Source organism: Winogradskyella sp. SYSU M77433, from assembly GCF_029911945.1.
Lineage (GTDB): Bacteria > Bacteroidota > Bacteroidia > Flavobacteriales > Flavobacteriaceae > Winogradskyella.
The window spans coordinates 57,672-115,342 of the sequence record NZ_JARYTG010000009.1 but is presented as its reverse complement, the minus strand read 5'-3'; the positions used below and the strand labels follow the sequence as shown (position 1 = coordinate 115,342).

Genomic DNA, 57,671 nt, shown 5'->3' with positions numbered 1-57,671 from the left:
CGTTACAACACCCTTCATTTTAAAAAATAATGTCATGAAAAATATATTAGTTGCTATAGATTTAGACGGAAACGAACAAAAACTTTTAGACAAAGCTTATGAGTTTGGTATAGCTTTTAATGCTAAAGTTTGGCTGATTCATATTGCTGCACCAAATCCTGATTTTGTCGGTTTTGAAGCTGGTCCGCAATACATAAGAGACGAACGCGCTACCGAACTTCGCGAAGAACACCAACAACTACAAGCGTATGCAGATGCGCTATACAACAAAGGTATTGAAGCTGATGGTTTATTGGTACAAGGTGCCACTTTAGACATGATTTTAGAAGAATCTAAAAAACTAAACATAGATCTCATTATCATTGGCCATACCGAACACAACTTTATCTACAAAGCTATTTATGGCAGTGTATCTTTAGAAACCGTAAAACAAGCTGATATACCAGTATTAACCGTACCTATTGACTAAAATAAAAAAGGCCTAGCTAAATCGCTAGGCCTCAAAACATAAGTGAACGTATTTTGCTGATGAATATGCTGCAAAGTAGTTGTAAACTTAACATAAGAATGTTAGCGACTTGTTAAAGCAATTACACCAACTGTTAATTAACGTCACGTTAAGACATAAAAAAAGGAAATGCTTCATAGAAACATTCCCTTTTTTTGATAATGACATAAGTAGCAATACCTACGCTATTTTATATCTTCTCTATTTACTATTTACATAAAACGCGTGAATAACACCAGGCAACCAAGCCAATAGTGTTAACAACAGGTTCAGTAAAAAAGTAGTGCCCAAACCATGTTTTAAAAACACAGCTAATGGAGGAATAAGTATATTTAATATGATTGTTATTAATGACATGTTATAATGTTTTTGGTTTATACCAAAATTAAGACCTAGCTACTTCCACCCTTGTCGTAAACCAATTGAATGTTAGCGCAAATAGTCTTAAATAAATATTTAACCCTTCTGTTACAGCGTTTTTTATTATGTTTAACACTTATTTATAACATAAAAAACTCAACACATTAAATGAAAAAATTTAAAGCCCTACTCGGAACCTTAATCACTTTAACAATTTTATCATGTTCCTCAGACAGCAATGACTCTGAATCAAATGATCCAATAGTAGGTGAATGGTTTTATATAAAGTTAGTAGAGATTAACAACAACACAACTTACGAATCATTTCCAGACAATTGTGAACTACAAACTAGTCAAGTGTTTAACTCAAACGGAAATTATTCATTCATGTTTTATGGTATTCCTGAAAACTCATCAAACTGTGAAGTTTTAAACGAAAGTATATCTGGGGATTGGGGAATTTTAAACAATAACTATGACATTAACTACATATATCAAGATAATATTACTAATGAACAGTTTGATAGTAATGAGTATATAGAATATCAATCTAGAGAGATTTTTATACAAAATGACACTCTTAACATTAGATACAATTTCTCAGATGGACACAGCAGTAACTCACAATTTGTGAAGTAAAAATGTACTTCAGATTATTTAACTGATAAAACCAAAAATCCCAAGACGCGTCATGGGATTTTTGGTTTTATTCCTTGAGTAATTTTGAATTAACACTAACCGTTTGAATCTCAGTTAAAACACCTATTGAAGTGTTTATAACTTTTAACATCTCAAACCATAACCTGTTGATTTTCAAATTTCAAAAATCTAACTTCGCTTATCGATCGATATGATTCATTAAAAACGGAATCATATCTTAACGTTCTCTGCAATTAAAAACTGAATGAAAAATTATAATTTCCAAATACTTTCTCCTTACGAATTTGAAATGCTATCTAGAGATCTGATCCAATTGCATTTAAATGTTTTTTTAGAGTCATTCGGAGAAGGACAGGATGATGGAATAGACTTAAGATGTTCTAAAGGAGATTATATAGTTATTCAAGCTAAAAGATATAAAAACTTCAGTTCTTTATTATTTAACCTTAAGAAAGAACAATTAAAAGTTGAAAAACTTAAACCTGAAAGATATATTCTGACTACCAGTTGTTCATTATCTCCTGGAAATAAGGAAATAATTAAGGAATTATTTAAACCTTATATAAAGTCCAATGAAGATATACTTGGAAAAGAGGATTTAAACAATCTTCTAACAAAATTCCCATCTATTGAAAAGAATTTTTATAAACTATGGTTAGCAAGTGTTGATGTATTAAATAATATACTTAATAGTCAAATCATTAACCAATCAAAATTTTTACTTGAGGATATTCAAGAAAAAATTGGAGTTTACGTCGAAAATAATAGTTTTGAAGAAGCTCTTTCTGTAATTAAAACTAACAATTATGTAATAATTTCAGGTTCCCCAGGAATCGGAAAAACTACTCTGGCTGAAATGTTGGTATTCCATCTTTTAAGCAAGGGAATGGAAGAATTTGTATTTCTATCAGATAGCATAAATGATGGCTATAAATTCTATAATGATAGTAAAAGACAAATTTTTCTTTTTGATGATTTTCTAGGACGAAATTTTCTTCAAAACACTTTACCAACGAATGAAGAAAAACAAATTTTACGGTTCATTAACAAAATCCAAAGTTCTTCTAATAAGGTACTCATATTTACTACTAGAGAATATATATTAAATCAAGCAAAACAAAAATTTGATGTCTTTGAAAAAGACTTTTCTAAATGCATTTTAGATATTACAAAATACAGTACGATTGTAAAAGCCAAAATACTCTACAATCATCTATCTATTAATGAAATGCCGTTTGAATATGTAGATGAAATCATTAAACAGGGATATCTTTTAAAAATAATCAAACACGCAAATTATAATCCTCGTATAATTGAATCATTTACTCAAAGAAAATTGTGGAAAGAAACTAAACCAAGTGAATTCCCGTCTAAATTGATTAATTTATTCGACGCTCCTTTTTTGGTTTGGGAACATGTTTATGAAAATCAAATTTCTCCAATTTCAAGGATGGTTCTTAATTCCATACTTATATCTGGAAATGAAATTGAATATGATCAACTATTCAAACAAGTTAAAACTTACTCAGAACAAAATAAAGATAGTTTTGATTTCACCGTAAACAATCATAACTATAAATTATCTATACGTGAATTAGAAAATTCACTTATTCAAATTAATAAAAATCATGATGGAAGTTTAATTATTCAATATCAAAACCCATCAATTCAAGACTTTCTCGTTAGCTATATAAACAAAGACAAAGTTGCTATAAATTATCTTATAAACTCATTACATTTTTTAAGACCATCACTCAATATTTTCAGCCAAAAATCAGATTTATTTTCAAAACAAAAAATTATACTTGATAATAGACTATCAGGTTGTTTACAGGGGAAATTATTAGATAGGTTTAATAAACTTGAAGTTGACTCTAAACTTCCAAAATATTCTAAACCAAGTGAGGATGATAATTATATTATAAAACTATTCTTGATTTTTGATTTTTTTAAACCGGAAAATGACATAGTGGATTCTTTTATTCAAAATAAAATTGAAGATGTGATATACTCGGAAAATATTACTAACCGATCCATATACGAGTTTACGCAACTACTCATTTGGTTTTACGATTGTGAAAAATTTGATTCTGAAAAAATATTGCTGAATATCTCAGGATGCTTTTGGGACTATGATGATTTAGGGTACTTATATGAAATTAAAGGGCTATTTGAGGATGAATTTGAAAATTACACAGAGAATGCAGAGGATATAATTGGTGATATCATATATGATATCGCCTATGGAATAGCAAATACTGATTCGGATGAAATTGAAGATTTAAGAAGCTATATTGATCAGCTAAGATTAATTGAAGATGATTTTCATTATAATGTAGATAATGAAATAGATGAAATAAATAGTAAAATCAGACGAATTGAAGAGGAAGAATTTAGGCTTCAAGATGATTTTTATGATGAATTCCCAGATGCATATTTTCCTCAAAGAGTAAGTTATATTGATGGAAGCTTATCAAGTTATATTTCAAATCAAGAAGAAAAAGAATCGCGAAGAGAATCTTATGAAAACCCAAGAGATGAAACCGAAATAATAAATGATCTTTTTAAATCTTTGAAATAACTGCAGAGAACAACGTGTATAAAACATAGCTAATAAGTGCTTAGCCAAAAGCATTGTAAACATTTCGAAAGACCGCCAAATTTTTAATTTGGCTTTTAAAAAGAGAAAAGTTAAAAACAAAATGTAAAAATTCGGCTCTGTGTTTATCCAAAAAGTTAGTGTCTTTTTGCACGCTACGTTTCATACAAAAACCGATAAGCACAACCAACCAAAACCAACAATAAATCGCTTTAAAAAAACCTCTTATTCACTCAACAACGTCTCCACAAAACCTTCAAACTCTTCTTGGAACTCAATATATTTTTCACCTGTTGCTGGGCCGTTAAATCCTGTATGTATTTTTCTAACCTTTCCTGTTTTATCAATAAAAATTGAGGTTGGGTAAGACAACACATGGTTAAGCATTGGTAGTTTTTCTTGGGCTTTAGCTTTATCAGACGTGCCGTATTGCGCTAAAAGAATTGGGTATTCTATACCAACATCTTGTTTTAAACGCTCAATACGTTTAAAGGCTTCGGGCTTGGTTTTGGCATATTCAAAAGCTAAGGCTACAAATTCCAAACCCTTGTTTTTGTTGTTGTTATAAAACTCAGAAAAGTATCGGCTTTCATCCAAACAGTTTGGGCACCAGCTTCCCATAATTTGCACAATCACTACTTTATTCTTAAAACGCTCATCACTGAGGCTAACCATTTCGTCTTTGGTGTTCGGGAATTCAAACGCAATACTGTCGTAACCCTCTTTAAGGTATGTCAACTCATTAGCATTTGGCAATTCAAACTCAGGATTCTTTTTTGCTACAAAAGGTTCTTTCCAATGATTTCCAGAATAGAAAGTGCCTTCCATTGTAGAGTCGGTCACTTTAGCTGTAAAATAAAACGCATGCGCACCATCAAAAGTTGAGAGTTTTAAACGTGTACCATCCAAAACACCTTCCAAATAGCGGTAATCGCCTGTTGTGGTTCTAAAAGTTCCGGTAACCTTACCATCATCCTGTTGTTTAAAAATGCCTTTAGCTACGTACTCATCACCAACCACACCTTTACTAAACACAGTTTCCCAAACTCCATCAATATTATAAGCAGCACCTGTTCCTGGCTTAAATCTTAAGGTATCGTTGTAAACCGCTTCAAAAGGCACCACTCTACCCAAACTTTTCTTTATAAAACTGCCTTTAAGCTCATCACCATCAATTTTTGCTGCGATATAACCTTCAAATACAGGCGCTGTGATATACACCGAATCGTTTTTGTAAACCATATCCTTAACATGAATATCTTCAGCCGCATTGTAGATATGTAGTGTAGAATCTGGCTTTACTTCAAATATAAATGGCAATTGCTCAGCATCTTTAACTTGCATTTCGGCACGGTAAGTCCCTGTTTTTAATTTTGAAATTTGCACTTCATTTTTACAAGCCGTGATTAATAAAACCACTAATAATCCTAATATATATCGCATCTTAAAACATCTTTTTATGAAGTTCGAAATAACAACAAATACCTTACATAAAAAAGCAAACTTCGTATTTCATTAAGCCACAAGTATTATTATCTTTGTAGCCTTATTAAAATAAGTACATGAAGATTTCTTACAACTGGTTAAAGCAGTTTTTAAATATTGAATGGGACGCTGAGAAAACAGGCGAATTGCTAACAGATCTTGGCTTAGAGATAGAAGGTATTGAACGTTACGAATCCGTAAAAGGAGGTTTAGAAGGTATCGTTGTTGGTGAAGTACTCACTTGCGTACAGCACCCAAATGCCGACCGATTAAAATTAACAACCGTAAATATTGGTGCAGAAGCTCCTGTACAGATTGTTTGTGGAGCACCTAATGTTGCTGCTGGACAAAAAGTACCTGTGGCTACAGTTGGTACAACGCTTTACACACCTGAAGGCGAAGCTTGGCAAATAAAGAAAGGTAAGATTCGTGGTGAAGAAAGTCACGGTATGATTTGTGCCGAAGACGAACTTGGCCTTGGCGAATCTCATGACGGTATTATGGTTTTGGATGCCGACTTAAAAGTAGGCACTCCTGCTGCAGCTATTTTTGATATTGAAAACGATCAGGTTTTTGAAATTGGATTAACTCCAAACCGAGCGGATGCCATGAGTCATTACGGTGTGGCAAGAGATTTAAAAGCTGGGTTACTTCAAAAAGAAGTACAGTTAGAACTTATTACTCCGTCGGTGAGTTCTTTTCATGTCGATGCCAGAGCATTACGCGTGGAAGTTGATGTACAAGATCACGACAGAGCTCCACGCTATTGTGGTTTAACGATTTCTGGTCTTAAGGTAGCTCCATCTCCAGAGTGGTTACAACACCGTTTAAAGTCTATCGGTTTATCACCAATTAACAATGTGGTTGATGCGACTAACTATGTTTTACACGAGTTAGGCCAACCGCTTCATGCTTTTGATGCTCATAAAATTTCAGGCAATAAGATTGAAGTTAAAACCTGTAAAGCCGGAACGAAATTCACCACACTTGATGAAGTCGTAAGAGAATTACACGAAGATGATTTAATGATCTGTGATGCCGACAAACCAATGTGTATTGCAGGTGTTTTTGGTGGTATTGATTCTGGAGTAACAGAACACACAACCAATATATTTTTAGAAAGCGCTTATTTCGATCCCGTAAGTATTCGTAAAACCGCAAAAAGACATGGTTTAAATACTGATGCATCTTTCCGTTTTGAAAGAGGTATCGATCCTAATATCACAGAATATGCGCTAAAACGTGCCGCTTTATTAATTAAGGAAATTGCAGGTGGAGAAATTACAAGTGACATCATTGATGCGTATCCTAAAAAAATAAAGGACTTTGAGGTTAGACTAAGCTTTGATAATGCTAAAAAATTGATTGGTGAAGAAATTCCGAAAGAAACCATAAAGAGCATTTTAACCTCCCTAGAAATTAAAGTAAATAACGTTACTGAAGCAGGTTTAGGTCTTACCGTACCAGCTTACAGAAACGATGTACAGCGCGAAGCTGATATTATTGAGGAAATTCTTAGAGTTTACGGTTATAACAACATCAAAACCACTGAGAAGTTAAATGCTTCAATATCCAATTCATCTCGATTTGAAGATTATAAACTTCAGAATATCATTGGTAACCAGTTGGTTTCTCAAGGGTTTTATGAGATTATGGCCAACTCACTAACATCTCCTAAATATGTTGAGCTTAGTGAAGGTTTAAATACTGATCATAATGTGAAAATGTTGAATCCTTTGAGTAATGATCTTGAAGTGATGCGACAATCGTTATTGTTTTCTGGCTTAGAAGCTGTAGCTCATAATATCAATAGAAGACGTACAGATTTAAAGTTATTTGAATTTGGTAAAACCTACCACCAATACGATGATAACCGTGAAGAACACAAACATTTGTCCATTTTTGTAACAGGTAATAAATCTGAAGAACGTTGGAACTCACCAGAAAACCCAAGCGATTTCTTTTACCTAAAAGGCACTATTGAAGCCGTTTTACAACGTTTAGGTTTAACGCGTTTAAAATCTGCTCCTACAAAAGAAAGCATGCTAAGTGAAGGGATGAGTTTTTCTATCAGGAAAAAGAATTTGGTAGATTTTGGATTGGTTAAAAAATCGGTATTAAAGCATTTTGGAATTTCTCAAAACGTCTTGTTCGCTGATTTTAATTGGGACAATGTGTTAGAAATGGCACAGCATAACAAAATAAAGTTCAATGACATCCCTAAATATCCTGAGGTACGACGAGATTTCGCTCTTTTATTAGATAAAAATGTTACGTTCGAAGATATTCATACTATCGCCAAAAAAACTGAAAAACAACTACTTAAAAACGTAAATCTTTTTGATGTTTACGAAGGAAAAAATCTTCCTGCAGGAAAAAAGAGTTACGCTGTAAGTTTTACGCTTCAAGACGAACTAAAGACGCTTACAGACAAGCAGATTGACAAAATTATGAACAAACTACAATCTAATTTTGAAAACAAGCTTGGAGCTGAGTTAAGATAGTTCAGATTAAACAATGAAACATTTTTTAGTTATTACCTTTAGCATTATGCTATTGGGTAAGGGTTATGCTCAAGATTTATTATACACTATAGATCAAGACAATGCCTCAACATGGTCTTTATTAAAATACGATTTTAATACCACTTGGCATGGAGTTAAACATTCTTTTACCAAACCGTTAAGCTGGAAAGAGAAAGATTATCTAAAATTAGGAGGCATCATTGTAGGTACCGTTGGCTTATCATTCGCTGATGAAACTATAAACGATTATACCGAAAACCATAGATCTAGCTTCCCTAAACACGTTAGGGATTTTGGGTGGTATTTTGGAAGTCCTCAAAATTATTTTATTGCCAATGCTGGTTTGTATGGCTTTGGACTACTCACTAAAAATAGTAAAGTAAGGCGCACAAGCGTTCTTATTATTACCTCTTCAATAACTACTGGTTTTATACAGACAATAGCCAAAAATGGTTTTGGTAGGGCAAGACCTGGTGTTGGCAGAGGAGCTCATCATTTTAAACCATTTTCAAAAGAAGGAGGACAGCATTCTTTCCCTTCTGGACATACAGTTTTATCAGTAACAATGGCTCATTCCATAGCCAAACAATTTCAAAATCCTTGGGTAAAAGCAGGCATTTATACTATTGGAGCGATTCCTCCTGTCTCTCGACTCATTGACGAAGCACATTGGTTTACGGATATTGCCTTTAGTACTGTTGTTAGTATTATTGTTGTAGATGGTATTGATAACTTCTTGTTCAAAGAAAAAGCGTTTGATATAGAAAGACCTGATCAAAACAATAAGATCTCATGGAATTTCTCTTTCACGGGCAACACCATTGGGTTTGTAGGTACTTTTTAAAATCTTCTTTTTTCACTAGCCATTAATTACACAAACATTATTATTTATTTAATAGTTGTTGGTTTAATTATTTCTAACTTTATAGTTCTAACAAAACCAAAAAAACATGGCAAAAGTAACATTAGGAGGTAATCCAGTAGAAACTATAGGAAACATACCAAACGTTGGTGATAATGCACCCGATTTTAAACTTACAGCAACAGATTTATCAGATAAAACCAATGCTGATTTTAAAGGAGAACGTTTAGTTTTGAATATATTTCCAAGTGTAGATACTGGGACTTGTGCACAATCTGTAAGAACTTTTAACGAAAAAGCAAGTCAGCTTGAAAATACTAAAGTCCTTTGTATTTCTAAAGATTTACCTTTCGCCATGCAACGTTTTTGTGGTGCTGAAGGTTTAGATAATGTTATTAGTCTGTCCGATTACAAAACGGGTAACTTCGGTAAAGATTACGGTTTAGCTTTTAGCTCTGGAACATTTGAAACTTTGCTCTCAAGATGTGTGGTTGTTATAGGTGCAGACGGTAAGATTTTACATACAGAGCAAGTTGCAGAAATAGCAGATGAACCAAATTACGAGTCGGCTTTAGAAGCTTTAAAATAGATTCAACACAAGTTTAGCGAGAATTTATTCATGCAAAAAAAAGAACCTTTTATCATTAATAGGCTAAAAAGTGTTGGCTATGCTTTTAAAGGCATGCTTATTCTTATAAAAACTGAAGCCAGCATAAAGATTCAGTTGTTTATTGCTATTGTGGTGACTATTGCTGGATTTTATTTTGAGATTTCAAAAACCGAATGGATTGCGCAAATCACTATGATTGGCTTAGTTATGAGTATTGAAGGTGTTAACACTGCTATTGAATACATTGCCGATTTTGTACATCCTGAACATCATCATAAAATTGGACTAATTAAAGATGTTGCCGCAGGAGCTGTGTTTATTGCTTCAATTATTGCCGTTATAATTTCTGGGATTATTTATTTGCCTAAGTTTGGTGTTATTTAAATGGGTTTTCCTGTCTTTATATTTGAGATCTTATTAATATTAATCACAAGTCCTTTATTGATTTATGTTTATTTCTTGGTTTTTAGAAAATCACTAAAAAAATTATCTGTAAATAAATCTATAGCTATTCATTATATCATGATTACTGGCTTAGTAATCCTTGGTATTGTTACTTCAAATCTTTTACGGCTTATTTTAGGAATTACATCAATATACTTGCCTCTTGAATATGAAAATATCAGGCAATTTGGACATTTACTGTGGTTCACACCATATGAACAAAAACCAACAATCGAAATTATAGCTTATATATCAGTTATTATTTTAAACATTTTTGTTACTTATAAAATTATCAGGTTTTATGAAATGAGATCTTTAAAAATGTTAGCCAAAAATTATGCTTTATTTACAACTCTAATTTTTAACACACCTATTATCTTATCAAAAATTTTTCAAATAATTTTAGCCTTTTATTATATAAGTTAAAACAAAACTGAATATGAAAATCATTTTTTGTGATAGCGTAATAGATAATAAGACTGTTGAACCAGATTATCATACTGAATTTATTTCAGCAAAAAATAATGGATTCAACACCGAAATCATCAGCTTTGAAGCTCTTGAAGAAGGTAACATTAAAAGTGCTTTAAAATACATGAAAAGTTGTGACAAGCAGGAACTAGCAATTTACCGTGGCTGGATGATGAGACCGAAAGTATATGAAGCCTTTTACCAAGGTCTCCTAATGAAAAATATCATATTGATTAATAATCCAGTTGAATATAATCATTGTCATTATTTACCTAATTCTTATGACAAAATTATTAATGAGACCCCTAAATCTAATTGGACAAAAGATTTATTACAAAATAATATTCTTGATTTAGTAAAAGATTTTGGCAACAATCCTATCATCGTTAAGGATTTTGTAAAATCTGAAAAACACCATTGGAAAGACGCCTGCTTTATTCCAAACGCTTCGGATAAAAATAAAGTTCAGGAGGTCACAAATAAATTTTTAGAACTTAGAGGCTCTTACCTTAATGAAGGTCTTGTATTTAGAGAGTTTGTTGAGCTAGAATTTTTAACTGACCATTCAAAAAGCGGAATGCCTTTAACAAAAGAATTTAGACTTATTTTTTTGAACAAAGAATTGGTTCAAGTGCTAGACTATTGGGATGAAGGAGTATACGATTCTGAAAAGCCAGATATTGAATTCTTTAAAAATATTGCTAATAAAATAGAAAGCAATTTTTTTACAATGGACGTTGCAAAAAAGAAAGATGGTAATTGGATAATCATGGAGTTAGGTGATGGCCAAGTAGCTGGACTTCCCGATCATGCTAATACAGATGAATTTTATTGTACTATGAGATCTATTTTAAAGAATATACCCAATAACAATTTACTATCATAAATACCAAAATCTAAACAAAACCCGTTTCTAAACTATAATTTGTTTAGTTTTAATATTTCTATAATCATAAGAATGAGACCTACCTTATTAATCCTTTTATTTTTGATTCTATTTGCTAGCTGCAAAGAAGCAACAACAAATCAGAAAGAAAAAGTACAAAATACTATTCCTGAGACGGAAGTCATACAAAAAAAAGATACTATCTATGATAACCTGACCAAAGATTTTGTTTTAGGTAAATTCAATTACAGAACACATTCAGATTTTATAAAAGTAGAAACTATTCACTCCTCAAAAACATTATATCTCAATAAAGAAGTTTACACAGCTTTTGTAAATATGTTTGAAGCTGCAAAAAATGATGGTATAGATCTAAAAATTATCTCAGGAACTCGTAATTTTGATGAGCAAAAAGTCATTTGGGAAAGAAAATGGAAAACCTATAACAGTCTCAATCCTAATGAACGCGCTTTAAAAATCTTAACCTACAGTTCAATGCCTACAACATCGAGACATCATTGGGGAACAGATATTGACCTAAATAGTTTAAGTAATTCGTATTTTAGCAGCGGAAAAGGACAGACAGAATATAATTGGTTAGCCAAAAATGCAGAGACGTACGGGTTTTATCAACCTTATACTGAGAAAGATCATGGAAGAACCGGTTATAATCTAGAAATGTGGCATTGGTCGTATTTACCTTTAGCAAGTAAATATTTGAAATATTACAATAACAATATTAAGTATTCAGATATTGAAGGATTTAAAGGAGATTCACTTGCACAATCCATTGAAATGATTGACCGTTATGTTAATGGTTTATCCAAAAAAGTAAAAGCATATAATTAAACACTATAATTTCGGTATTTTCGAAATAATATGGCAAAAAAAAGAACTAAAAAGAAAACCACCACAACAAAGTCTAAAGCTAAACCAAGAAAGCTTTCGTTTGCGTTATCCAATCAGCAAAAACTGATTTTTGGTAGCCTACTTATTATTTTAGGTGTGCTTCTTTTTATCTCCTTCTTATCCTTCATTTTTACAGGAAAAGAAGACCAAAGTATTCTTAGTAACTTCCCAGACCGCTCAGAAGCCTATAAAAATTGGGCAAGTCAGCTTGGTGCTTGGGTAAGTGAGCTGTTTATTATTAAAGGATTTGGTATACCTTCATTTATATTCTCAGGTTTATTATTTCTCTCTGGAGTCTATGTGACTTTAAATCTAAAAAAAACTAAACTAAGAAAACACTGGATTTGGGGAACATTAATCGTCATTTGGTTATCGATTCTATTCGGTTTCTTTACACATAAATTTGATATTCTTGGTGGAGTTATTGGTTATGAAATCAATCTCTTTCTTCAAGATTACATAGGTAAAATAGGTACTATCCTACTCCTTATTTTTGGATTCATTACCTATTTAGCTATTCGATTTGAAGTTACAGGAGAATCTATTGCTAATATCTTCAAAAGTGCAAAACGAAATATTAAAGATGATTTTCAAACCGCTTCAGAAGAACAAACTGTTATTATTGACAATAGCTTAACCGAAGAAGCTGAAGCGATTAAGTCGGCACATGAAATTTCACTAGATGACAACACTTCTAAAACCGAAAAAACACCTGTTCCTGACAAGAAAATTGAAAACCTAAAAATTGAAGTTTCAGAAAAAGAAGAGGAAACTATTGACACACCAGAGTTACAAGTTGAAGTTGAAAAATTTGAAGAAGAAAAATCCGAAACTGATAATTTAGCAGATAAACTTGTTGAAGATTTCGGGCAGTTCGACCCTACTCTAGAACTTGGCAAATACCAATTTCCACCTTTAGATCTTTTGAAAAAATACGAAAATGAAGGTATTTCAATAGATCAAGACGAACTTGAAGAAAACAAAAACCGAATTGTTGAAACACTCAATAATTACAAAATTGGCATCACCAGTATAAAAGCTACAATTGGTCCGACTGTAACTCTTTACGAGATTGTGCCAGATGCTGGTATCCGAATTTCTAAAATCAAGAATTTAGAAGATGATATTGCACTCTCGCTAGCTGCACTTGGTATACGTATTATCGCGCCAATTCCTGGTAAAGGGACTATCGGTATTGAAGTTCCGAATAAAAATGCAACTATTGTATCGATGCGTTCTGTGATTGCTTCACAGAAATTTCAACAATCCAAAATGCAACTTCCGATTGCGCTTGGTAAAACCATCAGTAACGAAACACTTGTTGTAGATTTAGCAAAAATGCCGCACTTACTTATGGCTGGTGCTACAGGTCAAGGTAAGTCTGTTGGTCTTAATGCTGTGTTGACGTCTTTACTTTACAAAAAACATCCTGCAGAGGTTAAATTTGTACTTGTTGATCCTAAAAAAGTAGAGCTTACACTTTTCAATAAAATAGAACGTCACTATTTAGCTAAACTTCCAGATAGTGAAGAAGCTATTATAACAGATAATACCAAGGTTATTAATACGCTGAATTCACTTTGTATTGAAATGGATAACCGATACGAAATGCTTAAAAATGCATTTTGTAGAAATATTGCTGAATACAACACCAAATTTAAAGCACGAAAATTAAATCCAAACGACGGTCATGCTTATCTACCATATATTGTATTGGTTGTAGATGAGTTTGCCGATTTAATTATGACTGCTGGTAAGGAAGTAGAAACGCCAATTGCACGTTTGGCACAATTGGCACGTGCCATTGGTATTCATTTAATCATTGCAACCCAACGTCCTTCGGTAAACGTAATAACAGGTATCATTAAAGCGAATTTCCCAGCACGTATTGCCTTTAGAGTAACAAGTAAAATTGATAGTAGAACAATTTTGGATGGTTCTGGTGCAGATCAGTTAATTGGTCGTGGAGATATGCTTTACACACAAGGTAATGATTTAATTCGCATACAATGTGCTTTTGTTGATACACCAGAAGTTGAAAAAATTACGGAATTCGTAGGGTCACAAAAAGCTTATCCAGACGCACATTTATTACCTGAATACGTTGGTGAAGAAGGTGGCACAAATCTTGATATAGATATATCTGACAGAGATAAATTGTTTAGAGAAGCTGCTGAAATTATTGTGACATCACAGCAAGGTTCAGCATCTCTTCTACAACGAAAACTGAAATTAGGCTACAATAGAGCTGGTAGAATTATTGACCAATTAGAAGCAGCTGGCATAGTTGGTTCTTTTGAAGGTAGTAAAGCCAGGCAAGTATTAGTGCCAGATTTAGTAGCTTTGGATCAATTATTAGAAAACGAATAATAAACATAACAACTTAAATAAAAATGAAAAAAATATTAGTATTTGCCTTTTTAGCCTTTGGGTTTACAGCTTTTTCGCAAAATGATGCTAAAGCTGAAAAACTGCTAAATGAAGTAAGCGCTAAGATTAAATCTTATAAAAACATCAGTTTAGATTTTAAATACGAATTAAGCAACTTAAGTGAAAACATTAAACAAGAAACACGTGGCGATGTTGTTATTGAAGGCGAAAAATATAAGCTTAATATTCTAGGTATTACAAGAATTTATGATGGTAAAACTTTGTATACCATCAGTCCGGAAGATGAAGAAGTCACCATCTCTTCCAACAATACTGAAAATGAAAATACAATTACTCCTAGTGATATGCTTTCATTTTATGAAGATGGCTACACTTACAAGATGGATATTGTTCAAAACGTGAAGGGTAGAAAAATTCAATATGTAAAATTGAGTCCTATTGATGCTAATTCTGAAATAAAGTATGTTCTTTTAGGTATTGATGCCACAACAAAACATATTTATAATTTAATTGAAGCTGGAAATAACGGTACCAAAACTACACTTACTGTTAATTCTTTTAAAACCAACGAACCTATCTCAAAAACCTTATTTACTTTTGACGAAAGTAAATACAGTGATTACTTTATCAACAAAATTGATTAAGTTTCAAGCTTAAAAAATTATTAAGTGAAAATATTAGATAGGTACATACTTATCACGTTTTTAAGGACGTTTTTTAGCGTCTTTGTTATATTCATGTTCATCTTTGTTTTGCAAGGGGTTTGGCTATACATTTCCGAACTTGCAGGAAAGGATTTAGATGTTGCTGTTACGGTAAAGTTTATTTTTTACTACATGCCAAAGTTGATTCCTTTGGTAGTACCTTTGAGTGTCTTGTTATCTTCCATTATGGTTTTTGGAAACTTTGCCGAAAACTATGAATTTGCTGCAATGAAATCTACCGGTATTTCGCTACAGCGTGCCATGCGAAGCCTAAGTGTATTTATTGTGATTCTTGGTATAGGTTGCTTCTTTTTTGCTAATAATGTTATTCCTTGGGGTGAATATAATTTTTATAACCTAAGACGTAATATCGCCAAGAAAAAACCTGCACTAGCTATCGCTGTAGGTCAATTCAATGAAATTGGTAATATCAATATTAAAGTTGAAGAAAAAACAGGTGAAAATGGGCAATTCCTCAAAGATGTTATCATTCACCAAAAAAGCGATACTCGTAAAGGAAATTACACCGTAATTAAATCTGAAGAAGGTGAATTAAAAAGTAGTGAAGAATCCAATATTCTTAAACTCGAATTAAAAAATGGTAATTATTATCAGGAAATTGTAGATAAAGACGTCCGAAAAAATATAAAAAAGCCTCACGCCAAAAGTTATTTTGACACCTATGTTATAAATGTAGATCTCGAAGAGTTGAATGCTGATGATATGGATGAAAGAAATCATTCAGATCGCTATAATATGCAAAATATAAGCCAGTTAAACTATACCATAGATAGTTTAACGGCAAAGCAAACTAATGATGCCGAAGCCTTATCAAATACTTTATATAATAGATCAACTTATGCTTCCCTTAATAAGAATATTGAGATTAAATCATTAGAGAAGAAAGATTCAATTTATACTAATAACATTATTGATCTATTCGATAAAACTAACACTAAAGTACAAGTTATTAATCTCGCTATAAACTCGGCTAATAGTACAAGACAAATTATAGATTCAAATCTAAAAAATCAAGAATCTAAAAATATTTGGTTGAACAAGCACATTATTGCTCTCCACGATAAATTTGTTTTAGCTTTTGCTTGTGTTATTCTGTTTTTTGTAGGAGCACCTCTTGGAGCTCTAATTCGCAAAGGTGGCTTAGGTCTACCAATGGTTATTGCTATAGTATTGTTTTTAACCTATCATTTCTTTGGAATATTTGCAAAAAACAGTGCTGAAAAAGGAAGTTTCAGCCCAATTATAGGTTCGTGGCTTTCAACAGCCATAATGTTGCCTTTAAGTATTTATCTTACCACAAGAGCCACAAATGACAAGGGCGTTTTTCAATTCGATAATCTTATTGCTCCTTTTAGAAGAATGTTTGCGCCAAAGAACAAACTTCAACTTTCTGAAAGTGATACAAAATCTTATAACTATTACAAAAAATATTCAATTGAAGAGTTAGTCGCTATTATTAAAAAACAAGACGAATTTGATTTAGATAAAAAACCTAAAGAAATAGCACTTCATAGTTTATTGAGTAGAAATATAGCTCTTGAAGGTCTTAAATCTGAAGGCCTCTATGTTCCTGATAAGCTCATTAAAGCCAAATCATTGATGAAGGACTACAAAGATTATTCAAAAACCAGTTTAGTAAGTTATAGTATTGGTGCCATATTGTTAATTCTTCATTTTGTTTTTAAGAACAATAAACTTCCTGAATTTGCAGAAGCCTCTTTAAGCTTAAGCATCATCGGATTTATATTTTACGCTATCTACGTAATTGTAGATGCTTACGTCTATTCAAAATTTTATAAAACTATAAAGGATGAGAAAAAACGAATTAATCCTCTGATTTTAATTCTGTCACTTCCTTTCTACCCTTTAAAATACCTTTATTTAAGAAATAAGATTTCTTACGACTTCTATCTAAGTTGCGTTAAGAACATAAAATAAGCGTATCTTTGCTTAATAAATTTTCATTATGATATCTAGTGCTGTGAATACCGAAACACGTTTAAATACTATTGAAGAAGCTATTGAAGACATTCGCCAAGGTAAGGTTATCATTGTTGTCGATGACGAAAACCGAGAGAATGAAGGTGACTTTTTAGCTGCTGCTGAAAAAGTATCTCCTGATATGATCAATTTTATGGCTACTCATGGTCGTGGATTAATTTGCACACCTTTAACCGAAAAGCGTTGTAAAGAACTAGATTTAAAGGTTATGGTTACTAACAACACGGACCCTATGGAAACGGCTTTTACGGTTTCCGTAGATTTAAGAGGAAATGGTGTTAGTACAGGAATTTCTGCTGGAGATAGAGCTAAAACTGTAAAGGCATTAGTGAATAAAGAAACAAAGTCTTTTGAGCTCGCAAGACCAGGTCATATTTTTCCTTTAATTGCTAAAAATGGTGGAGTATTAAGACGTACAGGACATACAGAAGCCGCTATTGATTTTGCGCGTTTAGCTGGTTTTGAACCTGCTGGTGTTATTGTTGAAATTATGAATGAAGATGGTTCTATGGCACGTTTACCTCAATTATTGGAGGTCGCTAAAAAGTTTGATTTAAAGATTGTTTCCATTGAAGATTTGGTTGCTTATCGTATGGAATATGATTCTTTGATTGAAAAAAAAGAAGATTTTGATATAGAAACGCGCTTCGGTAAGTTTAGATTAAGAGCATACCAACAAACTACCAATAACCAAGTTCATATTGCTTTAACAAAAGGTAACTGGAAATCTGATGAACCAATCCTAACTCGTGTTAATGCTACTTTGGTAAATAATGATATTCTTGGTACACTTACAAATAATGCGGATCAAAAGTTAGACGATATGTTTAACGTTATTAATTCGGAAGGCAAAGGTGCTATCATATTTATCAATCAACAAGCACAGTCTATGAATTTGCTAAATAGATTGGCAATTCTAAAAGAAGAGCAAGTTGAAGGTAAATTAGTAAAAGCTCCGAGTATTGCTATGGACACCAAAGATTTTGGTATTGGCGCGCAAATACTTCACGATTTAAAAATCAGCAAGTTGAAATTAATTTCAAACAGTCTACAGACCAAACGTGTTGGAATGATTGGCTATGGTTTAGAAATTGTTGATTACGTAAATTATTAAGAAAGTACACTCTTAATAATTTCAGCCATCTTATCTGCTCTGTCCTTCACTTCTTGTTCTGTCCAAGATAATTTAATCAGGCAAGAAATATTTCTACCTATAAAATGATCTGATTGTTCGAAAGACTTTGTCTGAAGATAACTTAAGCCCTCCTTAACTTCTTCGGAAATTGGGAATAATGATTTTAAATCCTTTAAATGGTCCCATTTACGAATGTAATGCCAATTGTTGTCATAATAGTTCCAACAAGCATCTATACCATTTTCCTTAAAAGCCTGAATTACTTTTCGTGTAATCTCTATATTTGGAAGGAAGAAATTGAAGAAAGCTCCACTCTCTACTCCACCTTCTGGTACAGTTCTCAATGTGATTTCAGGAATTTGAGATAATGTCTCTTGAAAAATTTTGAGGAATTTACGTTGAATTTCTAGAAACTCTGGTAAACGCTTAACCTGAGCCAAACCTACAGCTGCATGGAGTTCTGAAATTCTAAAGTTATATCCTAAAAACGGATGGGTTTCCGCACCTCTATCATTGCCAATATGATCATGACCATGATCACTGTAATGATCTGCATTAATGTAATAATCTTTATTATTAGTGATAACAGCACCACCCTCGCCACAAGTAATGGTTTTTACAAAGTCGAATGAAAAACAACCTAAATCACCTACACTTCCTAGTGGCTTTCCTTCATAAGTGGCACCAATGGCTTGGCAAGCATCTTCAACCAAAATTAAATCTTTAGCATTACAAATATCTTGAAGTTCATTTAGATCTGCCATACTACCACACATATGAACCACCATTACGGCTTTAGTTTTATCCGTAATAGCTGCTTCTACAGCTTTAGGATCTAAAGTTAGAGTGTCATCAATATCAACCAAAACAGGAATTGCTCCTAACATCATAATAGCTTCAAAACTAGCAACAAAAGTAAATGTTGGCATAATAACCTCATCTCCTGCACCTACACCTGCAGAAGCCAATGCCACAGATACAGCTGCAGTTCCGCTAGATACCAATTGCACGTGTTGGGTTTTAAATGCAGTTTCGAGTTCTGCTTCAAGTTCTTTTGCTTTCCAATGACCTTTTCGCATCCCATCAAAACCATAGCGCATTAACACACCATTATCTAAAACATCATTTACTTCTTTTCGTTCTGCTTCACCAAATAATTCAAATCCTGGCATAAATATTTACTTTTCTTAGCATTTTAATTATAACTCAACTACTGTTTCTGAAACTGTTTTTCTAACTTTCTTAAACGTTGAAAACATATCATCCTCTGCTCTATACCCTACAGGAAGCAATAAAACAGAATTTAAACCTAATTCATCTAAAGCTAAAGTTTTGTCTACTTCTGCTGGCTTAAATCCTTCCATAGGACAGCTATCAATACATTCTACAGCACAAACAGTCATTAGATTTCCTAATGCTATATAAGCTTGTCTTGTTGCCCAATCTACTTTTCTATCTAATGACATAGAAGAAATTGTAGATTTCATCTGGGTTTTAAATGGGTCTAGAATATGATCTGGAGTTTCACGGATATTTTTAATATTATCAAAATGATTATCAACATCTTTATCATCTATTTCTGATTGAATACACAATACCAATAGATGAGAGGAATCTATTACCTGACGTTGTCCAAAAGCACATGGCAATAACGCCTCTCGTTTAGTCTTATCCTTAACTACAACTAACTTTAGAGTTTGTAATCCATAAGATAAGGCTGTTAAATTAAAAGCTTCTTTAAGAGTTTGGAGTTTATCATTTGATAATTCTTTATTACTATCAAATTTCTTTGTAGCGTAGCGCCACTGTAATTTTTCTATAATAGACATGGTCTCTTTTTTGACAAAAATAAGTATTTAATCTATGATGGAAATAATATTACCTACTAAAGAAATCTTAATAACAGCTTTATTATTTTTGTGAAGACCAATTACATAAAATATGAACTTTATAAAAGCAACACTCTTATTATTTATCATTGTTTTCACAAGCTGTGCAGAGAAAAAAGTTCCTGAAGACAATGCTAAAATAATGTCCTATAACATTAGACTTAATGTAGCTTCTGACGGAGAGAACGCGTGGCCAAACCGAAAAGAATTTTTGACTTCTCAAGTATTATTTTTTGCTCCTGATGTGCTTGGAGTTCAAGAGGCTTTGCCTGGTCAAATGAAAGATTTAGATACTTTATTAACTGATTATAATTTTATAGGTAAAGCCAGAGATGGCGTAGATAAAGGTGAATACTCAGCTATTTTTTACAATAAGAAGACTGTATCAGTAGAAAAAGATAATACATTTTGGCTATCTGAGACACCAGATGAGTTATCTCAAGGCTGGGATGGTGCTTGTAGAAGAGTATGCACGTATGGGTTGTTTACTCTTAAATCTACAAAGGAAAAATTTTGGGTTTTCAATACACATTTAGATCATGTTGGAAAAGTAGCCCAAAAGAAAGGTTTAAAATTGATTTTAGATAAAGTTAAATCAGTAAACACGGAAAACCTTCCTGTGTTTATTACTGGTGACTTCAATGTAGAACCAAACAGTGATGCTATAGCACAAACAAAAGTAGATTTTTATGATTCAAAGGAAATAGCTGATATTATTTTTGGACCAGAAGGAACTTTCACTGGTTTTAAATATGATGAGCCTGTAAATAAAAGGATTGATCATATTTTGGTTTCAAAAAACCCTAAGGTGAATGTTGAGAAATATGCTATTTTCTCTAGTTCTGTAAATTTCAAATTTCCTTCAGATCATTTTCCTGTATTTATTGAAGCTGAGTTAAAATAAGAAAAAAGCAGGCTCTTATAAATAATGAGCCCACTTTTTAGCTATCAATCAATCTATTTTAGGTAATATTTATTGGATGAATTCAGCATCAGCTTTAATTCTAACCTCATCGCTAATCATAGCTTCAGGGAATTTTTCGCCAATGTTAAAGTCTGATCTTTTTAAAGTTCCTGTAACTTGAAAACCAGCAGTTGTTTTCTTATTCATTGGGTTAACTGTTGTTCCTCTAAACGTTAGGTCTAATGTTACTGGCTTTGTTACACCATGCATTGTTAAGTCACCCTCAAGTGTATAATGATCTTTCTTTACTTTTTTCATTTTGTTACTCTTAAAAGTTAATGTTGGAAATTTTTCAACATCAAAGAAATCTGCACTTTTTAAGTGATTGTTTCTAGCTTCAACTTCTGTATCAATTGAAGCCGTTTTAGCTTCTAATGAAAATTCAGCATCACTAAAATCTTCTTTTGAAGCTTCTAAAGTAATATCAATATCATTGAATGTTCCTGTAACATCGTTGATACCTAGATGAGTTACCGTAAATCCTAATGTAGAATGCGCATCATCATTACTCCATGTAGTGTTTAAGGCTGTAAAAGCCGTAGCAAAAAGTGTAAATGTTATTAATAAATAATTTTTCATGATTTTTAATTTTTAGTGTTTAAAATTTTAAGTGTTTGGTGTTATTTTAACTGATGTCATAGTCAACGATCCTCCTAGTGGCTTATCATTAAATAATGATACATCATCATTTTTGTCTTTAAATGCCATGGTATAAATTAATGGCATGTAATGCTCTGGTGTTGGTATTGCCAGCTCAAAGGCTTTACCTTGTGATCTAAAGTTTATTAGATCTTTATGATTATCGTCTAAAATGAAGTTTTTCATGCTTTCGTTAGCTTCAATAGCCCAATCGTAAGCATATTCTTCGTTAAGTTTTCTCCAGTTTACCATTCTAAGGTTATGTACCATATTTCCACTTCCAATAATTAGAACGCCTTTATGTCTAAGTTCTGAAAGTTGTTTTGCTAAATCGTAATGGTATTGTGCCGGTTGTGTATAATCAATACTCAGCTCAATCACAGGAATATTTGCGTCTGGATACATGTGCTTTATAACACTCCACGAGCCATGATCTAATCCCCAATTTTCATCGAGACCAACTTCTGTTGTTTTAATTAAATCCTTAGTGGTTTGAGCCAATTCAGGACTACCAGGTGCTGGATATTGCACATCAAACAACGCTTGTGGAAAACCGCCAAAATCGTGTATAGTTTTTGGTTGTTTCATCGCTGTAACGAAGGTCCCCTTGGTTTCCCAATGCGCTGAAATACAAAGAATAGCATTTGGCTTTTGAATTTCCTGACCTAACTTTCTAAAGCCTGAAACAAATTCATTCTCCTCAATAGCGTTCATTGGACTACCGTGACCTAGGAATAATACTGGCATTTTGCTGGTATTACTCATTTTAGATGTTATTTTGTTTAAGTCTTGTAAGTTCATAGATGCTCCTATTATTGGCAGCAATGCCATTGATTTAATAAATTTACTTCGCTTCATCTTAGAGAAATAAAATTAATTATGCTTGTTTAACAAACTGTAATTCTCCGATGATTTTAACTTCATCACTAACCATAACTCCACCTGCTTCTAAAGCAGCGTTCCAGTTAAGTCCCCAATCTTTTCTATTGATTTTACCATTTACAGAAAATCCTATTTTTTCGTTTCCGTAAGGATCTTTCATTTGTCCTCCGTACTCTAATAACAATGCGATGTTTTTAGTTGTATCTTTTATGGTAAGATCACCTTCTAATGAATATTCATCATCATCAACTTTTGTAAGCTTTGTACCTTCAAAAGTTATAAATTCATGTTTTGAAGCGTCAAAGAAATCTTCGCTTTTTAGGTGTGCATCTCTATCCGAGTTGTTTGTAAAAATAGAATCTGACTTTACTTTTGCTGAAATTTTAGATGCTGTAAAATCTTCACCGCTAATTTCTGCTTCAAACTCAGTAAACTCACCTTTAACATTAGAGATCATTAAGTGTTTTACTTTGAAATTGATTTCACTATGTGTTGGATCAATTGTCCATTTTGCTGTAGTACTCATTGTTTATGTTTTTTGTTGGTACAAAGATGCAATGAGAATACAGTAAGTTCTTTACACTATTCGGTAAATGAGTTGTAAAATTAAGAAATCAGCAAGTTTTTCATCTCTTCTCTAAACTCTGTAGGACTTTGTCCGGCCTTCTTTTTGAATACATTAGAGAAATAAGAATTCTCATTATAACCTAATTCGTATGCGATTTCAGAGATGGATTTATTAGTACTGACTAACAAATTTTTGGCTTCAATAAGCTTTCTTGTTTCAATAATTTCAGAAACGCTTTGCGATAAAATATTCTGACAAATTAAATTCAGATTTCTTGAAGACATAAAAAGCTTCTCAGCATAATATTCCACACCAACGGAACGCTTGTAATTTTCTTCAAGGATTGATAGGAAATTTTTGAAAGATATGTGTTGCGTTTTCTGCAAATCCTCATCATATGGATTGATTCGTTGTCTTTCACCCTCAACAATCGTAAAAATAAGGTTTAAAGTTTGCTGTATAATAGCATAATTAGGAACAGTTTTTTGGTTTTCATCAAAAATCATCTGGCACAACAAAATCAGTCTATTAAAGCAAATTCCACAATCTAATTGCAAATCTGCCTGATTGTGGTAATAGGAATACAATTGAAATGTAGTCTCAGGAATAAATTCACTTTTGAAACGGATAACCCAAATATCACACTCTCCATTTAATGGCTTTGGTTGCACGCGGTGTACTTTACCTTTGGTTACAAAACTCACAAAAGGCGCTCTGGTTTCAACCGAATCGAAATCAATGAAGTGTTCTAAAACTCCCTTGTTTCCTATCATTAATTCTTCAAAATCATGTCTATGTGGCTCATTAGCTTCAGAAGCTATTCGATTGGCTTCTTCAACATCAACTTTGAAAATTTGGAAAAGAGAATCCATAAGAAATGAAGTTATTTACTATCTAGTTTTATTTACTTCAAAGATATTGATTTTTGAATATAGAATTCAATATCTCAACACAATTAACCCAAAACAAAAGCCGTAAACTTTATCAAAATTTACGGCCTTATTTTTATATATTAAGTAAATCTTATGATGTTGTTACTTCTAACTTTGCTCTGTAAGCTGGAAAAAAACCTGAATAACTCAATTCAATATCTTCGGTTGTTGCCAAACGGTTCTTCAATAAACTCTTATAAGCTTCTTCGTCTACTATATATTTCCAAACTTTGAAATCTTTGAAATCTTTTGAAAAACCACTTTTAAACCTGAATAATGAATCCTCGTTACTACCTCTTCCACCTCCAAGGTTAAAAATTTTATAACCTTCATCTGTAGCTTCTATTCTGGCTTCATCAATAATGAGTTTAATTGGATCTACCTCATAGGTATCTTCGCTTAATCCTGATAGATGATACTGAACAATATCTCCTGTTTTTATAAAAATCGCAGCACCTATTATAGATTGAGTTTCATTATGAATACAGAGCTTTAATACTGACTCAAAGTCATCACTTGAAAGAATTTCTTGATAATACTTATCGGAAAAGAAATAACTATCGTCAGCGTCTACACGCCTCATATTTTCTTCATATAAATTCACGAAAATATCTTTATACTCTTCAACACTTCCATTAATCACTGTACATAGCTTTCTGGATTTGTTTAGATATGTTTTTAATCTTCTATTGAATTTTGCTCTTTGATTCTCAATGGTATCAGTTAAGTCTATACAAACCACTTTTCCTAGTGTTGTGATTTGACCTAAACCATTCAAAATATCATCTTGATACTCTAATATAGGATGAAATCTAGAAAAAACTGAAATGATATTATTCTCTTTAAAGTAAGCGTTTAACTCTTTATAAAAGTTGTCCTTATTAAATTTTTCGTCTGTGCCAGAGCTTAAAATACCCGAATAGCCATAAACTGATACAGCATCTTTAAATTCTGAGTTTTCTATGGTTCTTATTAAGAGTGGCAAACCTAACACCGTTTCACCTTCAGTATATTTTATTAAGACAGGAAACTCCCCTTCATTTTTAGAAAGTTGGTGGTAGTCATAAGTGTGATAGAAATCAATATTTCCAAAGACTTCTAAAAGTTCAACCCATTCTTTCTTATTTTTTATAACGTCTATCATTAAACTTTTTATTTTAATTTAAAATTAGAATTAATGCTTATAGAAAAGCATTAATATTTTAATAAATTAAAGTTGTTTTATGTTAAATTTTAAAATTAGTGTTACACCCTAAACATTGCTCCTGTAGGTTCTAAGCCAACATAGGCTCTTCCTGCTTGAGTTAACCAGTGAGGCTGTATAATACCATGTTGTAGAACAGCATGAATATCTCTGTGTGCACGTTCTATATGTGATGTTGTATACAATGACGCTGTTCCTGCTACAGCATATATTTCAGTAACCATAGCTCTTGCTTCTGTTGCTGCCTGTACAGAGGCTGACCAAACATCTGCCAATTGTATATCTGTATATCTGTTATTAGCTTTAGCTTCTTCCCATATTACATTTACTGTACTGTGCAATTGACATCTTTTAGAATCTAAAGTTGTTATTGCCTTGGCTAAAGCACTCTGAATTTGTAGCCTATCTCTTAAATCAGGATTTTTACCTGGTGTAACACGCTCAGCACACAAACGCTTTAAATCTGTAATAGCAGACTTCAAAATCCCTAGGGCAATTGACGCATTACCTACGGCATTCATACAGCCTATAGGTAATCTACTGTAAGGGTTATCAATTTCAACTGGGCTATCGAAATCAATGGCGTATTTTTCTTCAACAAAAGCATCTTTTATCTCAACATCATGGCTTCCCGTTCCTCTCAACCCACCAACACTCCATGTGTCAATAATATTTATTTCAGATTTAGGAAGAAAGAGTAATTTTAATTTGGCGCCAGGTCCTAATGTTTTTGGTAAATGATCAGAAGTAACAAGGCAACGTAAAGCAAACCAATCTGATATTTCACAACCAGATACTAGTGTCCAACGTCCAGAAACTTTATATCCACCTTCTACGATTTCCGCTACACCTTCTGGTCGTGCAGAGTTAGCGTACACATCAGATGAATTTTTATAAATTTCATTCATACTTTCCTGATCTAGGAATCTACCGAAGGTACAAGCCAAATGATTATTCCATGCACTCCATGCTACAGATGCTTCAGCGCTTGCTAACAACTCATAAACCTTGAATACTTCTACAGGATTTTCTTCCCATCCTCCAAGATATTTTGGTAAACCAAGTCTAAACAATTGCAAATCCTTCATACGGTCAACAACCGCTGGTGCCATTCTTCTTAGTTGTTCGGTTTCATCTCGATGTTTAATTGCTAAATCGTAAATCTCTAAAGCTGCTTCTGTAGGTGACAAGCTAGTTTGTTTAAGCGTAGATGTATTACTCATAATATATTTGATTTAAGGCTTTTATATAAGTCTCTTTATATTCCGATTCTAAATATATTGTGAAAGCTACAGTAGCACATAATTAATTGTTAAAATGCCAAAAAAATTGATAACGTGAGTTTTAACATGTAAAAAATTTTACAAATAATTTACGAAAACAAAAAAGGCTTTACCAATGTTGGTAAAGCCTTTGCGGAGAAAGAGGTAAGTGAACCTCTTTCGTAGTGCCTTTATTTATTGATGTTTCAGTCCTGTACCATTATGAGGTCACCGAATAGGTCACCTTTAAAACCTTGTGTTAAAGATACGAAATTTACTTGATTAATCCTCGTACTTTACTGATTTCAAAGCCCATAAAGTCGCAAAATTCATCGATAGTAACTAATTGGTGTGACTCTTTGTTAAGGTGTTCTTTAATCTTGCTGATTATAGTTCTACCATAACGCTCACTTTTACCTGTTACCACTTGCACGTCTTTAGGGTAAATACAGATTCTACTCATTGGCTCAAAATTTAAAATTAATACTCTAACTATACTTTAGCTATACCGTAGCTGTAAAGCTCTCATATACAATATACGACAATTATCGCAGTGAAAAAACTATCTATTTCGGAAGTTTTGGCAAGTTGTAAACAGTACGGAAGTGCTTATAAATATTGATGCTTTATAGCACGTATATTTGATTATTCATCATTAAAAAACGTATTGTTATGGCAAAGTTAAAAGGTATTATTAAACTCGAAGGAACGTTAGATAATTTGACGTTTTACAAGGGTAAAGAAGGCTATTTAGTAAAGACTAAAAGCGGTGTTTCAAAAGAGCGTATTCAAAACGATCCTGCGTTTGAGCGTACTCGTGAAAATGGTTCTGAATTTGGTAGTTCTGCATCTTCTGGTAAGTTGTTAAGAACTTCTGCAAGAAACTTAATGATTAGAGCAAAAGATAATCGAGTTTCAAGTCGTGTGACGCAAGTAATGACGCAAATTAAGAACTTTGATACAACCTCTATAAGAGGCGAAAGAAATGTGGCAACAGGATTGGCAACACCAGAAGGTAAAGCGGCTTTAAAAGGCTTTGATTTTAATAATAGAGCTGTTTTAAGTGCGGTTTTATTTGCTCCTTTTAGCGTTGATGGTTCTACAGGTGAAATTTCAATCCCAAATTTAACACCTACAAACGATATTGCTTATCCAAGTGGCGCAACTCACGTTAGTTTTACTTCTGCTTTCTTAAAAGTTGATTTTGATACTACAGAAAATGCGATTGAGTACAGTCCGACTGTAAATATTCCAATTGATTCGACTTCTGCATCGCAAACATTAACTCCAGCAGGTGTGCCAACAGGTACAGGAAACGATGTGTTTCTTTTATTAGTAGAGTTCTTTCAAGAGATTAACGGTGTTCAGTATCCGCTTAAAAATGGCGCATATAACGTTTTAAACATCGTAGAAGTGGCATAAGTTTCATTCTGACCTTTGAAGCTGAAAGAGTCCTATGGTTTTGTATCATAGGGCTTTTTCTTTTTACTATTATTTTTTTTTAAGAAAACAAAAAAAGAAAGCTGATGCTTTGGTAGCGTGGATGATGCTGTCAAGGTTTTTGAATAAAAGTTTTTTATGTTAATACGTTTAATGAAATAGAATAACTATTTTGAAAAAAGTTTTCTTTAAAACCCTTTAGGGCTTGACCTTTATAGCATATAGCGTTGGCATTAGGTAGCTACCTATATTTGCTATCTTTTTTTATTTTATTATGTACTGCATTTTCAAGTTAAGCACAATTTAAAGGCTTTCAATTATAGCTGTATGTTACTTGATATTTGTTAACGAAATGAAACAAACAAAGATTTGAGGTAAGGAATACTTGAACTTAACGATGGTTTTGTGCAGTTGAATGAGATAACTAATTTTCTAACCTACTTTAACTAACTACTGTTTCATTATAGTACTGAATGATGTTGTGTGTTCCAATGTGAGCGTGGGATAAGCGGATATTTTACATAATACCAGTTATAGCTACGAAAATATAAGAATACTGCGTTAGCAAACCCTTGAAAGGATTTTTGCTACTATAACTACGCATTATGTAACATAGCTTGGGTGAGTTTAGGGTTTTTATGATAAAATAATACTTTATAGCTTATTGCAGTTTGGTTTGATTTTATGAGAACCAAAGCTGTAATGTGCTATTACCTTAAAGACAAAAAAACGCTAAACTTGTAGAGGTGAGCGGAACAACACAAAAGACAGAGGGTTTTTGCTTTTTCGCAAAAAACTGGGTTTTGGGTTGTGGGGGAATAGATTATTCTACTTCTTCAAGAAATTTAGCAGCTTTTTTCTCAATAATTTTGTCTGCAACTAAATTGGATTCTTCAGGATGAATTACAGAAATTAATTCGTTGTATCGAACAGATTCCCAAAGTTTATGCTCTTTACTTCCAATCTTTTCTGGCTCTTCAGAAATTAAATAGAAATTATTATCCTTTAAAGATTTGTTGTACTTACTTGTTAAGGAAGATATTAAAGTGAAATAATGGCTTATATCTTTATCTAAACTTTGTGCCGATTTATCAAAAGGCAATGATTTCGCACCAATTAATGAACCGTTCAATCCTATACAATCCATTTCATAAGAGAAATAAATAGAAGGGAATACCTCTGGTTTAAATCTATAGTGTGTATGTACCTTTTTATCAACTTTATTAATTAGCTTTCTTTCAACAACATTTCGATATAAAGACAATTCACTTGATGCTACAAGGTAATTTCCATATAACGGTTCGTTAAATAAGAAATTGATTAGCTTTTCAAAAGCTATATCATTCATTTCCTCATATAAAGGTTTCGGTTTAGAAAACTGAATTATGCCGTTGGAATAATTACTTAAATAATCAAAATAAGATATTTCAGAAAGTTTATCGAATTTGTAAAACAACTTTAGTTCTTCCTTATCTGAATTTACTGCATTACATTTTTCAATAATCTGATTGACAATGAAGTTTAGATTTACATTCTTATCATCAAGTAGGTTATTGGCTAATCTCTTTTTCTTATCTGAAAAGTAGGTGCGAAACTTTTTACCATCAAACAAAAGCATCCCTATTGCTACAGAATCTTCTGTTGCAATGTTTGGGGACAACTTTAATATGGAATAAAAACTATTCATCTGCTATTTTCTATTGTTTTTTAAAGGACAGATGTAACATCTAAATTATCCTTCTTTTTGATTAAAACTCTGTAATTAATGTTTCATTGCTTTAATCTATAAACGTATTCATCAAAGACATTATTATTTCTTTCTTCGTTGAATAAAAACGATTTTAAGTTTGTAATAGAATCTGAATCAATGGTATAAAAACCAGCTACTTGATTCATAAAAGCATCAAAACCTTGTTCGCTTCGTTCGAGGCAAAGATAGAAATATTCTCTTTCATTGTTAATAAAATTATCATCTATGGTTGTGTTCTTCTTTATAAGATGACCTAATTCTGATACTAATAAATGGTCGTTTACACTAACACTTACGCCATAATCAGGGTTTAAGTCTTGGTAAGACATAGTGCTAAAAATAAACGCATTATCTATTGGTAATACTCTAAACTTTTTAACATTTGGTTCTAAAATGAGGTTATAATTCGTTGGCTTTCTGTCGTCATTTTCTACCCAAGTATCAAATAACGTAATATGAAACACATCTAATGGGTTCAGTATTTTATTATATGCTTTCTTTTTATCTGTAACTAATAAGGCATTTACATCAAGAGGATTCTTAACAAATTTTGAACCAAAACAAGGCATATCATAATAATGTGGTCTGTGATTATTAGATAGGTTATCTTGTACTGTTATTAACTCCTTTGCAACATTAACCAATTTTACATAAGGTGTTGCAATTTGCCAACGGTTTAAACAATAGGCTGCTAAACATTCATTTATTAACGCAAATGGTGGCTCTTTGCCTTTGTCGTTTTTTGCTACATACATTTCATAATCACTACCAATTACCAATAAAGGACTATGGCCTTCAGTAGGTAACTCTCTTAAAATTGAATTTGTATGTATGCTCTCTAAAATCACTTACTATTTATGCTATAATTCTCTTGTGGTTCTGCTGCTTGGTTAATATGCTCTTGTGCTTCTTTAACGGTTACTTGCCCATTCATTAGCATTGGTAATAGCCAATCTCTTAATGCTACTAATTTTTGGTTTTGTTTGATGTTGTTTGCAATTGTCTTGAAAATATTGTCAACTCTCTCAAAATAAATCTGCTTTAAGTATTTATCTGGATCAATTACAGGTATCGCTTCAAAATCACCTTTATTCATATTACTTAATACAGCTCCTTTCTTTGCAGCTGAATTAAAATTGAAAAAATCATTTAAATATTGAAAAAGATAATATCTATTATATTCTTTAGGAGTCGAAATTGTGTTTATCTGTTGGTTGGTTTGTGATTTCTTGCCAACAAAACCAATAATACCAACTGTACCTATGCAAGAAACACAAATATCATTTTCATCAAGATACTTATTGCTTTGAGTTTCTGCACCTTTTTTTGTTAATGTTCTTTCTGTCTTATATATATATGTGTCTTGCCTAATATCATCAATAGTAATGAAAGGAATATCTCCATCAAAGTTTTCTTTAATTTTTGTTGATGGTGTTTTCCCTGTAATAATATTTGATTCAATATCATTTAAAGCTTTCAATTTCCAGCCAAAAGGAATTTCACGTTTTAATATTTCATTATATATCATTTTTCCTCCAAAAGATTTATAAGGTTTTCCATTTACATCTGGAAAGTCAAACTGTACAAACCAATACTCATAAATAGTTTTTGCTATTTTTTCTAATTCTGAATTTATTTTATTATTGAGTTCAATTTTAGAATCTAATGAAGATAAAATAGATACTATTGATTGCCATTCTTTATCATCAGGGACAGGTACTTCAAAATCTTGTATTGATTTTAATGAAAGATTTTTGATTGTTGAACCTGTTGCTACATTATGAAAATATTGTTGGACACCATCTAATTGGAAATAATAGTAGTAAAATCGATTTATATTTGTTTTGAAATTAAGATATGCTGCACTTTTACCAAGCATTACAGTTTCATTGTTATAAAAAGCCATACTGCCTAATGTGCCGTTAATAGATAAGAGTAAGGTGTTTTCATTTAAAGCGATATAATTATTTTCTAATTCTTCTTTGGAAACAGTATTAGTGTTCTCTGTAATTACAATTTTGCCATTCTTTAAATTATTACCATTTATAAAAAAAATATCTGTATTGTCTGAATAGTTAGGTGTACCGTGTAAACCGTCACCAATCCTGTAACATAACTTTTTAAGCGGCTCTTTTTTCCATTTACTATTCGCCATAGACTAATTTTGATAAATTCTTTTCAATATTTTTTTCCAAATCTTTAGAGAGCAAAAACATTTCATTTAACTTCTGTTTTGAGGAAGTTATCTTTTCTTCAAATTCTTGATTTGAAATATCAACATATTCAATTTTAATATCAAAATATTGACCAGCACTTAATGAGTAGTTTTTATTTTTTATCTCGTCAATAGAAACTACTACCGAAAAATCATCTACAACTTCTTTTTTGTTGAAAACATCTATAATTCTTTCCTCTTCGATTTCTGATAATACTGTTTTTTGATTTTTACCCTCTTTAACCTTTGTTCCTAAATTTGAGGCATCGATTAATACAATTTCATCAGTATTATTTTTATCTAAAAAGATAATGGAGACATTTGTACCTGTTGATGCAAAAATGTTAGAAGGCATAGATACGACACCTGCTAACATTTTATTTTTAATTAATTTTTGTCTTATTTTTTTATCTATACCTTGAGCGGTAATGAAACCTGTTGGCACTACAATAGCAGCTTTACCAGTTTTAGTTAAACTGTGTATTATGTGTTGTAAAAATAAAGTGTAGATAGCCATTGATTCCTTTTTCTTTTTAGGAATATTAGGTATGCCAGCAAAAAAGCGTTCGTTATTTTCTTTACTATCTAAATCGTCTCTATACTCGCTAAAATCTAACTTAAAAGGTGGATTAGAAACGATGTAATCGAACTTTTGTAATTGCCCATTGTCGTCTTTATGGTAGGGCGCTAAAATGGTATTACCACGAACTACGTTTTGCAACGAGTGTACTAAATTGTTAAGGATTAAATTAAGGCGTAATAGCTTCGATGATTTTTTAGATACATCTTGTGAGTAAATTGTACATTTATCCTCACCAATAGCGTGTGCCAAATTCATTAATAAGGTTCCAGAACCTGCGCTTGGGTCGTAACAGGTAACATCTTGTATGTTATCTTCGGTTACCAGAATAGATGCCATAATTTTAGCGACTGCGTGAGGCGTGTAATACTCTGCATACGTGCCACCGCTATCGTTATTATAATCTTTAATTAGGTATTCAAAAATAGTAGCGTAGAAGTCGTATTTTTCATTGAAAATATGCTCGAAGCTAAAATCAACTAATTGATTTATTACTGCTTTAGCAAATGCGTTTCTATCGCCTTCATCAATTTTTTCGCTAATTCTTTCAAACAAAGGTTCTTTTGAGCCACTTGTAGTTACTACCGAGAAAATATCGTTGTTTTGAATGGCAATATCCATTAAGGTATCGTCAAAAGTCAATGCGAAATCTGATGTATTTTGGATGCCAAATAAATGCGATATAAAATGATGTGGTTTTAGAACTGCTGTATCTGCACTTAATTGTAAGGTTAGCATTTCGTATTCTTCCTCACTTAATTGCTCAATCGCTTTTTGCCAATTATCTGCTTTTGCTAATTCAGGATTTAGTTGTTTTACCTCGTAAGCGAATTTATCGTTTAAGAACTTGTATAAGAATGTTTGGGTAATAATAATGTATTCATCACCGCTATTGCCTAAACCATAATTAGAACAGATCCCTTTAAGACTGTCTATAAGGTTTTTTACTTGTGTTTGAAATTGTACTGTTGTCGTCATTTAATCAACTCTCTAATATTAGGCTGTACGCCCGTGAAATTCATTGGTATATTCTTGTACTACTAAATTGTTTATGAATTTAGAAGTCTCTGGGTTTAATTTAATCTTGTTTTGATTGACAAATTGATTGATTACCAATTTTATCATCATCTTATCTAAATAGCCCTCGTTTTGCAACAAACGACTATTTTGTATTACTTGAAGGTCTGCTTCATTTTTTACTGATTGTAAGGCTTCAAATAATTGGCTTTCTCTTTGGGTTAAACCGCCTTTTTCTACAATACGCTTATGAATACGACAATATTTTGGGTCGTTATTATATTTTGCTTGTAATAGTTTATTTTGTCTGTTTAACTCTAATATTTTGGCGTGTATTTCTTTTAATGCGCCAATATTGGTTTTCATTTCGTCTTGGGTTACTTCGTTTAGTTTCTTCTTTTTAAACAAACGCTCTAACTCTTCATATAGACTAATGAATTTAGGGTCTTTTTTATCGAAGTTATTAGATAATTCTTCTCGTGTTTTGCGTAGTGTGTCTTTTAATTGGTCGGCTAAAACAAGTTCTTCCTCACCAACTTTATTGAACATAAAAATGACATCTTCTAAAGCTACATTAAGTAAGTTGGTAGTATCGACATCATTTTCTAAAGCTTCTTTTTGATTGAGTAATTGTAAATGGTTGTTAGCCTCTCGATATAGAATTGTTAGTTTTTTGAAGTCTATTTTATCCAATAATTCATAGTGACCAAATAAGCGAATTAAATTATACAAACTCTTTGCATTACCTAACGCTTTCACTAATGCCAACATTTTTTTACGGTCTGATATTTCAGAGATTTGTTGCGAAAATATTTCAGCGTTAAGCGTATCAAAATGAAATAGAACTTCTTTAATATCGGCTATTTCCTCTTCAATTTCTTCTTTAGACAAGAATAGGTTTTTATAGCTTTCTAACTCATCACCATTTTCGGCTTGTAGTTCATTAAAATAATCTTCGTTGGTTCTTTTAAACTCGTCTGATATATCGGCAAAGTCTACTACATAACCATATCTATAATCTTTGTATGTTCTATTGACACGAGTTAAGGTTTGTAATAGATTGTGTTTTTTGATTAATCTACCTAAATACAATTTCTTTAAACGTTTGGCATCAAAGCCTGTCAATAACATATTGTAAACAAACAGAATATCTATTTTACCATCTTTAAAATCTTCAACCTCACTTTTTCGTTCATCCTTTGTGCCTATGTCGTGAAGTATAAGCGTAGCAGTCTTTAATTTAAAACTATCTTTTTTCTTTTTGTTATAGGATTCGTTTTCTTCGGCTACTTGGTCTAAAACAGCATTCTCGTTTTCTGCATATTTTGAATTGAAAATATCAAATAGCATTTTTGCCTGGTCTGAACTATCGCAAACTACCATTGCTCCCACTGAATTGTCACCGTAGGTTAAACGGAAGTTTTCAAAATCCTCTACTATGTAATCAAGCATAGGTTCTGCAAATCTCCTGTCTGCAAATATTTTCTTTTTGGATATATCGCCTTGTAATACTTCAATTTCTTTTAAAGCATTTTCAAGTACCATTTTATAATTAGAAGCTATTTCCTCTCTAATTAATTTAAGAGTATAACCATCTGCAATAGAGGCATTGTAATAGTACTTATGTATATAATCGCCAAATAAAGATTTAGAATTATAGTCGTTACCCAATAGCGGTGTTCCGGTTAAACCAATCTTTATAGCGTTCTTATCTGATTGCTCTAAATTGGCTAAAAAACTACCTTTAGGATTGTAACTTCTATGCACCTCATCTAAAAAGTAGATTCTTTGAATATTAATGTCGTAATCTTGTTCTGTTACAATTTGAGCATTTTCAGAAAACTTTTGGATATTAACGACGGTAATTTCAGCATTACCTCTTTCGTTATGAAGAGCTGCTTTAGATTTAATATCTTTTACAAATTCATCCCTTGAATTAACCGTATGTACCGTTAAACCTCTACTTGCAAATTCTCTTTTAGATTGAATTAATAAGTCTAATCTATCTACAATAAAATAGAATTTAGGTATGATGTTTTGTTTCTGAAAATAGTCAGTCAAAAACTTAACGTTGTAGTATGTTAAAGCTGTTTTTCCGCTTCCTTGTGTATGCCAAATAATACCTTTACGTGTATCTTCATTTAACTTATTTTCTATTGCTTTGGTTGCAAATAGTTGAGGATAACGCATAATATGCTTTTGTATGCCTGTACTCTCATTTACATAGGCTATGGCATATTGTAATACAAAAGATAAGCGGTCTTTTGAAAATAAAGATGTTGATACTCGATTGGTTGGTGAATTAGGATTTTTATTGGTTAAAAACTCTGGTGAGTGTTTGATAATAACCAAATTATTGTCTTTTAATATTTTATTTTCAATATCATCATTTTCAGGTAATAATAAGCTGTCTAAATTAAAAGTTTCTTCTTCCCTGAAATAGTTAAATACTGGTTTATGATATGAGGGTGACGCATAAAAAACACCTTGAACTGTATCTACATCATCATTATCGTATTCCATATTATTTGAGAATACCATTAGTTGCGTGATGTTAACAAAACGTCTGAACTTTTTATTTTGGAAACGTCTAATAATTCTATTACGTTCATCTATAACGCCTTCCTTATTATTTGGCTTTTTAACTTCAATGAACACTAAAGGTAAACCATTGATTAAAAGAATAATATCTGGTCTAAAGTTTTCATCACCATTTTTATAGGTTAGTTCAGTAACTACGTTAAATGTGTTGTTTTCAAAATTATCGAAGTCAATAATTTTATGTCCTGTTTTTTGAATTAACCTATCATAAAACGCCTTACCTAAATCTTCGTTATCTAAAAGTAATGATACGTCACTTAATAAACGTTTAGCTTCGTCTTCTTCTAAATCGTGATTTATTTTTTTTATACTTTTTATAAAAACATCAGTAAAGATGTTTGTTTCTTCATTCCAAACCGCATTTTTAAGAGATAAGTATTTATAACCTAATCGCGTAAGGTGTAGTATAGATGGTATTTTGACCCTTGAATCTTCGTTGAATTTCATTTACTTTTTTACGGTTAGTTATTCTCAAAGTAGAACCATAAAAATATAAATCTTTTTTGTGTAAAGTAGGAATATTTACAATAAAAAAATAAAACCCAAAAAACCGAGTGGGTTAATTGGGTTGTTTTGTGTTATGATGCCGTTGCAAAAGTTTTTTGTTTAAGCTTTTCAAGATGCTTATCCATATTGCTTTTGCACCATTCTTCTTTTGCTATTTTTGGTGGGTGACCTATCGCTTTAGATAGTTCTTCTTTCATTATTTGCTCTACAGCATCTACATATTCTTCGGTAGTTGTAATACTATCGTGAATGGTATAGATAGGTGCTTCTGGATATTCTTCTGCTATACGCTTTGCAATAACATTAATCATTAAATGACTTTCAATACTTTGCAATAATCTTGGAAGTAGGGTTTTGTCTTTGCTTTTAATTTTAGCAAACACATCATACACTTCTTTAAACATTTTTTCGAATACACGTTTTGGTGCAGCTTCAACTTGACCTTTAAATTGATTTGCTGTAAACAATACTTGGAATACTGCTGCTTTAACTTCTTTACGGTCTTTTAAATGAATACCCAATTCCTTTTGAAAAGCTTCTTCTAAAAACTCGTATAGCTTACCAGATACTACTAAATCAATATAGTGTTGAAACTCATTATCTATAAGGGATTGAGGGATTTCTCCTAACATAATGTAATTATCATTACTATGAATTTTAATATGTGATATGTTTAATATTTTATTATTTATATCATTTATATTATTAAAAGAAAGACTTTTACGACTCTGCGGTTCACGAAAAGAGATTGATAAAGTGTTAGGTGTATTTGGCTCATTTTTTTGCTCAATCCAAAAGTCACGACTTAACAAAACTGTGCTAATATATGGTTGGCTGTTTTTTATATCTAACGAATATAATTTTTGACCATCGTAAGTAATTGCATTTCTAATACGACTTGGCATATTTGTTAAGTTTGTATGTAAGCGATATACATTATCATCCAGCATCAAATTATAATCTTTGCATTTTAACCTTTGCGCACTCATTTGTGCGTGTATCATTTGATTTGTTGGGTGCTTTTGTTTTTTTCTGATTCTGTCATACTCCCATAATGATCTATCTTGCATTTTTAAATGATGTTCTTCACGTAAAAAAGCGTCTACATAATCATAATCAATTTGCAGTTTATCATTAAACCACTTTGTTGCAAAGTCAAGATGTTTAACGGATTCTTGTTTACGATTTTTTTCAACCTTTAATTTTTTACGAAATGTAAACTCTACTACTTGAAATGGTTTAACAGGTGTTCTGTATTTTTCAATTAATCTGTAACCTTTTGATTTTTCACCAACTAAATAATGGTTATCACATTCGATAATTTTTAAATCTTGTTCTAAATAATCAAGGTATTGCTTATAATTCTGAATTTTATCCTGCAACTTTTTTGCATTTATAGGTATAAAATCTTCGCCTTGAATATCTTTATCCATTAATGGAATGGCATTTATTAGATGCAAGATATAACATAGCTTGTCTAATTTATAAGGTTTAAATGTTGGTGGGTTGTTATGCGTTAACTCGAATATATCCAAGTTTTCTGGTATGTATATTCTCATTATGCACTTTTGTTTTGGGTTAAAATTTTAATTACATCGTCATACTCATAGTACATCGTTTTACCCATTTTTGTGTAGGGTAGTGTACCATTTACACGTAAGTTTTGCAGCGTACCTGGTGAGATGTTAAGCATCTCTCTAACGTCTGCTGATTTTAACCACTTTTTTTGCTCTGTTTGGCTTCCTAAAATTGTCTTAAGTTCTGTGATGATTTCTTGTTTTAGAGTCTTTAAATCATCCTTTGTAATTACTTCGAATGTCATTTTTTATTAAAATGTATTAAAAGGCGTAAACACCTGATTTATATTGTGTTAATTTACGATATTTTGAGCTTTACATAAAACAAACTTATTAACAGTTATTAACGTATTTATAATCATAAAAAACAGTAAAACCCCTGTAAATACAAGGGTTTTGAGTGGTTTTTAAGAAGTTTGCTTAACGCTATTGTGTATAAGTGTTAGTTTGCAATCCTTTTTGAAGCGTTAGTATTAGTTTTGTTAGCAAATTTTTGTTTTAAAATTGCCATATCATCGCTTACTTTTCTATCCAATATTTTAGCATAATGTTGTGTCGTTTTTAGTGATTTATGACCTAACATTTTACTTACTGATTCCATTGGTACACCATTAGACAAAGTAACTGTAGTTGCAAAGGTGTGGCGCGCTAAATGGGTGGTTAAGTTTTTATTAATACCACACAAGTCTGCTATCTCTTTTAAATAGGCATTAGACTTTTGATTGCTTAATACAGGAAGTAAAACACCTTTTGTTACTGCCTCTGGATGGTTTTCGTATTTCTTTATAATCTCTAAAGCTGTTGGAAGTAGTGGAATATTACTGCGTGTATCGGTTTTAGTACGCTTTGTTTTAATCCATTTATCGCCATCAATACCAAATACCAAATTATCTTTTGAGAGCTTCTTAACGTCGCTATAGGCTAAACCAGTAAAGCAACAGAAAATGAAAATGTCTCTTACTTGCTCTAATCTGTTGGTGTGTAATTCTTTTTCGAGCATTGTTTGTATTTCTTCTTCTGAAAGGAATTGACGTTCTACTTCTTTTAAACGCACCTTGTAATTTAAAAATGGGTCTTTTGCTATCCAACCATTAGCCAGAGCAATACGCACTATTTTTTTGAAGTTCTTTATGTATTTAATGGTGCTGTTGTGTCCGCAGTTTCTAACGGTTTTTAAGTAAAACTCAAAGTCTGTTATAAATTGGTGGTTTACTCGCTTAATACTTATATCGCTTACTTTATACTGATGCTGCATAAATTCTTTAAGATGCTTGCATACGGTTTTGTAACGCTCTAAAGTACCTGCTGAAAATTCTCTACCTACTAACTTTTTTACTTGTGTATTATGGTTTTCAAAAATGGTTATGAGTGTACGCTCTTTTTCTTCAATACCTAAAAACTTATTCTTTAGGGTTTCTGTAGTGACCTCTTTATTGTCTTGAATTAGGTCTCTTTGACTTTGATATACTTTTGTAGTAAGGGAATCTAAATAGGCGTTAAGCTCTCTTATATCTTCTGTTCTTCCAATTGCTTTATTGCCTTGACTGTTCCATTTATTAACTTCAATACTGCGTTTTGTACTGATTTCTGTACGTTTACCATCTATGGTAATACGAAGATAAATAGGGCATTTGCCCTGTGCATCTACTTTACTTTTCTTCAAGTAGAATAATAATCCAAATGTTTTGTTCATTCTGGTGACCTTTAAAATTATACATTAATTTACGAAATAATTAGGTCTCATTTTGTGTTTAACTTATTGATTTATAAACAGTTATTAACAAATAGGTGACCTAAAAAAGGTTTTAAAAAGGTCACCCAAAAGGTCACCAACAGAATGGTTTTTAATACACTTTTTGATGTTTTGTAGAAACTAAAAAGTCCCGTAAACATGGTGTTTACAGGACTTTGCTCGATTTTGAATAAATCTTGGCGGAGAAAGAGGGATTCGAACCCCCGGAGGTGTGACCCTCAACAGTTTTCAAGACTGCCGCATTCGACCACTCTGCCATTTCTCCGATTGCGGGTGCAAATATAAAAACTATTCTCTAAAAGAACCTATTTTTTAAGTGAAAAATATTAGACAATTTGAAATATCTTACTAACTCTCTGATAAACATGTTTTTTTGATATAAAAAATTAGCTTTCTACAACCTCTAAAGACTTCATGCTTCCTTTGTTTTTTAATCTGCTATGCCATTCAAAAGCTTTTTTTAATACATGTGGTGTGTGACCACCTAAAGCGTAAGCTTCTTCAAAATATGCCTGTAAAGCTTCTTGATATTCAGGATGCACACAATTATTAATAATAACACGAGCTCTCTCAATTGGTGCCAATCCACGAATATCTGCCAAACCTTGTTCTGTTACCAGAATATCTACATCGTGTTCTGTGTGGTCTGTATGAGATACCATAGGGACTATATGTGAGATTCTACCTTCTTTAGAAATTGAAGGACAAGCAAAAATACTCAGATAGCCATTTCTAGCAAAATCTCCAGAACCTCCAATACCATTCATCATTTTGGTTCCGGTAATATGTGTAGAATTGACATTTCCATAAATATCAAACTCAATTGCTGTGTTAATACCAATTACTCCTAAACGACCTATCACCTCTGCTGCATTACTAATATTTTGTGGGCGTAACAACAATTTGTCTTTATACTTTTCAAAATTGCTGAAAATCTTTTTTGAGCAATCTTCTGTAACGGTTATAGAAGATGCTGACGCAAACAATAACTTTCCAGAATCAAATAATTCGAAAGTACTATCCTGTAACACTTCCGAATACATGGTTAAGTTTTTAAATGGACTCTTGGTAAATCCAGAAAGTATAGCATTGGCGGTTTTACCAATACCAGCTTGTAAGGGAAGTAAAGATTCTGATAGTCTACCTTCTTGAACTTCCTTTTCTAAAAACTTTAAAATATGATTGGATATGGCAGTGGTTTTATCATCTGGGTCAGAAATCACGGCTGGACTGTCTGGAACTTCTGTAAATACTACTGCAACAACCTTTTTGGGATCAATTTTAATGAAAGGATCACCAATCCTAGTGTTGGATTGAGTGATAGGGATAATGTCTCTATTAGGTTGTTTTTTTACAAACATAACATCATGAATTCCTTCAATCGTTTCTGGAAAAGTGGTATTGATTTCAATAATAATTTTATCAGCTTTTTCAGTGAAAACTGGAGAGTTTCCTACTGATGTTGTAGGTACAATATAACCTTCTTCTGTTATAAAAGCAGCTTCAATGATAGCAACATCAATCTTAAAATTATCTAAGCTTTGTAGCATATCTGCTGTTTGTCCCAAGTGCTGATCTACATAAAGCACATCGTGGTTATTAATACTTTTTCGCAATGTAGGATCTGCTTGAAATGGCATGCGTTTATATAAAGCGCCATTTTTAGCCAAATCGGCATCTGTGTCATAGCCTAAAGAAGCACCACTTAATACCGTTACTTGTATGTCTTCATGTAGCGCTCTCTCAGCTACTTGTGGTAAAACCGTTTTACTATCACCTGCTTTGGTAAAACCACTTACTCCTAATACGTTGTGGTTTTTTATTAGAAGAGCAGCTTCTTCAGGGGATTTAATTTTTTGTTTATAATCTTTATACTTGATTCTATTCATGTCTATTAAATTGTTCATATTAATAATATTTAGGTTAAAAAAATCTTTAATTACTGAATTTCACTTGCCATAATTATGATATTGACAAAACAGTTTAGCAATTTATAAAGGATATCTAATGACTATTTATTTAAAAGAGACATTTATTTATTAATTTAGTGCAGAAATACATTTTACAATAAATTGATCCAGAAAAGGAAATATTATCTTACTGAAGTAGACAAGATTCCTGAAAGTGTTTATTGCTACCATGATTTAATGGGAGAAACGTTTATTGAATCTCATAGCCATGAAAAAGGCCAATTTTTATACACAGAAGGCGGTTTGGTACAAGTAAAGACGCTTAGCAGTACATATTACTTACCGGCACGACATTACATGTGGATTCCGCCCAGAGTAGAACACGCTATTTACCCCAGTTCTCCTAAGGTTCTTATGCGGAACTTATATTTTCCTATTCAAGGAAGTTCTAGTAAGTTTTATGAGAGCGAAGGGATTTATCCTGCTAATAATTTATTGATGGAACTCTTATTGTTTACCAAAGATTGGAAAGGAGATATTCTACCATTTCAAGAAGCTCAGTACGCTATTGTAACAGCCTTTAAAGTGCTTTTAGAACAGACTATTCCAGAATCTTTACCCTTACAATTACCAGAACCAACTAATCAGAAACTGATTCAGATAATTACATTTTTGGCAAACCATATTCAGCAGGAACATTTATTACCAGAGTTAGCTGCCAAGTTTAGCATGACAGATAAAACCTTATATCGTCTTTTTAAAAAAGATCTTGGAATGTCTTATATAAGTTATTACACTCAACTTAGAATTTATAAATCTTTAGAGTATTTAATGAATTCTAATTATAATATTTCTGAGATTGCTAATATGGTCGGCTATAGTAGTTTGCCAACTTTTAGTAATACGTTTAGCAAAATTATGGGAAGACCTCCTTCAGAATACAGAAAGTCTAATGAAATCTATTTAGAATCTCATTAATAACACACCATGTATCCTATTACGAGTGCAAACATAAAATCCTTTTTTAGTCTAGGTATTTTTTTTATCTATTTTTTTTAGATAAAAAAATTACGATTTCAAAAATTAGTAACATTTGATAAAGCATCGTATTTTCGGCATAATAAATGATATCATCATTTTATACATTTCTTTTATGAAAAAGCTCTTTCTTATTCTTTTGTTTTTAGCGTGTTATCAAAATTTTGCTCAAAACAAAACCATTGCTACTGGAGAAAAGTTAGTATATACTGCATCTTATAATATGTCTGGAATATTAACAGACATTGCCCAAGTAAAAATGGAAACAAGTGAAGTAAAAACTTCCAAAAACATATTGTTACGTCTTAAATGTACTGCAACAACCTACACTAAATGGGATAATTTTTTTAAGATTAGAGATCTTTACGAAAGCTATGTAAATGTCAATTATTTAACTCCGTATTTATATAAAAGAGATATCAGCGAAGGTGGCTATTATAAATTTATGCAGTATAAATACAACCATAAAACAAAATTGGTACAAAGTCTTAAAAGGAAAAAGAAGAAAGATGGACAAACTTGGGACGAGAATAAAAGTATAAAAATCGGAGCTTCTACTAAAGATATTGTCAGCACATTGTACAATATTAGAAACTTAGATATTCATAAAGCCAAGCCTGGAGATCAGTCCTACTTCACAGTTTTATTTGATAATAAAGAAACAATTATAACCGTAAAATACCTCAATAAAGAAACAATTTCAACTCAGATAGGAAGTAAAGAATGTTATAAACTATCTATAGCCGTAAAAGGAAGTGACATCTTAAAAGGTAGTAATTCTAACTTACTTTGGCTTACTGCAGACGATAATAAAATCCCTGTCTATGCTAAATTTAAAATTCCTGTTGGTAATGGTGAGTTAAAAATCGTTTCCGCCTCTGGACTTAAACATTAATTACATGAAAAAACTACTCAGCACCTTAGGGTTTATTTCAGCTATACTAGCAACAATACTAGCCGTAACACCTTTATCTAATCTCGCCATATTCCCTATTATAGCAGGATTTATATGCGGAATAGTTATCGTTTTTCTTTCTAAAAAAGAAAAGCAAAAACCAAAAACCATTCAGTATATCTTTCTTTTAGTTATTATTTCTTTAAGTATTACTATATATAAAGGTGTTTTTACAACACTTGAAGTTGGAGACACAGAACAACTCGAAGAAAGAGATGAAGAAAATCTTGAAGATTCTAAAGAGATTCTTGAAGGCTTAGACATCGATGAAGATTTGTGATTTTTTGGTATTCAGTTAAGAAATTATGTTATAGAATTCGTTATTTTTGCTTAAATCAATCCGTTAGATGAAACTACTTTTTGCTTCAGCCCTCATCCTTGTTGGGTCTTGTGCCTCCCTTAGGCATAGTGAAAAAATCGATAATTTAAGGAATAGCATAACCTATGACGATAAAAAAGTAGTTGAAAAATACCTCAACACTATTAAGCCTGAAGAACTCAAAACTCACGTAGTAGAAGTATCTTCCGATAAATATAACGGTAGAATGACAGGTGAAGAAGGGCATGATGACGTTTGCGACTACATTAGATCTTATTATAAATCTAAAGAGATAAAAGCTCCAAAATCTAATAAGGACTACTATCAAAAAGTACCTAAAAGTGTTTTACCTGATAATTTAAACGATTCTCAAAATGTAATTGCCTACATCAAAGGTTCTGAGTTTCCAGATGAATATGTATTTATAACAGCCCATTCTGACCATGAAGGCATAAAAGATGGTGAAATATATAATGGCGCTGATGATAACGGCTCAGGAACTGCTGCTGTATTAGAAATGGCAGAAGCTTTTAAAAAGGCCACAAACGACGGTTATAGACCTAAACGTAGTGTTGTTTTTCTTCACGTTACAGGCGAAGAAGTTGGACTCCATGGTTCTAGATATTATACTGAAAATCCTGTGTTCCCAATAGAAGAAACCGTTGCTACACTTAACATTGATATGATTGGACGAGTTGATGACAGGCATATTGATAACGAAAACTATATTTACCTTATAGGATCTGATAAGATTAGTACAGAATTGCATTTTATTGCTCAAAAAGCTAATAAAGAGTTTACAAATCTTAGCTTAGATTATAAGTATAATGAAGATAATGATCCAAATAGGTATTATTATAGATCTGATCATTATAATTTTGCACTACAAAACGTTCCTGTAATTTTCTTCTTTAATGGTGAACACGAAGACTATACAAAGCCGACAGATACTGCCGATAAAATCAATTATCGTTTATTAACTAAGCGTACAAAATTAATATTTGCAACGGCTTGGTATATCGCAAATTCAGACGAAAGGCTAAAACCCGAAATCATTTAAAACACTTAAATCGACTTTATTAATTTAAAGTCACAATTAAACTATTCCATATAAATGAAAAAGATAATTCTACTGAGTACTGCTATTTTAATTGCTAGTTGCGGTACTTCATCAAAAACTAGCACCTTTACCTCTACTCAGCAAACCAAAGTAGAAACGGTTGACCCTACTAAATATGCTGCAACAATAACATCAGATGAGCTTAAAACCATGCTCTTCAAATATGCTTCTGATGAATTTGAAGGAAGGGAAACCGGAGAAAAAGGTCAAAAGATGGCTGTAGAATATTTAAAGGAGCAATACATCGCTATGGGAATCCCTTCCCCTTTAGGTGGTAATGATTATTTCCAAGAAGTGCCTTTAGAAAAGCAAAAAGTCGCGTCTGCTTTAGTTAAGGTTAATGACAAAGAGTTCATAAGTTTTGAAGACCAAATCGTTTTAAGAACACCAGAATCTGTAAATGTTTCCAATAATGATATTGTTTATGCTGGTTATGGCATTGATACCGAAAACTATTCGGACTATAATAACATTGATGTTAAAGGAAAAATTGTGTTAGCTAAAGCAGGTGAACCAAAAAACGAAGAAGGAAATTACGTCACATCAGGTACTTCTGAAGAAACAAAATGGTCCAGTGGCAGACAATCATTGTCTAGCAAAAGAGAGGCTGCATCAGATAAAGGCGCAAAAGGTCTCATCTTAATGGATGATGAACAATTTTCTAGATTTGCACCATTTTACCAAAGAGTATTTGAATCTGGTGAATCAGGTCGTCTATCCATTAAGGGTAATGATGGCGCTATGTTTATGTTATTAGTTACAGAGAATTTAGGAAAGACATTAAATCCTGACATTACTGAATCGGATACTCCAAAAGTAATCAATACTAACTTAGAAATTAGTATAGAAAATCCATCAGAAAATATCACTTCAGAGAATGTTTTAGCATATATTAAAGGTTCTGAAAAACCAAATGAAATTGTAGTAGTATCAGCGCATTTAGACCACGAAGGCATAAAAAATAGCGAAGTTTACAATGGTGCAGATGATGATGGTTCTGGAACTATTGCTATTCTTGAAATAGCCGAAGCTTTTAAAGCTGCTGAAAAAGATGGCAATGGTCCTAAAAGATCTATTCTATTTCTACATGTTACTGGTGAAGAAAAAGGTTTACTAGGTTCTAGATACTACACCGATGTTGATCCTGTTTTTCCTTTGGAAAATACTGTTGCAGATTTAAATATTGATATGATAGGTAGAACTGATCCTAAGAGAAAAGAAGGAGATAGAAACTATATATACTTAATAGGAAGTGATAAATTAAGTACAGACCTACACAATATTTCCGAGTCGGTAAATTCAACATACACAAACATAGAATTTGATTACACCTACAACGATGAAAATGATCCAAACCGTTTTTACTTCAGATCTGACCATTATAATTTTGCTAAAAACAATATTCCTGTAATTTTTTATTTTAACGGTACACATGATGATTATCACAAACCAAGTGATACACCAGATAAGATTGAGTATGATCTTTTAGAAAATAGAACAAGACTTGTATTCTACACGGCTTGGGAAGTTGCTAACAGAAACGACCGAATTGTAGTAGACAAAGCTACAGAAGAATAAAAAATTAAATTTACAATCTTAAAGCCTCTCAAAATGAGAGGCTTTTTAATTTTAGACACAAAAAAAGCCCTTCATTTCTGAAAGGCTTTATCTTTTTGGGTGGAAGATGGGACTCGAACCCACGACATCTGGTACCACAAACCAGCGCTCTAACCAACTGAGCTACAACCACCATTTTAATTAGGGTTGCAAATGTATATTATTTTACCTTTTCTACAAAAGGTTTTTTTAAATTATTTTAAATCAAATAAACTATCAACAGCCGGATAACGTTCAACTGTATAACCCTCAGCGAATTCTGTTCCGATTAATCTTCCTAAATTTCTTGCTCTATAGGTAATACTATCGGTGAAATTTTTACTTGAAATAGGAGTTTGAGGCTCTTTACTATCTGGATCAAAGAATTGCGTCTTATAAGCCAACACAGATGCCATCTTTTGCTCCATATAACCCGTAACATCTACAGCAATGTCTGGCTCAATATCTTTCCATTGAATAAAATGATAGACTACCTTCGGTCTCCACGGCATTTGCCAATCGTCTTCATCATTATGCTTTGTGTTTATTTTTCTCAAACCGCTTAAAAAACAGGCATCACTTACCAGTTTACTTCCTTTTCCATGATCTATATGACGATCATCAATGGCATTGCAAATAACTATCTCTGGTCTATACTTTCGAATTTCTTTTATAATTTCAATTTGGTGTGCTTTATCGTTAACGAAAAAGCCATCAGCAAATTCCATATTTGTGCGCATAGCTACACCTAGAATTTTAGCAGAATCTGCCGATTCTTTATCTCTGGTTTCAGCAGTTCCTCGCGTACCTAACTCACCTCTTGTTAAGTCAATTATACCAACTTTTTTTCCGTTGGAAACTTCTTTTGCCAATGTAGCTCCACATCCCAATTCAACGTCATCTGGATGTGCACCAAAGGCTAGAATATCTAATTTCATGAATTTTTTTCTTTTCGTAGATGTCAAAAATATTAAAAAGCTAACAGATTATAACATTGTTTTTATTTCGAAAACGCTTTCGTGTAGTAAAAATTCTATAATTCATCATTTAAATCACCTAAAATTGAAAACTTCGTAATTCGTCAAAAGCATGACATTTGTCATAATAATTGCTTTGTCTTGCCAGTAATTTTATACTATAAAAATCACCACACCATGAGCTTAATGCTAATCATACTAACCGTTACCATTCTCTTATTCATTTGGGGAAAATTTACACCAGACATCATAGCTCTACTATCTATGATTAGTTTATTTCTTTTTGGAATATTAGATCTCAATGAAACTTTGAGTGGATTTAGCAATACTACAGTTATTATGATTGCTGCCCTGTTTATCATTGGAGAAGGATTATCTCAAACTGGTTGGACAGCTTTAGCAGGACAAAAATTTATAAAACTAGCCGGAAAAAGCTCAACCAAATTATTGCTTATAACAACGTTAGGATCTGGTTTACTTTCTGGAATCGTAAGTAACACAGGTACTGTGGCTACTTTAATGCCTGTTACCATTGCTTCTGCTTGGAGTATAGGAACTTTACCGTCAAAATTACTTATGCCTGTGGCGTTTGGCTCTAATACTGGTGGACTACTCACCTTAACAGGTACACCTCCAAATATCATTGTTAACAATACTATGATTCAAAGTGGTATGGAGGGCTTTTCTTTCTTTGAGTTTGGATTGATTGGTTTACCATTACTACTTCTAACCCTACTCTATTTCAGATTTATCGGTTACAAGTTGTTACCAAAAAACAAAACGAATAACAAACCTGTAGACATCAGTAACACATTACACAAATGGATTGAAGCTTATAGATTTGAAAACGATTATTACAGACTTAGAGTACGTTCTGTTTCACCTTTATTGAATACAGAAATGGGTGAATGGAATTTTGAACGTGAGCACAAAGTTTCAATCATCAGAATAAAAAGAAGACACCCTAATGTTTTAAAAGGAAACGAACCTTATATAGAGTTCCCAACCAACTCAACAGAATTTCTATATCATGATATTATAACCGTAAAAGGAGATACCGAAGCTATTAACGCTTTAATGATAAAATTTAGACTAGGACTTTTACCTATTGAATCTATTGAAGATGAAGTAATACACAATCTCATTAACCAAGAGGTTGGTATGGCAGAAATCTTGGTGACTCCAAAGTCTATTTTAGTTGGAAGAAAAATGAGATTAGGTAATTTCTTTAAACGTTTTGGAATACAATTAATGGCTGCTTCTAGAAATAACATACCAATTACAGAAAGAGAGGTTTTGGTTAAAGCTGGTGACGCCTTTTTGGTAAGAGGTAGTTGGAGCGATATCGATCAGTTGAAAGAGCATCATGAAAACTTGGTAATATGCGGTAGTCCTGAAGGGATGTCTAAAACAATTACTGACTTAACTTCAAAATCATTTATAGCACTGTTTGCGCTTCTATTAATGATTGGATTATTAGTCTTTAAAGTAGTACCTGGTGCCATCGCAGCTCTTATTTCTGCTGGTATTGTATTGATTACTGGTTGTGTACCTATTTCAAAAGCTTACAAAGGTATTAGTTGGATAAGTGTAGTTATGATTGCAGCTATGATTCCGATGGGAATTGCATTACAAAAAACAGGGACTGCAGAGTTAATTGCCAACGGTTTAGTTAATACTCTAGGCCAACAACATCCAGTTGTATTACTAGCTGGAGTGTTCTTACTCACTACAACATTTAGTCAAGTTATCAATAATTCTGCAACAGCTGTTCTTATGGCACCTATAGTAATTATTGCTGCAAACACTTTGAATATTTCAGCAGCACCATTTATGATAGTTGTCGCTATAAGTGCATCTACAGCATTTTTAACACCTGTTGGCACTACAACAAACGCCATGGTAATGACAGCTGGTGGTTATAAATTTATGGATTATCTAAAGGTTGGAGCACCTTTGCTTCTACTTTTCTTAATAGTATCACTAGTATTAGTGCCATTGATTTGGCCATTTTAAACAATTCAAAAAACATTAATCATGGAAACCTTATTAAAACAACCGATTATGAAAACCAGAGACTTAACGAAGTACGGAATTGAAGGAGCCACTGCTCAATGGAATTTATCTCCAGAAGAGCTACAAACCATTACCATTGAAAAAGGAATGGGTAGAGAAACCGCAAACGGAACTTTAGCTATAAATACAGGAAAATTTACTGGTAGATCACCTCAAGACCGTTTTATCGTAAAAGATGATTACACTAAAGATAAGGTTTGGTGGGGAAAAACGAACAAAGCTATATCACCTGAGAATTTTGACTTCTTACAAAAAGAAATCACTGATTATTTAAGCGGAAAAGAAATATATGTTAGAGATGCTTATGTATGTGCTGACCCTGAATATAAAACCAATGTAAGAACCGTTACCGAATATCCTTGGTCTAACATGTTTACTTACAATATGTTTTTGAGATATAATGAAAGTGAACTTGAAAATTTTGAGGAAGACTGGTTAGTACTTTGTGCGCCAGGTTATGAAGCAAAAGACCCTAAAAGTTGTGGATTAAGACAAGGTAATTTTTCAATCCTTAACTTCAGTAAAAAGGTAGCACTTGTAGGTGGTTCTGCTTATACAGGTGAAATAAAAAAAGGTATTTTCTCTTCTTTAAACTTTATTCTTCCTGTTGAAGAAAATGTGTTACCAATGCACTGTTCTGCAAACGTAGGTGAAGATGGTGATACTGCTATTTTCTTCGGACTTTCAGGTACTGGTAAAACAACATTATCCGCAGATCCTAATCGTAAATTGATTGGAGATGATGAACATGGCTGGACAGCTAACAATAATATTTTCAATTTTGAAGGTGGTTGTTATGCAAAAGTTATTGACCTTACAGAGGAAAAAGAACCAGACATCTACAGAGCTATAAAACCTGGAGCTATTTTAGAAAATGTAGTTTTTAAAGATAATGGTGAGGTTGACTATATGGATAGTACAATTACACAAAACACACGTGTAAGCTACCCTATTTATCACATTGATAATATACAACAACCATCATACGCTGAAAATCCTAAAAACATTTTCTTCTTAACCTGTGATGCATTTGGTGTATTGCCTCCAGTATCTAAACTAACGCCTGGGCAAGCAGCTTATCATTTTATCTCCGGTTACACTGCTAAAGTAGCGGGAACAGAAGCCGGAATCACAGAACCAGTACCATCATTTTCAGCTTGTTTCGGAGAACCATTTATGCCACTTCACCCAACAGTTTATGCTGAAATGTTAAGTAAAAAAATGCAAGAAGCAGGTGTTAATGTGTGGTTAGTGAATACTGGCTGGAGCGGTGGCCCTTACGGAGTAGGTTCTCGTATAAAATTAAAATATACGAGAGCTATGATCACTGCCATTCTTAATGGTGAATTAGACAATGTAGATTTTGAACAACATCCAATATTTGGGTTATTTATGCCAAAATATTGTCCAAATGTGCCATCAGAAATGCTAGACCCAATGAATACTTGGTTACAAAAAGGCGCATACATTAGTAAAGCGATTCAGTTAGCACATTCATTCCACTTAAATTTTGAAAAATTTGCAAGTGAGGCTTCTGAACAAATCATAGAAGGTGGGCCATTAATTGATGAACACCATCACTTAAATGACCACGTTTAAATAATTCCATGACTGAAAGAGCCCAGAAATGGGCTCTTTACTTTTTAAGTCAATATCATGAAAACTAACCTATTTATATTACCATTTACGCTCCTGTTTCAGTACTTAATTTTTGCTCAAAATTTGGGTGAAACTACTTGGGGTTCTTGGTATGAAATTACATCATCCAACAGAATTACAAACGCTTTGAGTTTAAGCGGTTCTTACACCAATTGGAATTACGAGCTTCCTAGAAAAAACACACATTTGCATTTGGGAATTGTTGGTATAAACTATCATTTTAATAAAAATATAAGTGCTGGCGTAGGCTATGCTTATGGTGACATAGACACTTCTTTTGAAATAAATAACACTCCAGATATTTTAGAACACCGCATCTTAGAACAGGTTGTTCTGAAACACAAACTCTTCAAGCTAAATTGGTCTCATCGATTTAAATTAGAACAGCGCTTTTTAGAATATCCAACAGAAGATATCCTTAAACATAGATTACGTTATAGATTAAAAGGGAAACAACCACTAAACAAAACGTTATTTCTATCCTTTTATGATGAAATTCATTTTAATCTAAACGAATTCGATTTTCAACAAAACAGAGCTTACCTTGGACTTGGTATAAATATTGACAATCATACCAATATTGACTTGGGCTATGCCAGACATTCGTTTAAAACAAAGAGTTTTCACCGATTGTCTGTTCAACTCAATTTAAAATACGATTTTAGAAACAAGAAAAGCTAATAAAATTCTCTTCTTCAAGAAGCTGTAATTGTTTATTCAATCATTTTTATAGCATTAGTAATATCACGCTTTAAATCTTTGACATCTTCAATACCTACAGAAAAACGAATCAATTGATCACTTATTCCTATAGCATCACGTTCTTCCTGAGTTAATAATGCATGAGAGGTTAAATGTGGTGAAATTACCGTGCTTTCTACACCAGCTAAACTCATTGATGATTTTATTAATCTTAACGCTTTCTGAAACTTATAAGCATCTAAATCTTCAGTAAGTTCAAACGAAAGCATCGCTCCAAAACCACTCATCTGAGATTTTGCTAATTTATATTCTGGGTGAGATTTTAAACCAGGATAATACACTTTTGAAACTTTTGGATGCTTGTTCAGCCATTTGGCCATTTTCATAGCATTTTTAGTTTGTGCTTTCACTCGTAGTCCTAAAGTCTTTAAACTACGTTCTAGCATCCAAACTGTCATGTCGCTAAGATTACCTCCTAAATTTTTACCGACATTAAAAATTCTTTCAATGAGTTCTTCACTACTAGCAACTGCTCCCGCCAAAATATCACTATGACCACCAAAATATTTAGTTGCGGAATGCATCACCATATCAATACCTAAATCGATTGGTTTTTGATTCACTGGTGAAGCAAACGTATTATCTATTGATGTTAAAATGCCCTTGGACTTACCTAATCTTGCAATAGCCTTAATATCTGTAATAGTCATCAAAGGATTCGATGGTGTTTCTATATGAATAAGTTTTGTATTAGGCTTTATCGCTTTTTCAAAATCCTCAACCGAATAACCATTGGTAAATGTGTATTCAATTCCATACTTAGGAAATTCCTCCTTAATGAAATTTACGGTTCCACCATACAATGTATTTTGCACAACCAAATGGTCTCCTTGTTGTAGAAAAGCCAAAAACATAGTACTTATGGCTGCCATACCAGAACCGAAAATCAAAGCAGATTCTGTATTTTCTAATGCTGCTATTTTTTTAGCTAAAAACTCTTGGTTAGGTGTATTAAAGTATCTTGGGTAACGCTTTACATCAACGTCTAGAAACTCGTAAGAAGAACTTAAATACATTGGTGACACAGCACCTTTGAACTGCTCATCCTTAACTTCACCAACATGTATACAAATAGTATTTAAACCTAATTTTTTCTTTGACATAACATTTATAAATTATGACTATAAAATTAATGAAAGCTAAAAACATCTTTAAGGTTTAGTTAGATTATTTTGAATAATCATATTGTGTTTATTTTACTCTTCACTCAATTGGTTTTCAAAAATTTAGAATTCAAAAAATCAACAATTCATCAGATATATTTTCATTTTTTTTATTAAAAAAACATTTTGACGAAGAATTTCAACCTACAAAGAAATTACATTTATTCTAAAAAAAATATGCTTTATTTAGTGCATTCAAAAAAATAAAACAATGGTAATTTTAGGACTTAATTATTACTTCCATGATTCTTCGGCTTGTATCGTTAAAGATGGTAAACTTATTGTAGCTATTGAAGAAGAACGATTAAACAGAGATAAGCACACACAAGCTTTTCCTGAATTGTCTATAAAAAGATGCTTAGATATTGCTGGGCTAACATATTCTGATATAGATCATATCGCAGTTTCAATAAAGCCAACAACCAATTGGAGCAATAAACTAGGCTTTTTATTAAAACGTCCTAAGCTTTTTATGCCCTTTTTCGGTCATCATGTTGTTAATGCTTATGCAAAGCAAAGACGTTTTAAGATTTGGTATGGTAAGATTTTTAATAATACTAAAGGACCTGAAGTTCATTTTATAAAGCATCATTTAACACATGTTGCAGGCTCATTTTTTGTTTCCCCTTATAAAAAGGCTGCCTTGTTAGGTATAGATGGTTCTGGTGAATGGGCTACTTCTTGGTTAGGCTATGGAGATGGTAATACTATAGAACAGTATAGCGAAAGTTTTTTTCCTCATTCGCTAGGTTCGTTTTATGAAACCGTAACACAATTTTGTGGTTTTAAACCTAATTATGATGAAGGTAAAACGATGGGATTAGCACCTATGGGTGACCCAAATGTCTACAAGGATGAAGTAGATAAAATGATAAATGTAGATGATAATGGTAAATTAAAAGTAGATTTATCTTATTTCAATTATCAGCACCTTATAAAAGCGCCATACTCAAAGAAGTTTTTAGATCTTTTTGGAGAGCCTAGATCTAAGGATGGAGAATTTAAAGATAATCATATTAACCTCGCCGCTGCTTTTCAGCATGTTTTAGAAAATAAGGTTCTCAAAATGTGTAGAATTCTCCATGAAAAAACTAAAGCCGATTACTTGGTAATTTCTGGAGGTGTATCTCTAAACAGTGTAATGAATGGCCGAATTGTACGGGAAACACCTTTTAAAGATGTATATGTAATGCCTGCTGCTGGGGATAATGGAACCTCAATTGGCGCTGCTTTTTACTTGTATAACGGCTTACAAAAAAAGCCTAGAGTATTTGTGCATGATAACCCATATATTGGTACTCAATATTCTAATGAAGCTATAAAAAAAGCTATTGATGGTGCTAAATTAACACCAGAATATATAGAAGATCCTTCTGAAAAAGCTGCTTCTTTATTAGAGCAAGGAAAAATCATTGGTTGGTTTCAGGGAGCAATGGAAATTGGACCTCGTGCATTAGGAAGCAGAAGCATTCTAGCCAACCCAGCATTCCCTGATATGAAACGTAAAATAAATGCTGAAGTAAAGCACCGAGAAGCCTACAGACCTTTTGCACCGTCTGCTTTGGTTGAATCTTACAAAGACTATTTTGACTTAGAGGTTGAAGCACCATTTATGCTTAAAGTATGTAATGTCCTTAAAGATAAACAAGAAATCATACCATCTATTACTCATGTAGATGGAAGTGCAAGGTTACAGACGGTAAATAAAGAAACTAACCCTCGCTATCACAGTTTAATATACAAACTCGGAGAAAAAACAGGAGTTCCTGTTGTTTTAAATACCAGCTTTAATATTCAAGGAGAGCCTGTTGTAGAATCTCCCGTAGATGCATTAAGATGTTTTTACTCTACAGGATTAGATGCCTTGGTTATTGGTAATTATTTATTAGAAAAATAATACAACTAAAGTATATAAAGTTAAAAAAGGGAAGCAATATAAAATTGTTTCCCTTTTTTTAATCTGCCATCTTATAATAGACTCTAAACCTTAACAGATTTCCAAAACCCCTTTTTAAACCAAATAACACCTAAAACGGTTATAAAAACCTCAGCTATAGTAATGGCTGCAAAGACACCAACTGGCCCAAAATCTAAATTAATTGCTAGTAAGTAAGCAAAAGGCAATTGAAATAACCAAAAGCAAATAAAGTTAATCCAAGTCGGTGTTTTAGTATCTCCCGCTCCATTAAATGCATTGATGATTACCATACCGTAACCATAAAAAATGTAACCAGCAGCTATGATTCTTAGGCAAAGCGCTCCATTTTTTATGACTTCTGGTTCTGGTGTAAACCAAGAAATGATTTCATTTGCAAAAATCAAATAGAAAACTGAAACAATTCCCATGAAAACAGCACTAAATTTTCCTGTTTTCCAAACCGACTGTTCTGCTCTATCTGGTTTTTGAGCACCTAAATTCTGACCTACCAAAGTTGCTGCAGCATTGCTCATCCCCCAAGCTGGCATTAGCGTAAACATCATTACTCTTATGGCAATTGTATAACCTGCTAAAACTTCGCTACCAAATTCGCTCATTATTCGCATTAAAAATACCCAAGACGAAGTCCCTATTAAAAATTGTCCTATACCTCCTAATGACACTTTTATCAAATTCAGAATTACAGCAACTTTTAGTACTAAGTCCTTTAGCCTAATCTTTATTTTACCCCAACCATAAAATAAAATTCCTATTTGAAATAACACAGCAGAACCTCTACCGATTGTTGTTGCAATTGCAGCTCCTTCTACACCAAAAGCAGGAATGGGACCAAGACCGAAAATAAAAATTGGATCGAGAATAATGTTCAATCCATTAGATAACACCAAAGCCCACATGGCTATTGATGCATCACCTGCTCCTCTAAAAATAGCGTTGATTAAAAACAACAGCATTATAGTAACATTACCACCAAGGAGTACTTGTGTATAACCGTAACCTTCGGCTATCAATTCTGGCTCTCCTCCCATTAAACCTAAAATTTCCTTCGGGTAAAGAATACCAAAAACACTTATAAATATGGCGACTAATATTCCTAAGAAAATAACCTGAGTTGCTGCTTGTGATGCTCCTTCCCTATCCTTTTCTCCAATACGCCTTGCCACAATCGCTGTCGCTGCCATACTCAACCCTATAGCTAAGGCATAAACCAAAGTTACTACCGATTCTGTAAGCCCGATTGTAGCTACAGCATTAACGCTAACTTTAGATACGTAGAAAATATCGACAATAGCGAAAATAGATTCCATCAACATTTCCAAAATCATGGGAATGGATAGCATAAAAACGGCCTTACGAATACTGCCAGAAGTAAAATCTTGTTCCTTACCAGAAACTGCGATTTTAAAATAATGAATGAGTTGTTTTATTGAAACTTTATTTGATTGCATTGTTTGAAAAATTTAAAATAACCACTAGCCAAACAAAAATTTGTTTGACAATCACATCGCTTTGAGTAGCGATTACATGTTCCGTATGAAGTTATTAAGCAATCATAATGACGCAAATATGCGTATTATTTTTGAAAGAAAAAAGATAATTATTTAGGTCGCAATTAATTGAAAAAGAAAACATTCAATTAACTACTTTTTATTTCGTCCTATTCTATTGTAAAAACGAATTACCCAAATTGCCCAAAATAAAACTATTACCGATACAATAATAGACAGTAATAATATGATTTCATTTGCCTCCATCTCCAACAAGTTTTAGATAAATCATTATACCGAGTATGGTAGGAGACCAAAG

General features: G+C 32.4%; 48 protein-coding genes and 2 tRNA genes (1 of these 50 only partly in view). 24 read left to right on the top strand and 26 right to left on the bottom strand.

The window, feature by feature from the left end:
- Positions 1–34 precede the first annotated feature (34 nt).
- Entirely contained in the window at positions 35–469 is a 435-nt protein-coding gene (locus QGM60_RS16500) for a universal stress protein (protein ID WP_281141356.1), read from the top strand.
- A 240-nt stretch (positions 470–709) separates the two neighbouring features.
- On the opposite strand, the gene QGM60_RS16495 is transcribed toward QGM60_RS16500, so the two are convergent.
- The gene (locus tag QGM60_RS16495) at positions 710–865 is read right to left on the bottom strand and encodes a YqaE/Pmp3 family membrane protein (protein ID WP_281141355.1); all 156 of its coding nucleotides are present in this window, start codon (positions 863–865) and stop codon (positions 710–712) included.
- A 171-nt stretch (positions 866–1,036) separates the two neighbouring features.
- Here QGM60_RS16495 and QGM60_RS16490 point away from each other — a divergent pair, with 171 nt between their 5' ends.
- Both QGM60_RS16490 and QGM60_RS16485 read left to right on the top strand, forming a co-directional pair.
- The gene (locus tag QGM60_RS16490; RefSeq protein WP_281141354.1) at positions 1,037–1,507 is read left to right on the top strand and encodes a hypothetical protein; all 471 of its coding nucleotides are present in this window, start codon (positions 1,037–1,039) and stop codon (positions 1,505–1,507) included.
- Positions 1,508–1,772: 265 nt separating this feature from the next.
- Positions 1,773–4,109, top strand: coding sequence for a restriction endonuclease (locus QGM60_RS16485; RefSeq protein ID WP_281141353.1), 2,337 nt, complete (start codon positions 1,773–1,775; stop codon positions 4,107–4,109).
- A 243-nt stretch (positions 4,110–4,352) separates the two neighbouring features.
- Here QGM60_RS16485 and QGM60_RS16480 read toward each other — a convergent pair whose 3' ends face one another.
- A complete protein-coding gene (locus QGM60_RS16480) occupies positions 4,353–5,570 on the bottom strand; it encodes a TlpA disulfide reductase family protein (RefSeq protein ID WP_281141352.1) in 1,218 nt (405 codons plus the stop codon).
- Positions 5,571–5,689: 119 nt separating this feature from the next.
- On the opposite strand from QGM60_RS16480, the gene pheT reads away from it, so the two are divergent.
- The 10 genes from pheT to ribB all read left to right on the top strand — a co-directional run bounded on the left by pheT (position 5,690) and on the right by ribB (position 18,550).
- Positions 5,690–8,116, top strand: coding sequence for a phenylalanine--tRNA ligase subunit beta (gene pheT, locus QGM60_RS16475; RefSeq protein ID WP_281141351.1), 2,427 nt, complete (start codon positions 5,690–5,692; stop codon positions 8,114–8,116).
- Positions 8,117–8,129: 13 nt separating this feature from the next.
- Entirely contained in the window at positions 8,130–8,981 is an 852-nt protein-coding gene (locus QGM60_RS16470) for a phosphatase PAP2 family protein (protein WP_281141350.1), read from the top strand.
- 106 nt (positions 8,982–9,087) lie between these two features.
- Positions 9,088–9,588 carry a thiol peroxidase gene (gene tpx, locus QGM60_RS16465; protein ID WP_281141349.1) on the top strand — a complete coding sequence of 167 codons (501 nt, stop codon included), beginning with the start codon at positions 9,088–9,090 and terminating at the stop codon, positions 9,586–9,588.
- A gap of 30 nt (positions 9,589–9,618) precedes the next feature.
- Positions 9,619–9,993 carry a diacylglycerol kinase family protein gene (locus QGM60_RS16460; RefSeq protein WP_281141348.1) on the top strand — a complete coding sequence of 125 codons (375 nt, stop codon included), beginning with the start codon at positions 9,619–9,621 and terminating at the stop codon, positions 9,991–9,993.
- A gap of 499 nt (positions 9,994–10,492) precedes the next feature.
- The gene (locus QGM60_RS16455; RefSeq protein WP_281141347.1) at positions 10,493–11,410 is read left to right on the top strand and encodes an ATP-grasp domain-containing protein; all 918 of its coding nucleotides are present in this window, start codon (positions 10,493–10,495) and stop codon (positions 11,408–11,410) included.
- Between the two features lie 72 nt (positions 11,411–11,482).
- Positions 11,483–12,259, top strand: a complete 777-nt coding sequence (locus QGM60_RS16450; RefSeq protein WP_281141346.1) for a M15 family metallopeptidase — start codon at positions 11,483–11,485, stop codon at positions 12,257–12,259.
- A 30-nt stretch (positions 12,260–12,289) separates the two neighbouring features.
- Positions 12,290–14,689: a DNA translocase FtsK gene (locus QGM60_RS16445; protein ID WP_281141345.1), complete on the top strand. Its 2,400-nt coding sequence runs from the start codon at positions 12,290–12,292 to the stop codon at positions 14,687–14,689.
- Positions 14,690–14,712: 23 nt separating this feature from the next.
- Positions 14,713–15,354 carry an outer membrane lipoprotein carrier protein LolA gene (locus tag QGM60_RS16440; RefSeq protein ID WP_281141344.1) on the top strand — a complete coding sequence of 214 codons (642 nt, stop codon included), beginning with the start codon at positions 14,713–14,715 and terminating at the stop codon, positions 15,352–15,354.
- 24 nt (positions 15,355–15,378) lie between these two features.
- On the top strand, positions 15,379–17,373 hold the full coding sequence (locus tag QGM60_RS16435; RefSeq protein ID WP_348634913.1) for an LptF/LptG family permease: 1,995 nt from the start codon (positions 15,379–15,381) through the stop codon (positions 17,371–17,373).
- A 28-nt stretch (positions 17,374–17,401) separates the two neighbouring features.
- Positions 17,402–18,550, top strand: coding sequence for a 3,4-dihydroxy-2-butanone-4-phosphate synthase (ribB, locus tag QGM60_RS16430; protein ID WP_281141343.1), 1,149 nt, complete (start codon positions 17,402–17,404; stop codon positions 18,548–18,550).
- Here the strand turns inward: ribB and QGM60_RS16425 are convergent.
- Together QGM60_RS16425 and QGM60_RS16420 are read right to left on the bottom strand one after the other, a co-directional pair.
- Complete coding sequence (locus QGM60_RS16425; RefSeq protein ID WP_281141342.1) at positions 18,547–19,743, bottom strand: DegT/DnrJ/EryC1/StrS family aminotransferase; 1,197 nt, start codon at positions 19,741–19,743, stop codon at positions 18,547–18,549. The two genes, ribB and QGM60_RS16425, sit on opposite strands and share 4 nt — an antisense overlap.
- 27 nt (positions 19,744–19,770) lie before the next feature.
- The gene (locus QGM60_RS16420) at positions 19,771–20,400 is read right to left on the bottom strand and encodes an NAD(P)H-dependent oxidoreductase (RefSeq protein ID WP_281141341.1); all 630 of its coding nucleotides are present in this window, start codon (positions 20,398–20,400) and stop codon (positions 19,771–19,773) included.
- A gap of 112 nt (positions 20,401–20,512) precedes the next feature.
- Between QGM60_RS16420 and QGM60_RS16415 the strand changes: the two genes are divergently transcribed.
- Positions 20,513–21,364, top strand: coding sequence for an endonuclease/exonuclease/phosphatase family protein (locus tag QGM60_RS16415; protein ID WP_281141340.1), 852 nt, complete (start codon positions 20,513–20,515; stop codon positions 21,362–21,364).
- Between the two features lie 69 nt (positions 21,365–21,433).
- On the opposite strand, the gene QGM60_RS16410 is transcribed toward QGM60_RS16415, so the two are convergent.
- The 7 genes from QGM60_RS16410 to QGM60_RS16380 all read right to left on the bottom strand — a co-directional run bounded on the left by QGM60_RS16410 (position 21,434) and on the right by QGM60_RS16380 (position 27,374).
- Positions 21,434–22,003, bottom strand: a complete 570-nt coding sequence (locus QGM60_RS16410; protein WP_281141339.1) for a YceI family protein — start codon at positions 22,001–22,003, stop codon at positions 21,434–21,436.
- Positions 22,004–22,030: 27 nt separating this feature from the next.
- On the bottom strand, positions 22,031–22,864 hold the full coding sequence (gene ygiD, locus QGM60_RS16405) for a 4,5-DOPA dioxygenase extradiol (protein ID WP_281141424.1): 834 nt from the start codon (positions 22,862–22,864) through the stop codon (positions 22,031–22,033).
- Positions 22,865–22,940: 76 nt separating this feature from the next.
- The gene (locus tag QGM60_RS16400) at positions 22,941–23,471 is read right to left on the bottom strand and encodes a YceI family protein (protein ID WP_281141338.1); all 531 of its coding nucleotides are present in this window, start codon (positions 23,469–23,471) and stop codon (positions 22,941–22,943) included.
- An 80-nt stretch (positions 23,472–23,551) separates the two neighbouring features.
- Entirely contained in the window at positions 23,552–24,385 is an 834-nt protein-coding gene (locus tag QGM60_RS16395; RefSeq protein WP_281141337.1) for a response regulator transcription factor, read from the bottom strand.
- Positions 24,386–24,536: 151 nt separating this feature from the next.
- Positions 24,537–25,589 (bottom strand): GNAT family N-acetyltransferase, encoded by a 1,053-nt coding sequence (locus tag QGM60_RS16390; protein WP_281141336.1) that lies wholly within the window; start codon positions 25,587–25,589, stop codon positions 24,537–24,539.
- A gap of 101 nt (positions 25,590–25,690) precedes the next feature.
- Entirely contained in the window at positions 25,691–26,872 is a 1,182-nt protein-coding gene (locus QGM60_RS16385; protein ID WP_281141335.1) for a hypothetical protein, read from the bottom strand.
- Positions 26,873–27,185: 313 nt separating this feature from the next.
- A complete protein-coding gene (locus tag QGM60_RS16380) occupies positions 27,186–27,374 on the bottom strand; it encodes a hypothetical protein (protein WP_270005202.1) in 189 nt (62 codons plus the stop codon).
- Positions 27,375–27,583: 209 nt separating this feature from the next.
- Between QGM60_RS16380 and QGM60_RS16375 the strand changes: the two genes are divergently transcribed.
- Positions 27,584–28,333, top strand: coding sequence for a hypothetical protein (locus QGM60_RS16375; RefSeq protein WP_281141334.1), 750 nt, complete (start codon positions 27,584–27,586; stop codon positions 28,331–28,333).
- Between the two features lie 841 nt (positions 28,334–29,174).
- On the opposite strand, the gene QGM60_RS16370 is transcribed toward QGM60_RS16375, so the two are convergent.
- The 10 genes from QGM60_RS16370 to QGM60_RS16325 all read right to left on the bottom strand — a co-directional run bounded on the left by QGM60_RS16370 (position 29,175) and on the right by QGM60_RS16325 (position 42,258).
- Positions 29,175–30,038: a DUF3037 domain-containing protein gene (locus QGM60_RS16370; protein WP_281141333.1), complete on the bottom strand. Its 864-nt coding sequence runs from the start codon at positions 30,036–30,038 to the stop codon at positions 29,175–29,177.
- Positions 30,039–30,121: 83 nt separating this feature from the next.
- Complete coding sequence (locus tag QGM60_RS16365; RefSeq protein WP_281141332.1) at positions 30,122–30,949, bottom strand: HipA family kinase; 828 nt, start codon at positions 30,947–30,949, stop codon at positions 30,122–30,124.
- On the bottom strand, positions 30,946–32,256 hold the full coding sequence (locus QGM60_RS16360; RefSeq protein WP_281141331.1) for a restriction endonuclease subunit S: 1,311 nt from the start codon (positions 32,254–32,256) through the stop codon (positions 30,946–30,948). The genes QGM60_RS16365 and QGM60_RS16360 overlap by 4 nt, the downstream gene beginning before the upstream one ends.
- Positions 32,246–33,874, bottom strand: coding sequence for a class I SAM-dependent DNA methyltransferase (locus QGM60_RS16355; protein ID WP_281141330.1), 1,629 nt, complete (start codon positions 33,872–33,874; stop codon positions 32,246–32,248). Before QGM60_RS16355 ends, QGM60_RS16360 begins: the two co-directional genes overlap by 11 nt.
- An 18-nt stretch (positions 33,875–33,892) precedes the next feature.
- Entirely contained in the window at positions 33,893–36,961 is a 3,069-nt protein-coding gene (locus QGM60_RS16350) for a type I restriction endonuclease (RefSeq protein ID WP_281141329.1), read from the bottom strand.
- A 131-nt stretch (positions 36,962–37,092) separates the two neighbouring features.
- Entirely contained in the window at positions 37,093–38,580 is a 1,488-nt protein-coding gene (locus tag QGM60_RS16345; protein ID WP_281141328.1) for a hypothetical protein, read from the bottom strand.
- On the bottom strand, positions 38,580–38,843 hold the full coding sequence (locus tag QGM60_RS16340; protein ID WP_279301678.1) for a helix-turn-helix domain-containing protein: 264 nt from the start codon (positions 38,841–38,843) through the stop codon (positions 38,580–38,582). Before QGM60_RS16340 ends, QGM60_RS16345 begins: the two co-directional genes overlap by 1 nt.
- A 197-nt stretch (positions 38,844–39,040) precedes the next feature.
- Positions 39,041–40,291 (bottom strand): site-specific integrase, encoded by a 1,251-nt coding sequence (locus tag QGM60_RS16335; RefSeq protein WP_281141327.1) that lies wholly within the window; start codon positions 40,289–40,291, stop codon positions 39,041–39,043.
- A 237-nt stretch (positions 40,292–40,528) separates the two neighbouring features.
- Positions 40,529–40,616: transfer RNA gene (locus QGM60_RS16330), tRNA-Ser, on the bottom strand.
- A 121-nt stretch (positions 40,617–40,737) separates the two neighbouring features.
- Positions 40,738–42,258 (bottom strand): succinate CoA transferase, encoded by a 1,521-nt coding sequence (locus QGM60_RS16325; RefSeq protein ID WP_281141326.1) that lies wholly within the window; start codon positions 42,256–42,258, stop codon positions 40,738–40,740.
- A 165-nt stretch (positions 42,259–42,423) separates the two neighbouring features.
- On the opposite strand from QGM60_RS16325, the gene QGM60_RS16320 reads away from it, so the two are divergent.
- The 5 genes from QGM60_RS16320 (at position 42,424) to QGM60_RS16300 (ending at position 47,271) form a co-directional block, all read left to right on the top strand.
- Positions 42,424–43,239 (top strand): AraC family transcriptional regulator, encoded by an 816-nt coding sequence (locus tag QGM60_RS16320; RefSeq protein WP_281141325.1) that lies wholly within the window; start codon positions 42,424–42,426, stop codon positions 43,237–43,239.
- Positions 43,240–43,414: 175 nt separating this feature from the next.
- Positions 43,415–44,194, top strand: a complete 780-nt coding sequence (locus tag QGM60_RS16315) for a DUF3108 domain-containing protein (RefSeq protein ID WP_281141324.1) — start codon at positions 43,415–43,417, stop codon at positions 44,192–44,194.
- 4 nt (positions 44,195–44,198) lie between these two features.
- A complete protein-coding gene (locus QGM60_RS16310; RefSeq protein ID WP_281141323.1) occupies positions 44,199–44,534 on the top strand; it encodes an FUSC family protein in 336 nt (111 codons plus the stop codon).
- A gap of 67 nt (positions 44,535–44,601) precedes the next feature.
- Positions 44,602–45,633, top strand: coding sequence for a M28 family metallopeptidase (locus tag QGM60_RS16305; RefSeq protein ID WP_281141322.1), 1,032 nt, complete (start codon positions 44,602–44,604; stop codon positions 45,631–45,633).
- A 54-nt stretch (positions 45,634–45,687) separates the two neighbouring features.
- Positions 45,688–47,271, top strand: a complete 1,584-nt coding sequence (locus QGM60_RS16300; RefSeq protein WP_281141321.1) for a M28 family peptidase — start codon at positions 45,688–45,690, stop codon at positions 47,269–47,271.
- A gap of 97 nt (positions 47,272–47,368) precedes the next feature.
- On the opposite strand, the gene QGM60_RS16295 is transcribed toward QGM60_RS16300, so the two are convergent.
- Both QGM60_RS16295 and bshB1 read right to left on the bottom strand, forming a co-directional pair.
- Positions 47,369–47,444 (bottom strand) — tRNA-His (locus QGM60_RS16295).
- Between the two features lie 60 nt (positions 47,445–47,504).
- Positions 47,505–48,227 (bottom strand): bacillithiol biosynthesis deacetylase BshB1, encoded by a 723-nt coding sequence (gene bshB1, locus QGM60_RS16290; RefSeq protein ID WP_281141320.1) that lies wholly within the window; start codon positions 48,225–48,227, stop codon positions 47,505–47,507.
- Positions 48,228–48,452: 225 nt separating this feature from the next.
- Between bshB1 and QGM60_RS16285 the strand changes: the two genes are divergently transcribed.
- From QGM60_RS16285 to QGM60_RS16275, 3 genes are read left to right on the top strand one after another with little or no spacing between them, the layout of a single operon-like run.
- Positions 48,453–50,282, top strand: coding sequence for an SLC13 family permease (locus QGM60_RS16285; protein WP_281141319.1), 1,830 nt, complete (start codon positions 48,453–48,455; stop codon positions 50,280–50,282).
- A 21-nt stretch (positions 50,283–50,303) separates the two neighbouring features.
- A complete protein-coding gene (pckA, locus tag QGM60_RS16280) occupies positions 50,304–51,941 on the top strand; it encodes a phosphoenolpyruvate carboxykinase (ATP) (RefSeq protein ID WP_281141318.1) in 1,638 nt (545 codons plus the stop codon).
- 57 nt (positions 51,942–51,998) lie between these two features.
- The gene (locus QGM60_RS16275; protein WP_281141317.1) at positions 51,999–52,682 is read left to right on the top strand and encodes a DUF2490 domain-containing protein; all 684 of its coding nucleotides are present in this window, start codon (positions 51,999–52,001) and stop codon (positions 52,680–52,682) included.
- 32 nt (positions 52,683–52,714) lie between these two features.
- Here the strand turns inward: QGM60_RS16275 and QGM60_RS16270 are convergent, their stop codons facing one another.
- Positions 52,715–53,866 (bottom strand): PLP-dependent aspartate aminotransferase family protein, encoded by a 1,152-nt coding sequence (locus tag QGM60_RS16270; protein WP_281141316.1) that lies wholly within the window; start codon positions 53,864–53,866, stop codon positions 52,715–52,717.
- 271 nt (positions 53,867–54,137) lie between these two features.
- Between QGM60_RS16270 and QGM60_RS16265 the strand changes: the two genes are divergently transcribed.
- Positions 54,138–55,823, top strand: a complete 1,686-nt coding sequence (locus QGM60_RS16265; protein WP_281141315.1) for a carbamoyltransferase C-terminal domain-containing protein — start codon at positions 54,138–54,140, stop codon at positions 55,821–55,823.
- Positions 55,824–55,906: 83 nt separating this feature from the next.
- On the opposite strand, the gene QGM60_RS16260 is transcribed toward QGM60_RS16265, so the two are convergent.
- Positions 55,907–57,313, bottom strand: coding sequence for an MATE family efflux transporter (locus QGM60_RS16260; protein ID WP_281141314.1), 1,407 nt, complete (start codon positions 57,311–57,313; stop codon positions 55,907–55,909).
- Positions 57,314–57,605: 292 nt separating this feature from the next.
- A protein-coding gene (locus QGM60_RS16255; RefSeq protein ID WP_281141313.1) for a hypothetical protein crosses the window boundary here: on the bottom strand, positions 57,606–57,671 show its end. The gene runs 84 nt beyond the window's last position; 66 of the gene's 150 nt are visible here — the last part of the coding sequence; its start codon lies off the right edge, out of view — the gene reads right to left on this strand; the stop codon is at positions 57,606–57,608.

Excerpts from the sequence above, each read along its gene's own strand:
- QGM60_RS16500 (WP_281141356.1), top strand. The coding sequence starts at position 35 with ATGAAAAATATATTAGTTGCTATAGATTTAGACGGAAACGAACAAAAA.
- QGM60_RS16495 (WP_281141355.1), bottom strand. The coding sequence starts at position 865 with ATGTCATTAATAACAATCATATTAAATATACTTATTCCTCCATTAGCT.
- QGM60_RS16490 (WP_281141354.1), top strand. The coding sequence starts at position 1,037 with ATGAAAAAATTTAAAGCCCTACTCGGAACCTTAATCACTTTAACAATT.
- QGM60_RS16485 (WP_281141353.1), top strand. The coding sequence starts at position 1,773 with ATGAAAAATTATAATTTCCAAATACTTTCTCCTTACGAATTTGAAATG.
- QGM60_RS16480 (WP_281141352.1), bottom strand. The coding sequence starts at position 5,570 with ATGCGATATATATTAGGATTATTAGTGGTTTTATTAATCACGGCTTGT.
- pheT (WP_281141351.1), top strand. The coding sequence starts at position 5,690 with ATGAAGATTTCTTACAACTGGTTAAAGCAGTTTTTAAATATTGAATGG.
- QGM60_RS16470 (WP_281141350.1), top strand. The coding sequence starts at position 8,130 with ATGAAACATTTTTTAGTTATTACCTTTAGCATTATGCTATTGGGTAAG.
- tpx (WP_281141349.1), top strand. The coding sequence starts at position 9,088 with ATGGCAAAAGTAACATTAGGAGGTAATCCAGTAGAAACTATAGGAAAC.
- QGM60_RS16460 (WP_281141348.1), top strand. The coding sequence starts at position 9,619 with ATGCAAAAAAAAGAACCTTTTATCATTAATAGGCTAAAAAGTGTTGGC.
- QGM60_RS16455 (WP_281141347.1), top strand. The coding sequence starts at position 10,493 with ATGAAAATCATTTTTTGTGATAGCGTAATAGATAATAAGACTGTTGAA.
- QGM60_RS16450 (WP_281141346.1), top strand. The coding sequence starts at position 11,483 with ATGAGACCTACCTTATTAATCCTTTTATTTTTGATTCTATTTGCTAGC.
- QGM60_RS16445 (WP_281141345.1), top strand. The coding sequence starts at position 12,290 with ATGGCAAAAAAAAGAACTAAAAAGAAAACCACCACAACAAAGTCTAAA.
- QGM60_RS16440 (WP_281141344.1), top strand. The coding sequence starts at position 14,713 with ATGAAAAAAATATTAGTATTTGCCTTTTTAGCCTTTGGGTTTACAGCT.
- ribB (WP_281141343.1), top strand. The coding sequence starts at position 17,402 with ATGATATCTAGTGCTGTGAATACCGAAACACGTTTAAATACTATTGAA.
- QGM60_RS16425 (WP_281141342.1), bottom strand. The coding sequence starts at position 19,743 with ATGCCAGGATTTGAATTATTTGGTGAAGCAGAACGAAAAGAAGTAAAT.
- QGM60_RS16420 (WP_281141341.1), bottom strand. The coding sequence starts at position 20,400 with ATGTCTATTATAGAAAAATTACAGTGGCGCTACGCTACAAAGAAATTT.
- QGM60_RS16415 (WP_281141340.1), top strand. The coding sequence starts at position 20,513 with ATGAACTTTATAAAAGCAACACTCTTATTATTTATCATTGTTTTCACA.
- QGM60_RS16410 (WP_281141339.1), bottom strand. The coding sequence starts at position 22,003 with ATGAAAAATTATTTATTAATAACATTTACACTTTTTGCTACGGCTTTT.
- ygiD (WP_281141424.1), bottom strand. The coding sequence starts at position 22,864 with ATGAACTTACAAGACTTAAACAAAATAACATCTAAAATGAGTAATACC.
- QGM60_RS16400 (WP_281141338.1), bottom strand. The coding sequence starts at position 23,471 with ATGAGTACTACAGCAAAATGGACAATTGATCCAACACATAGTGAAATC.
- QGM60_RS16395 (WP_281141337.1), bottom strand. The coding sequence starts at position 24,385 with ATGGATTCTCTTTTCCAAATTTTCAAAGTTGATGTTGAAGAAGCCAAT.
- QGM60_RS16390 (WP_281141336.1), bottom strand. The coding sequence starts at position 25,589 with ATGATAGACGTTATAAAAAATAAGAAAGAATGGGTTGAACTTTTAGAA.
- QGM60_RS16385 (WP_281141335.1), bottom strand. The coding sequence starts at position 26,872 with ATGAGTAATACATCTACGCTTAAACAAACTAGCTTGTCACCTACAGAA.
- QGM60_RS16380 (WP_270005202.1), bottom strand. The coding sequence starts at position 27,374 with ATGAGTAGAATCTGTATTTACCCTAAAGACGTGCAAGTGGTAACAGGT.
- QGM60_RS16375 (WP_281141334.1), top strand. The coding sequence starts at position 27,584 with ATGGCAAAGTTAAAAGGTATTATTAAACTCGAAGGAACGTTAGATAAT.
- QGM60_RS16370 (WP_281141333.1), bottom strand. The coding sequence starts at position 30,038 with ATGAATAGTTTTTATTCCATATTAAAGTTGTCCCCAAACATTGCAACA.
- QGM60_RS16360 (WP_281141331.1), bottom strand. The coding sequence starts at position 32,256 with ATGGCGAATAGTAAATGGAAAAAAGAGCCGCTTAAAAAGTTATGTTAC.
- QGM60_RS16355 (WP_281141330.1), bottom strand. The coding sequence starts at position 33,874 with ATGACGACAACAGTACAATTTCAAACACAAGTAAAAAACCTTATAGAC.
- QGM60_RS16350 (WP_281141329.1), bottom strand. The coding sequence starts at position 36,961 with ATGAAATTCAACGAAGATTCAAGGGTCAAAATACCATCTATACTACAC.
- QGM60_RS16345 (WP_281141328.1), bottom strand. The coding sequence starts at position 38,580 with ATGAGAATATACATACCAGAAAACTTGGATATATTCGAGTTAACGCAT.
- QGM60_RS16340 (WP_279301678.1), bottom strand. The coding sequence starts at position 38,843 with ATGACATTCGAAGTAATTACAAAGGATGATTTAAAGACTCTAAAACAA.
- QGM60_RS16335 (WP_281141327.1), bottom strand. The coding sequence starts at position 40,291 with ATGAACAAAACATTTGGATTATTATTCTACTTGAAGAAAAGTAAAGTA.
- QGM60_RS16325 (WP_281141326.1), bottom strand. The coding sequence starts at position 42,258 with ATGAACAATTTAATAGACATGAATAGAATCAAGTATAAAGATTATAAA.
- QGM60_RS16315 (WP_281141324.1), top strand. The coding sequence starts at position 43,415 with ATGAAAAAGCTCTTTCTTATTCTTTTGTTTTTAGCGTGTTATCAAAAT.
- QGM60_RS16310 (WP_281141323.1), top strand. The coding sequence starts at position 44,199 with ATGAAAAAACTACTCAGCACCTTAGGGTTTATTTCAGCTATACTAGCA.
- QGM60_RS16305 (WP_281141322.1), top strand. The coding sequence starts at position 44,602 with ATGAAACTACTTTTTGCTTCAGCCCTCATCCTTGTTGGGTCTTGTGCC.
- QGM60_RS16300 (WP_281141321.1), top strand. The coding sequence starts at position 45,688 with ATGAAAAAGATAATTCTACTGAGTACTGCTATTTTAATTGCTAGTTGC.
- bshB1 (WP_281141320.1), bottom strand. The coding sequence starts at position 48,227 with ATGAAATTAGATATTCTAGCCTTTGGTGCACATCCAGATGACGTTGAA.
- QGM60_RS16285 (WP_281141319.1), top strand. The coding sequence starts at position 48,453 with ATGCTAATCATACTAACCGTTACCATTCTCTTATTCATTTGGGGAAAA.
- pckA (WP_281141318.1), top strand. The coding sequence starts at position 50,304 with ATGGAAACCTTATTAAAACAACCGATTATGAAAACCAGAGACTTAACG.
- QGM60_RS16275 (WP_281141317.1), top strand. The coding sequence starts at position 51,999 with ATGAAAACTAACCTATTTATATTACCATTTACGCTCCTGTTTCAGTAC.
- QGM60_RS16270 (WP_281141316.1), bottom strand. The coding sequence starts at position 53,866 with ATGTCAAAGAAAAAATTAGGTTTAAATACTATTTGTATACATGTTGGT.
- QGM60_RS16265 (WP_281141315.1), top strand. The coding sequence starts at position 54,138 with ATGGTAATTTTAGGACTTAATTATTACTTCCATGATTCTTCGGCTTGT.
- QGM60_RS16260 (WP_281141314.1), bottom strand. The coding sequence starts at position 57,313 with ATGCAATCAAATAAAGTTTCAATAAAACAACTCATTCATTATTTTAAA.